This is a genomic window from Staphylococcus sp. HMSC063F05, assembly GCF_001837075.1.
Classification (GTDB): Bacteria; Bacillota; Bacilli; order Staphylococcales; family Staphylococcaceae; genus Staphylococcus; species Staphylococcus epidermidis.
Map to the genome: position 1 here is coordinate 79,150 of NZ_KV831334.1, position 56,142 is coordinate 135,291.

The 56,142-nt window shown below is 31.5% G+C and carries 54 protein-coding genes; 41 read left to right on the forward strand and 13 right to left on the reverse strand.

The window, feature by feature from the left end; translation table 11 throughout:
* Positions 1-316: 316 nt before the first annotated feature.
* Together HMPREF2576_RS05400 and HMPREF2576_RS05405 are read right to left on the reverse strand one after the other, a co-directional pair.
* Positions 317-1,120, reverse strand: a complete 804-nt coding sequence (locus HMPREF2576_RS05400; RefSeq protein ID WP_001830419.1) for a chorismate mutase — start codon at positions 1,118-1,120, stop codon at positions 317-319.
* A gap of 18 nt (positions 1,121-1,138) precedes the next feature.
* Positions 1,139-2,206, reverse strand: coding sequence for a nitric oxide synthase oxygenase (locus HMPREF2576_RS05405; protein ID WP_070856219.1), 1,068 nt, complete (start codon positions 2,204-2,206; stop codon positions 1,139-1,141).
* A 191-nt stretch (positions 2,207-2,397) separates the two neighbouring features.
* On the opposite strand from HMPREF2576_RS05405, the gene HMPREF2576_RS05410 reads away from it, so the two are divergent.
* From HMPREF2576_RS05410 to HMPREF2576_RS05455, 10 genes are all read left to right on the forward strand, one after another.
* The gene (locus tag HMPREF2576_RS05410) at positions 2,398-3,867 is read left to right on the forward strand and encodes a nicotinate phosphoribosyltransferase (protein ID WP_001830368.1); all 1,470 of its coding nucleotides are present in this window, start codon (positions 2,398-2,400) and stop codon (positions 3,865-3,867) included.
* Positions 3,860-4,687, forward strand: coding sequence for an ammonia-dependent NAD(+) synthetase (gene nadE, locus HMPREF2576_RS05415; RefSeq protein ID WP_001832476.1), 828 nt, complete (start codon positions 3,860-3,862; stop codon positions 4,685-4,687). The genes HMPREF2576_RS05410 and nadE overlap by 8 nt, the downstream gene beginning before the upstream one ends.
* A 73-nt stretch (positions 4,688-4,760) precedes the next feature.
* Positions 4,761-5,387 (forward strand): DUF2179 domain-containing protein, encoded by a 627-nt coding sequence (locus HMPREF2576_RS05420; protein WP_001830398.1) that lies wholly within the window; start codon positions 4,761-4,763, stop codon positions 5,385-5,387.
* On the forward strand, positions 5,371-5,550 hold the full coding sequence (locus HMPREF2576_RS05425) for an NETI motif-containing protein (RefSeq protein WP_001830380.1): 180 nt from the start codon (positions 5,371-5,373) through the stop codon (positions 5,548-5,550). Before HMPREF2576_RS05420 ends, HMPREF2576_RS05425 begins: the two co-directional genes overlap by 17 nt.
* A gap of 411 nt (positions 5,551-5,961) precedes the next feature.
* Positions 5,962-7,257 carry an adenylosuccinate lyase gene (gene purB, locus HMPREF2576_RS05430; protein ID WP_002440416.1) on the forward strand — a complete coding sequence of 432 codons (1,296 nt, stop codon included), beginning with the start codon at positions 5,962-5,964 and terminating at the stop codon, positions 7,255-7,257.
* A 124-nt stretch (positions 7,258-7,381) separates the two neighbouring features.
* Positions 7,382-7,684 (forward strand): YerC/YecD family TrpR-related protein, encoded by a 303-nt coding sequence (locus HMPREF2576_RS05435; RefSeq protein ID WP_001830443.1) that lies wholly within the window; start codon positions 7,382-7,384, stop codon positions 7,682-7,684.
* A gap of 323 nt (positions 7,685-8,007) precedes the next feature.
* Positions 8,008-8,700 carry a heptaprenylglyceryl phosphate synthase gene (locus HMPREF2576_RS05440; RefSeq protein WP_002474142.1) on the forward strand — a complete coding sequence of 231 codons (693 nt, stop codon included), beginning with the start codon at positions 8,008-8,010 and terminating at the stop codon, positions 8,698-8,700.
* Positions 8,697-10,886 carry a DNA helicase PcrA gene (pcrA, locus tag HMPREF2576_RS05445; RefSeq protein WP_002457083.1) on the forward strand — a complete coding sequence of 730 codons (2,190 nt, stop codon included), beginning with the start codon at positions 8,697-8,699 and terminating at the stop codon, positions 10,884-10,886. The genes HMPREF2576_RS05440 and pcrA overlap by 4 nt, the downstream gene beginning before the upstream one ends.
* A gap of 3 nt (positions 10,887-10,889) precedes the next feature.
* Positions 10,890-12,887: an NAD-dependent DNA ligase LigA gene (gene ligA, locus HMPREF2576_RS05450; RefSeq protein WP_002440422.1), complete on the forward strand. Its 1,998-nt coding sequence runs from the start codon at positions 10,890-10,892 to the stop codon at positions 12,885-12,887.
* A gap of 19 nt (positions 12,888-12,906) precedes the next feature.
* Positions 12,907-14,115: a CamS family sex pheromone protein gene (locus HMPREF2576_RS05455; protein WP_070856222.1), complete on the forward strand. Its 1,209-nt coding sequence runs from the start codon at positions 12,907-12,909 to the stop codon at positions 14,113-14,115.
* 326 nt (positions 14,116-14,441) lie between these two features.
* Here the strand turns inward: HMPREF2576_RS05455 and putP are convergent, their stop codons facing one another.
* Positions 14,442-15,977, reverse strand: coding sequence for a sodium/proline symporter PutP (gene putP / locus HMPREF2576_RS05460; protein ID WP_070856225.1), 1,536 nt, complete (start codon positions 15,975-15,977; stop codon positions 14,442-14,444).
* 377 nt (positions 15,978-16,354) lie between these two features.
* On the opposite strand from putP, the gene gatC reads away from it, so the two are divergent.
* The 7 genes from gatC to dinB all read left to right on the forward strand — a co-directional run bounded on the left by gatC (position 16,355) and on the right by dinB (position 24,248).
* On the forward strand, positions 16,355-16,657 hold the full coding sequence (gatC, locus tag HMPREF2576_RS05465; protein ID WP_002457086.1) for an Asp-tRNA(Asn)/Glu-tRNA(Gln) amidotransferase subunit GatC: 303 nt from the start codon (positions 16,355-16,357) through the stop codon (positions 16,655-16,657).
* Position 16,658: 1 nt separating this feature from the next.
* The gene (gene gatA / locus HMPREF2576_RS05470) at positions 16,659-18,116 is read left to right on the forward strand and encodes an Asp-tRNA(Asn)/Glu-tRNA(Gln) amidotransferase subunit GatA (protein WP_002477590.1); all 1,458 of its coding nucleotides are present in this window, start codon (positions 16,659-16,661) and stop codon (positions 18,114-18,116) included.
* Between the two features lie 12 nt (positions 18,117-18,128).
* Positions 18,129-19,556, forward strand: a complete 1,428-nt coding sequence (gene gatB, locus HMPREF2576_RS05475) for an Asp-tRNA(Asn)/Glu-tRNA(Gln) amidotransferase subunit GatB (protein ID WP_002457087.1) — start codon at positions 18,129-18,131, stop codon at positions 19,554-19,556.
* Between the two features lie 224 nt (positions 19,557-19,780).
* Positions 19,781-20,731, forward strand: a complete 951-nt coding sequence (locus tag HMPREF2576_RS05480) for a diacylglycerol kinase (RefSeq protein WP_002473921.1) — start codon at positions 19,781-19,783, stop codon at positions 20,729-20,731.
* Positions 20,732-20,810: 79 nt separating this feature from the next.
* Positions 20,811-22,181: a 23S rRNA (uracil(1939)-C(5))-methyltransferase RlmD gene (gene rlmD, locus HMPREF2576_RS05485; RefSeq protein WP_070856227.1), complete on the forward strand. Its 1,371-nt coding sequence runs from the start codon at positions 20,811-20,813 to the stop codon at positions 22,179-22,181.
* Positions 22,182-22,324: 143 nt separating this feature from the next.
* Entirely contained in the window at positions 22,325-22,867 is a 543-nt protein-coding gene (locus HMPREF2576_RS05490; protein ID WP_001830365.1) for a DUF3267 domain-containing protein, read from the forward strand.
* A 310-nt stretch (positions 22,868-23,177) separates the two neighbouring features.
* Complete coding sequence (gene dinB, locus HMPREF2576_RS05495) at positions 23,178-24,248, forward strand: DNA polymerase IV (protein ID WP_002477592.1); 1,071 nt, start codon at positions 23,178-23,180, stop codon at positions 24,246-24,248.
* Positions 24,249-24,278: 30 nt separating this feature from the next.
* Here dinB and HMPREF2576_RS05500 read toward each other — a convergent pair whose 3' ends face one another.
* Positions 24,279-24,833: a 3'-5' exonuclease gene (locus tag HMPREF2576_RS05500; RefSeq protein WP_002473920.1), complete on the reverse strand. Its 555-nt coding sequence runs from the start codon at positions 24,831-24,833 to the stop codon at positions 24,279-24,281.
* A gap of 189 nt (positions 24,834-25,022) precedes the next feature.
* The gene (gene ftnA, locus HMPREF2576_RS05505) at positions 25,023-25,523 is read right to left on the reverse strand and encodes an H-type ferritin FtnA (RefSeq protein WP_001830392.1); all 501 of its coding nucleotides are present in this window, start codon (positions 25,521-25,523) and stop codon (positions 25,023-25,025) included.
* A 221-nt stretch (positions 25,524-25,744) separates the two neighbouring features.
* On the opposite strand from ftnA, the gene HMPREF2576_RS05510 reads away from it, so the two are divergent.
* The 3 genes from HMPREF2576_RS05510 to HMPREF2576_RS05520 all read left to right on the forward strand — a co-directional run bounded on the left by HMPREF2576_RS05510 (position 25,745) and on the right by HMPREF2576_RS05520 (position 28,759).
* Positions 25,745-27,058, forward strand: coding sequence for a lipid II isoglutaminyl synthase subunit MurT (locus HMPREF2576_RS05510; RefSeq protein WP_002473913.1), 1,314 nt, complete (start codon positions 25,745-25,747; stop codon positions 27,056-27,058).
* Between the two features lies 1 nt (position 27,059).
* Positions 27,060-27,785, forward strand: a complete 726-nt coding sequence (locus HMPREF2576_RS05515) for a lipid II isoglutaminyl synthase subunit GatD (protein ID WP_064206394.1) — start codon at positions 27,060-27,062, stop codon at positions 27,783-27,785.
* Between the two features lie 437 nt (positions 27,786-28,222).
* Positions 28,223-28,759, forward strand: coding sequence for an immunodominant staphylococcal antigen IsaB family protein (locus tag HMPREF2576_RS05520; RefSeq protein WP_002494124.1), 537 nt, complete (start codon positions 28,223-28,225; stop codon positions 28,757-28,759).
* A gap of 150 nt (positions 28,760-28,909) precedes the next feature.
* Here HMPREF2576_RS05520 and HMPREF2576_RS05525 read toward each other — a convergent pair whose 3' ends face one another.
* A complete protein-coding gene (locus HMPREF2576_RS05525; RefSeq protein ID WP_002494125.1) occupies positions 28,910-29,896 on the reverse strand; it encodes an FUSC family protein in 987 nt (328 codons plus the stop codon).
* Between the two features lie 173 nt (positions 29,897-30,069).
* Here HMPREF2576_RS05525 and map point away from each other — a divergent pair, with 173 nt between their 5' ends.
* From map to vraR, 5 genes are all read left to right on the forward strand, one after another.
* Complete coding sequence (gene map, locus HMPREF2576_RS05530) at positions 30,070-30,825, forward strand: type I methionyl aminopeptidase (RefSeq protein ID WP_002498662.1); 756 nt, start codon at positions 30,070-30,072, stop codon at positions 30,823-30,825.
* A gap of 157 nt (positions 30,826-30,982) precedes the next feature.
* Positions 30,983-31,369: a hypothetical protein gene (locus tag HMPREF2576_RS05535; RefSeq protein WP_070856229.1), complete on the forward strand. Its 387-nt coding sequence runs from the start codon at positions 30,983-30,985 to the stop codon at positions 31,367-31,369.
* 14 nt (positions 31,370-31,383) lie between these two features.
* Complete coding sequence (gene liaF, locus HMPREF2576_RS05540) at positions 31,384-32,085, forward strand: cell wall-active antibiotics response protein VraT (RefSeq protein ID WP_002498661.1); 702 nt, start codon at positions 31,384-31,386, stop codon at positions 32,083-32,085.
* Entirely contained in the window at positions 32,082-33,128 is a 1,047-nt protein-coding gene (locus HMPREF2576_RS05545) for a sensor histidine kinase VraS (RefSeq protein WP_001830374.1), read from the forward strand. The genes liaF and HMPREF2576_RS05545 overlap by 4 nt, the downstream gene beginning before the upstream one ends.
* The gene (vraR, locus tag HMPREF2576_RS05550; protein ID WP_070856231.1) at positions 33,118-33,747 is read left to right on the forward strand and encodes a response regulator transcription factor VraR; all 630 of its coding nucleotides are present in this window, start codon (positions 33,118-33,120) and stop codon (positions 33,745-33,747) included. The genes HMPREF2576_RS05545 and vraR overlap by 11 nt, the downstream gene beginning before the upstream one ends.
* A gap of 56 nt (positions 33,748-33,803) precedes the next feature.
* Here vraR and HMPREF2576_RS05555 read toward each other — a convergent pair whose 3' ends face one another.
* The 3 genes from HMPREF2576_RS05555 to HMPREF2576_RS05565 form a co-directional block, all read right to left on the reverse strand.
* Positions 33,804-34,982, reverse strand: coding sequence for a YihY/virulence factor BrkB family protein (locus tag HMPREF2576_RS05555; RefSeq protein WP_001830411.1), 1,179 nt, complete (start codon positions 34,980-34,982; stop codon positions 33,804-33,806).
* Positions 34,983-35,388: 406 nt separating this feature from the next.
* Complete coding sequence (locus tag HMPREF2576_RS05560; protein ID WP_001830401.1) at positions 35,389-35,673, reverse strand: YtxH domain-containing protein; 285 nt, start codon at positions 35,671-35,673, stop codon at positions 35,389-35,391.
* 7 nt (positions 35,674-35,680) lie between these two features.
* Positions 35,681-36,145, reverse strand: coding sequence for a low molecular weight protein-tyrosine-phosphatase (locus HMPREF2576_RS05565; protein WP_070856233.1), 465 nt, complete (start codon positions 36,143-36,145; stop codon positions 35,681-35,683).
* Positions 36,146-36,285: 140 nt separating this feature from the next.
* On the opposite strand from HMPREF2576_RS05565, the gene HMPREF2576_RS05570 reads away from it, so the two are divergent.
* From HMPREF2576_RS05570 to HMPREF2576_RS05580, 3 genes are all read left to right on the forward strand, one after another.
* Positions 36,286-36,501 (forward strand): DUF1128 domain-containing protein, encoded by a 216-nt coding sequence (locus tag HMPREF2576_RS05570; protein WP_001830421.1) that lies wholly within the window; start codon positions 36,286-36,288, stop codon positions 36,499-36,501.
* 1 nt (position 36,502) lies between these two features.
* Positions 36,503-37,744: an aminopeptidase gene (locus HMPREF2576_RS05575; protein ID WP_070856235.1), complete on the forward strand. Its 1,242-nt coding sequence runs from the start codon at positions 36,503-36,505 to the stop codon at positions 37,742-37,744.
* A gap of 79 nt (positions 37,745-37,823) precedes the next feature.
* Complete coding sequence (locus HMPREF2576_RS05580; RefSeq protein WP_001830371.1) at positions 37,824-38,354, forward strand: acyl-CoA thioesterase; 531 nt, start codon at positions 37,824-37,826, stop codon at positions 38,352-38,354.
* A gap of 136 nt (positions 38,355-38,490) precedes the next feature.
* Here HMPREF2576_RS05580 and yfkAB read toward each other — a convergent pair whose 3' ends face one another.
* Positions 38,491-39,633: a radical SAM/CxCxxxxC motif protein YfkAB gene (gene yfkAB, locus HMPREF2576_RS05585; protein WP_001830386.1), complete on the reverse strand. Its 1,143-nt coding sequence runs from the start codon at positions 39,631-39,633 to the stop codon at positions 38,491-38,493.
* A gap of 158 nt (positions 39,634-39,791) precedes the next feature.
* On the opposite strand from yfkAB, the gene HMPREF2576_RS05590 reads away from it, so the two are divergent.
* The 7 genes from HMPREF2576_RS05590 to HMPREF2576_RS05620 all read left to right on the forward strand — a co-directional run bounded on the left by HMPREF2576_RS05590 (position 39,792) and on the right by HMPREF2576_RS05620 (position 45,661).
* A complete protein-coding gene (locus HMPREF2576_RS05590) occupies positions 39,792-39,953 on the forward strand; it encodes an SE1561 family protein (protein ID WP_001830395.1) in 162 nt (53 codons plus the stop codon).
* 299 nt (positions 39,954-40,252) lie between these two features.
* Entirely contained in the window at positions 40,253-40,771 is a 519-nt protein-coding gene (locus HMPREF2576_RS05595; RefSeq protein ID WP_070856237.1) for a type 1 glutamine amidotransferase domain-containing protein, read from the forward strand.
* Positions 40,772-41,091: 320 nt separating this feature from the next.
* Entirely contained in the window at positions 41,092-41,901 is an 810-nt protein-coding gene (sgtB, locus tag HMPREF2576_RS05600; RefSeq protein WP_001830409.1) for a monofunctional peptidoglycan glycosyltransferase SgtB, read from the forward strand.
* Between the two features lie 277 nt (positions 41,902-42,178).
* The gene (gene recX / locus HMPREF2576_RS05605; RefSeq protein ID WP_001830417.1) at positions 42,179-42,982 is read left to right on the forward strand and encodes a recombination regulator RecX; all 804 of its coding nucleotides are present in this window, start codon (positions 42,179-42,181) and stop codon (positions 42,980-42,982) included.
* Positions 42,975-43,289: a YfhH family protein gene (locus tag HMPREF2576_RS05610; RefSeq protein ID WP_001830430.1), complete on the forward strand. Its 315-nt coding sequence runs from the start codon at positions 42,975-42,977 to the stop codon at positions 43,287-43,289. The genes recX and HMPREF2576_RS05610 overlap by 8 nt, the downstream gene beginning before the upstream one ends.
* 15 nt (positions 43,290-43,304) lie before the next feature.
* A complete protein-coding gene (locus HMPREF2576_RS05615) occupies positions 43,305-44,822 on the forward strand; it encodes an ATP-binding cassette domain-containing protein (protein WP_070856239.1) in 1,518 nt (505 codons plus the stop codon).
* An 8-nt stretch (positions 44,823-44,830) separates the two neighbouring features.
* Positions 44,831-45,661 carry a membrane protein gene (locus tag HMPREF2576_RS05620; RefSeq protein ID WP_001830426.1) on the forward strand — a complete coding sequence of 277 codons (831 nt, stop codon included), beginning with the start codon at positions 44,831-44,833 and terminating at the stop codon, positions 45,659-45,661.
* 185 nt (positions 45,662-45,846) lie between these two features.
* On the opposite strand, the gene HMPREF2576_RS05625 is transcribed toward HMPREF2576_RS05620, so the two are convergent.
* Positions 45,847-46,821: a metal-dependent hydrolase gene (locus tag HMPREF2576_RS05625; RefSeq protein WP_001830424.1), complete on the reverse strand. Its 975-nt coding sequence runs from the start codon at positions 46,819-46,821 to the stop codon at positions 45,847-45,849.
* 180 nt (positions 46,822-47,001) lie between these two features.
* On the opposite strand from HMPREF2576_RS05625, the gene mutY reads away from it, so the two are divergent.
* The 3 genes from mutY (at position 47,002) to HMPREF2576_RS05640 (ending at position 50,672) form a co-directional block, all read left to right on the forward strand.
* Positions 47,002-48,045, forward strand: a complete 1,044-nt coding sequence (gene mutY, locus HMPREF2576_RS05630) for an A/G-specific adenine glycosylase (RefSeq protein WP_001830413.1) — start codon at positions 47,002-47,004, stop codon at positions 48,043-48,045.
* A gap of 106 nt (positions 48,046-48,151) precedes the next feature.
* Positions 48,152-48,694 (forward strand): nucleoside tri-diphosphate phosphatase, encoded by a 543-nt coding sequence (locus tag HMPREF2576_RS05635; protein ID WP_001830384.1) that lies wholly within the window; start codon positions 48,152-48,154, stop codon positions 48,692-48,694.
* Positions 48,695-48,935: 241 nt separating this feature from the next.
* Positions 48,936-50,672, forward strand: coding sequence for an ABC transporter ATP-binding protein (locus HMPREF2576_RS05640; protein WP_070856241.1), 1,737 nt, complete (start codon positions 48,936-48,938; stop codon positions 50,670-50,672).
* Between the two features lie 159 nt (positions 50,673-50,831).
* On the opposite strand, the gene HMPREF2576_RS05645 is transcribed toward HMPREF2576_RS05640, so the two are convergent.
* Positions 50,832-51,926 carry an FUSC family protein gene (locus HMPREF2576_RS05645; RefSeq protein WP_002457098.1) on the reverse strand — a complete coding sequence of 365 codons (1,095 nt, stop codon included), beginning with the start codon at positions 51,924-51,926 and terminating at the stop codon, positions 50,832-50,834.
* Positions 51,927-52,232: 306 nt separating this feature from the next.
* Entirely contained in the window at positions 52,233-53,522 is a 1,290-nt protein-coding gene (locus tag HMPREF2576_RS05650) for a glutamate-1-semialdehyde 2,1-aminomutase (protein WP_001830429.1), read from the reverse strand.
* A gap of 80 nt (positions 53,523-53,602) precedes the next feature.
* On the opposite strand from HMPREF2576_RS05650, the gene bcp reads away from it, so the two are divergent.
* The 3 genes from bcp (at position 53,603) to perR (ending at position 55,562) form a co-directional block, all read left to right on the forward strand.
* A complete protein-coding gene (bcp, locus tag HMPREF2576_RS05655) occupies positions 53,603-54,061 on the forward strand; it encodes a thioredoxin-dependent thiol peroxidase (protein WP_001830449.1) in 459 nt (152 codons plus the stop codon).
* A gap of 2 nt (positions 54,062-54,063) precedes the next feature.
* On the forward strand, positions 54,064-55,014 hold the full coding sequence (locus tag HMPREF2576_RS05660) for a phosphoglycerate dehydrogenase (RefSeq protein ID WP_070856243.1): 951 nt from the start codon (positions 54,064-54,066) through the stop codon (positions 55,012-55,014).
* A gap of 95 nt (positions 55,015-55,109) precedes the next feature.
* Positions 55,110-55,562 (forward strand): peroxide-responsive transcriptional repressor PerR, encoded by a 453-nt coding sequence (gene perR / locus HMPREF2576_RS05665; protein WP_001830391.1) that lies wholly within the window; start codon positions 55,110-55,112, stop codon positions 55,560-55,562.
* Positions 55,563-56,142: the final 580 nt, after the last annotated feature.

Here is a 56,142-nt window from a genome sequence, read left to right on the forward strand (position 1 = left end):
TTAGTTTAGTGATGTTTATTAAATTATACGAAAGTGCCTTATTTTTTTAGAGTATTTCAATGTGAAATTACATATAAGAGCAAAGTATTTTGGCGAGACTCATGAGGGAATAGGACAAGCTGAAGACTTATATAGGCTGAAGCTGTCTCATAAGAAAGCAAGCCAACAATACAAAGTATTGTAAATAAAGAAGCCAGTAAATGAATTTACAAAAACTCATTTACTGGCTATTTTCTAGGAATTATGTCCCGGCCTCTTATTTTATGAAATTATAAAAAATATTGTATTCACAAGAATTTTTACAATTCATGTAAAGTTAGTTTTTCTTATTAAAAGCGCCGATAATTTTAACTTGAAAATCCAAAGTCTCTAAAATTGAAATAATTTTATTCACATCATTATTTATAGCAGTATCGGCTTGAACATAAAAATGATACATACCTAATTGAGTTTTAAGTGGTCTAGATTCAATCCACGATAAATTTATGTTGAATAAAGTAAAAGTATTTAAAACACTAGCTAAAAGTCCTGGCTTATCATACTTAGGCGTGATAAGGAAGATAGTTGTGTTTGGATGTTCAATAAAATGAGTATGATTTTTCACTACTAAAAATCTAGTTACATTATGAGGGTAATCTTGTATATGTTGATCTAAAGTATGGTAGCCATAAGTTTCCCCACTCCCAAGAGGAGCTATTGCTCCAATACCATCTTTTATCATGTTAAGGCTTTGAATAGTGCTATCTACATAATCATAGTCAAACTGTTGACGATGAATGTAGTTTATTGTTTGACTGATTGCTGGAGCAATTGAATATACTTTATGAATATCATCAAGTGAATTTGAATGATGACCGTAAAGTGAAAAATCTATATCTAGTTGAATTTCACCATGTGCGTATACATCATGATGTGCTAATGAATCAGCGACAATGTTAATAGTACCTTCAATAGAGTTTTCAATAGGGACAATTCCGACAGCCTGTTTATCTTTAGATACGGATTGAATGACTTCATGCAAGTTAGATAATGGAATGAAGTCATACTGTTCATGTGATTCAAATTGCTTAGCGGCTAGATATGAAAAAGTTCCTTTAGGTCCTAGATAATATAAATGCATTATGCCACCTCGTTTAAATTAATGGAAAGGGCACTTCATAGGTTCTTCTTTTTTATAGAAGAAATTCGTATGATGCATTGTATTATCATATCCATGATGATAGTTAGAAGTTAAAGTTGGTGAAAGTGGAGGTGCCAGCCAAGACCACTTACCAGTAACATTTCTGTTTTGTTGATGTTCATTTCGTTCAAACATTTCAAATTGCTTCGCTGCAGTTAAGTGGTCAACAATAGAAACACCATCAGCTTTAAATGAATGATACACAGCATGATTTAACTCTACGAGTGCTCGATCTTTATTAAATGAATTATTTTTAAGTGTATCAAATTCAAAAGCTTCTGCAACTTTTTCTAAAAGATTATAACGATAGGTGTCTGTGAAATTACGTACAGCAATTTCGGTTACCATATACCATCCATTAAAAGGTGCTGTAGGGTAAGTAATACCACCGATTTTTAAATCCATATTTGAAATAATAGGTACCGCATACCATTTTAAACCTAATTTTGAAAGCTTGGGATAGTGTTCATGATGTATAGAAACTTCTTTTACAATATCATTTGGAAGTTCGTGTATTTTTATAGTGTCGTTAGGCAATTGATAAATCAGAGGTAAAATATCAAAATTTGAACCTTTATCTTTCCAACCTAGATGTTCAGCTAAACGAGTAACCTTTTTTTCAGATGGATCGCCAACATTTTCATAACCAGCATAACGAATCAACTGATTATTATAAATTTTAGGTGTATCTTCAGGACTAAAAATTGTAATATATGGTTTGATTTTTCCGCCGTTAGTAGCTTCTTTAATATGTGTATGTATAAATTTTATAAATTCTTTTTCGTCACATACATCTCGGGCATCTTTAACATTTAAAGAATTCCAAAACAGTCTACCAATACAACGATTTGAGTTTCTCCATGCCATTTTTGCACCGTAAGATAATTCTTCATAAGTATGTGTGTAACTACCAGTCAAGTTAATTTCTTGCTCAATCTCTTTCATTCTATTTTCAATTTCATTAGTATTATATTTTAATTCGCTATACATGGTCTGAATAAATGATCTTGCTTTATCTATTAGCATTTAAAACACCTCAATTGTCATTATACGTGAGCATATACTGTTTCTTGAATAATATAGGTAATTGTCATAAATTTGTCGACACTATATTAGAATTTATTAGGAAATAAATGTAAATCAAACATGCAAGTACCTACTATATATGAATTATGATAAAATAATTGTAAATATTTAAGTCGATTGGAGAGGTTAAAGTGTACCAATATAACGACGATAGCTTAATGTTACACAATGATTTATATCAAATTAATATGGCTGAAAGCTACTGGAATGATGGTATCCATGAAAGAATAGCAGTGTTTGATTTGTATTTTCGAAAAATGCCATTTAATAGTGGATATGCGGTATTCAACGGATTGAAACGCGTTGTGAATTTCATCGAAAACTTTGGGTTTACAAATGAAGATATCACATATTTAAAATCGATAGGTTATGAAGAAGATTTTCTAAATTACCTAAAAGATTTGAAATTTACAGGGAATATTAAATCTATGCAAGAAGGTGAAATTTGTTTTGGTAATGAGCCATTATTAAGAGTTGAAGCACCTTTAATCCAAGCGCAACTTATTGAAACTATTTTGTTAAATATCATTAATTTCCAAACATTAATTGCAACTAAAGCCAGCCGAATTCGTCAAATAGCAACTCATGACACTTTGATGGAATTTGGTACAAGAAGAGCTCAAGAGATCGATGCTGCACTGTGGGGCGCTAGAGCAGCCTTTATTGGAGGGTTTGATTCTACAAGTAATGTTAGAGCAGGAAAACTTTTTAATATACCTGTATCTGGCACACATGCACACGCACTAGTACAAACATATGGTGATGAGTATATAGCATTCAAAAAGTATGCTGAGCGACATAAAAATTGTGTGTTCTTAGTTGATACTTTTCATACTTTAAAATCAGGAGTACCAACCGCAATTAAGGTTGCAAAAGAGTTAGGAGATACTATTAATTTTATAGGTATCAGATTAGATTCTGGTGATATTGCGTACCTATCTAAAGAAGCTCGTAGAATGTTAGATGAGGCTGGTTTTACAGAAGCTAAAATTATCGCATCAAATGATTTGGATGAGCAGACTATTACAAGTTTAAAAGCACAAGGCGCTAAAGTTGACGGATGGGGAGTAGGTACAAAACTGATTACAGGATATGATCAACCAGCCTTAGGTGCAGTTTATAAATTGGTTTCTATTGAAACAGATGATGGCACAATGAGTGATCGCATTAAATTATCAAATAATGCTGAGAAAGTTACTACACCAGGCAAAAAAAATGTTTATCGTATTATTAATAATAAAACAGGCAAGGCTGAGGGCGACTATATTACGCTAGAAGGTGAAAATCCTAATGACGAATCTCCATTGAAAATGTTCCATCCTGTTCACACTTACAAAATGAAGTTTATTAAATCATTTAAAGCGGTTAATCTACATCAATCTATATTTGAAAATGGCAAACTTGTATACCATCTTCCAGATGAATATGAAGCTCAGGACTATCTTAAAAATAATTTAAGTATTTTATGGGAAGAAAATAAACGATATCTTAACCCGCAAGATTATCCAGTAGATTTAAGCACTAAATGTTGGGAAAATAAGCATAAGCGTATTTTTGAAGTTGCTGAACACGTTAAAGAGATGGAGGATGAAAATGAGTAGATTGCAAGATGTTGTGGTTAATGAAATGAAAGTAAAAAAACAAATTGACAGTGTAGAGGAAATCCAGGAAATTAAGCAATTTATTAAAGCGTATGTAAAATCACATTCATTTATACAAACTCTTGTTCTTGGAATATCAGGTGGTCAAGACTCTACTCTAACAGGTAAGTTAGCACAATTAGCAGTAAATGAATTGAAAGAAGAGGGACGTAACTGTAAATTTATAGCAGTGAAATTACCTTATGGTGTGCAACAAGACGCTCATGAAGTAGAAGATGCACTTGAGTTTATTAATCCTGACACAACATATACAGTTAATATTAAACCAGCAGTTGATCAGAGTGTTCAATCACTTAGTGAAGCAGGCATCAAACTTACTGATTTTCAAAAGGGTAATGAAAAAGCACGTGAACGAATGAAAGTTCAATTTTCAATTGCTTCTAATACTCAAGGTATAGTTTTAGGAACTGATCACTCTGCCGAAAATATTACAGGATTTTACACTAAATATGGAGATGGTGCTGCGGACATTGCGCCTATCTTTGGGTTAAATAAAAGACAAGGTAAACAATTACTAGCTTATCTAGGAGCACCTAAACACCTTTATGAAAAAGTGCCAACAGCTGATTTAGAAGATGATAAACCTCAGTTACCAGACGAGGAAGCACTAGGCGTATCTTATCATGATATTGATGATTATTTAGAAGGTAAAGAAATTCCTGCAACTGCTCGTGAAACAATCGAAAAACATTATGTTAGAAATGCACATAAGCGTGAACTTGCTTATACACGATATTCATGGCCTAAATATAACAAATGAAAATTTATAAGTGACAAAATGATTGGCGACTGATAAAATAATCTGGATTTAAAAGTAAGAAAAGAGGAATAATATGTCAGCAATTGCTCAAAATCCATGGTTAATGGTCTTAGCAATTTTTATAATTAATGTATGTTATGTCACATTTTTAACAATGAGAACGATATTGACTTTGAAAGGTTATCGTTATGTTGCAGCAGTAGTTAGTTTTATGGAAGTCTTAGTTTATGTTGTTGGTTTAGGGTTAGTAATGTCTAGCCTAGACCAAATCCAAAATATTTTTGCTTATGCATTAGGATTCTCAGTCGGTATTATAGTAGGAATGAAAATCGAGGAAAAACTTGCGTTAGGTTATACAGTTGTCAATGTTACTTCATCGGAATATGAGTTAGATTTACCAAATGAATTAAGAAATTTAGGGTATGGTGTAACCCACTACGAAGCATTTGGTAGAGATGGAAGTCGAATGGTAATGCAAATATTAACACCAAGAAAATATGAATTAAAGTTAATGGATACTGTCAAGAACTTAGATCCCAAGGCATTTATTATAGCGTATGAACCAAGAAATATTCACGGAGGATTCTGGGTTAAGGGTGTACGTAAACGTAAACTGAAAGCTTATGAACCAGAACAACTGGAAGTTGTAGTAGATCACGAAGAAATAGTAGGTGGTAGCTCAAATGAGCAAAAAGTTTAGAGTTGAAGATAAAGAAACAATTGCAGATTGTCTCGACAGAATGAAAAAAGAAGGGTTTATGCCAATACGTCGTATTGAGAAACCAGTTTATAAAGAGAATAAAGATGGCAGTATAGAGATTTTAAAACAGGATATTATATTTGTAGGTGCTTTAATCCAATAAATATGATTAACTATAGAATGATAAAGCCTAGGACACTCACTATTGTCCTAGGTATTTTTATGCATTGATTACTGATAATAATGTTAATGCCGGTCTTATATAAATTGCTTTTAGACACTTGGTAATTCAACTGAAATGAGTTACTCTAGAAATTTTACAGGCGAAACGAATCGGAAATTTTATACTAAAAATTAAATAAAGCATTATCTTACATCTAACTATAGTTTTTACCAGATTGTGTTTCTAGATTGATTCAAATAAAATAGTAATAACTAGATAAACACTTATACATTTTAATCAAGTTCTGTTAAACTATAGATGAAAGCTTAGAAACGAACTTTTCTTATAAAAAATGTGATAATGTACAGTTTTTGTAGGAGCTATAATACATACGATAGGAGTTTACAAAGAATGATAGAACGTTATTCAAGAGATGAAATGTCTAGTATTTGGACGGACCAAAATCGCTATGAAGCATGGTTAGAAGTAGAAATTCTAGCGTGTGAAGCATGGAGTGAGTTAGGTTATATTCCTAAAGAAGATGTAAAAAAAATTCGTGAAAATGCCAAGGTAAATGTTGAACGCGCTAAAGAAATTGAACAAGAAACACGACACGATGTAGTTGCATTTACACGCCAAGTTTCTGAAACTTTAGGTGATGAACGTAAGTGGGTACACTATGGATTAACTTCCACTGATGTAGTTGACACTGCCTTAAGTTATGTAATTAAACAGGCGAACGAAATCCTTGAAAAAGATTTAGAAAGATTTATAGATGTATTAGCTGCCAAAGCTAAAAAATATCAATATACATTGATGATGGGGCGTACACATGGAGTTCATGCTGAGCCTACGACTTTTGGCGTAAAAATGGCTCTTTGGTATACTGAAATGAAACGTAATCTTAAGCGTTTTAAAGAAGTGCGTAAAGAAATAGAAGTAGGGAAAATGAGTGGAGCGGTAGGAACATTTGCCAATATTCCACCTGAAATTGAGGCTTACGTATGTGAACATTTAGGAATAGACACTGCAGCAGTTTCTACTCAAACATTACAAAGAGATCGTCATGCTTATTACATTGCTACATTAGCACTGATTGCTACATCAATGGAAAAATTTGCAGTAGAAATTCGTAATTTACAAAAAACTGAAACTAGAGAAGTCGAAGAGGCATTTGCAAAAGGACAAAAAGGATCATCAGCTATGCCACATAAAAGAAATCCAATCGGTTCTGAAAATATTACAGGTATATCTCGTGTGATTCGAGGATATATTACTACTGCATATGAGAATATTCCTTTATGGCATGAAAGAGATATCTCTCATTCTTCTGCAGAACGTATCATGTTACCAGATGTTACAATTGCACTAGATTATGCACTTAATCGATTTACGAATATTGTTGATCGACTAACAGTTTATGAAGATAATATGAGAAATAATATTGATAAAACGTATGGTTTAATCTTCTCACAACGTGTACTACTAGCATTAATTAATAAAGGCATGGTACGTGAAGAAGCTTATGATAAAGTTCAACCTAAAGCAATGGAATCTTGGGAAACAAAAACACCATTTAGAGAGCTAATTGAACAAGATTCATCTATAACTGACGTTCTATCAAGTGAAGAATTAGATGATTGCTTCGATCCTAAACATCATCTTAATCAGGTTGACACTATATTCGCACGTGCTGGTTTATCTTAATTAAATCAAATTTAATACAAGACAAATGATTCTAATTTCCTATACATTTTTCATGAAACTACTACACTTTAACGAATTAGTAAGTTAAAATAATGAGAGAATATTTGTATAGGGGTTGTTCGAGATGCAAATTGAAAAATTAAGAGGTCAGTCATTAGATGAACTATTTGATGCGATCTTAGCACTAGAAAACAGAGAAGAATGTTATCAGTTTTTCGATGATTTATGTACTGTAAATGAAATACAGTCATTATCTCAGAGACTTCAAGTTGCTAAAATGATTAAGCAAGGTTATACTTATGCAACTATTGAAGAAGAATCTGGTGCATCAACTGCAACGATTTCTAGAGTAAAGCGTTCGTTACAATGGGGTAATGATGCTTATACAATGATTTTGGATAGACTAAATATTGAAACAAAGGCATAAGAATGCATATACTTTCGTATGATTTCAGTGTTTCATTTAATACATTAATAGCTTTGAAAGATTTATTGAAATCTTTCAAAGCTATTTTTTAATGAAGCTAAATTTTTAAAGATAATTAATTTAAGCATTCTATCTGATTTATTATAACGAATTCACACAGTATCTAGTTATTGAATTTAGTAGCAGTATAGTCATTTTTGCTTAAAGCATATGTTAAATTAAATATGACTTAAAATCATATATGATTAACTTATTTAGTCTTTAGAACTTAGAACTTAAAAATGCTATAATTTAGGGTATGTTAAATAAAGGAGTTTCATAAAATGTACGACATAACCAAGTGGAAACATATGTTTAAATTAGATCCGGCTAAATCAATTTCGGATGAAAATTTAGAGGCACTGTGTATGTCTAACACTGATGCAATAATTATTGGTGGGACAGATGATGTAACAGAAGATAATGTTATTCATTTAATGAGTAGAGTAAGACGTTATCCGTTACCACTTGTCTTAGAAGTTTCGAATGTAGAAAGTGTGATGCCTGGTTTTGATTTCTATTTTATTCCAACAGTCATGAATAGTAAGGATACAAAATATCATAACGAAATTTTACTAGAAGCCCTTAAAAAATATGGACATGTGATTAATTTTGATGAAGTTTTTTTCGAGGGATATGTCGTTCTAAACGCAAATAGTAAAGTTGCAAAAATTACCAAAGCTTATACTCAATTAGATATAGAGGATGTCGAAGCATATGCACAAATGGCAGAAGAATTATATCGATTTCCAATCATGTACGTAGAATATAGTGGCACATATGGAGATGTTGATAAGGTTAAAGCGATTGCAAATATGCTTCAACATACGCAATTATTTTATGGCGGTGGTATAACAAACATTGACAAAGCTAACGAAATGTCTAACATTGCGGATACCATTGTTGTCGGCGATATTATATATAACGACATTAAAAAAGCATTAAAAACTGTAAAGATAAAGGAGTCTAATAAATGAATGCGCTAGTAAAAAATATGAATTCAGAGCAAAGTGAAGCGGTTAGAACAACAGAAGGACCATTGCTTATTATGGCAGGTGCTGGATCAGGAAAGACACGTGTGTTAACACATCGCATTGCGTATTTATTAGATGAAAAAGATGTATCACCTTATAATATTTTAGCTATTACGTTTACAAATAAAGCAGCTAAAGAAATGAAGGCGCGTGTCGAACATCTTGTGGGAGAAGAAGCACAAGTAATTTGGATGTCCACTTTTCACTCTATGTGTGTAAGAATTCTGAGAAGAGATGCTGATCGTATTGGCATTGAAAGAAATTTCACTATCATTGATCCTACCGATCAAAAATCAGTGATTAAAGATGTATTGAAAAGTGAAAATATAGACAGTAAACGATTTGAGCCACGTATGTTTATTGGTGCAATTAGCAATTTGAAAAATGAATTAAAAACACCTGAGGATGCTCAAAAAGAGGCGAATGATTTTCACTCTCAAATGGTTGCAACGGTTTACAAAGGTTATCAAAGACAGTTATCACGTAATGAAGCACTCGACTTTGATGATTTAATTATGACAACTATTAATTTATTTGAACGTGTACCCGAAACTCTAGAATACTATCAAAATAAATTTCAATATATACATGTAGATGAGTATCAAGATACCAATAAAGCACAATATACCTTAGTAAAACTATTAGCAAACAAATTTAAAAATTTATGTGTTGTTGGTGATTCTGACCAATCTATTTATGGTTGGAGAGGAGCTGATATACAAAATATTTTATCTTTTGAAGAGGACTATCCTGAGGCAAAGACAATTTTCCTCGAACAGAACTATCGTTCAACTAAGAATATTTTAAATGCTGCAAATGAAGTTATAAAACATAATTCTGAACGTAAACCTAAAGGTCTATGGACTGCAAATTCTGGAGGAGACAAAATTCAGTATTATGAAGCTATGACTGAAAGAGATGAAGCAGAATACGTTGTTAAAGAAATAATGAAGCATCAACGCAGTGGTAAAAAATATAGTGAAATGGCTATATTATATAGAACAAATGCCCAATCACGTGTACTTGAGGAAACATTTATGAAATCAAATATTCCTTATACAATGGTTGGAGGTCAAAAGTTCTATGACCGTAAAGAAATTAAAGATTTACTTAGTTATTTAAGAGTTATTGCTAATAGCAATGATGATATTAGTTTGCAACGTATTATTAACGTCCCTAAACGTGGTATTGGACCTTCATCTGTTGAAAAAATCCAAACCTATGCACTTCAAAATAATATAAGTATGTTTGACGCATTGGCTGAGGTAGATTTTATAGGTCTCTCTAAAAAGGTAACTCAAGAATGTATCAGTTTTTATGAAATGATTCAAAATTTAATCAAAGAACAAGAATTTCTCGAAATTAGTGAAATCGTAGATGAAGTACTACAAAAATCAGGCTATAGAGACATGCTTGATCGAGAACAAAGTATTGAATCACGAAGTCGATTAGAAAACTTAGATGAATTTATGTCTGTACCTAAAGATTATGAGGAAAATACTCCTTTAGAGGAACAATCACTTATTAATTTTCTAACAGATTTATCATTAGTTGCTGATATTGACGAAGCAGATACACAGAATGGTGTAACATTGATGACAATGCATTCAGCAAAAGGTCTTGAATTTCCTATAGTTTTTATTATGGGAATGGAAGAGTCGTTGTTCCCACATATCAGAGCAATAAAAAGTGAAGATGATCATGAAATGGAAGAGGAACGTCGTATTTGTTATGTAGCAATTACACGAGCAGAAGAGTTGCTTTATATCACAAATGCAACGACCAGAATGTTGTTTGGTCGTTCTCAATCCAATATGCCATCTCGATTTTTAAAAGAAATCCCAGAAGACCTACTTGATAGTCATACCGGTCAAAAAAGACAAACTATATCTCCAAAATCTCAACCTAAAAGAGGTTTTAGTAAGCGTACTACGTCAACTAAAAAACAAGTTTCATCATCTGATTGGAAAGTAGGAGATAAAGTTATGCATAAAGCATGGGGTGAAGGGATGGTTAGTAACGTGAATGAAAAAAATGGATCTGTAGAGTTGGATATTATATTTAAATCAGAAGGCCCAAAACGATTATTAGCTCAGTTCGCACCAATAACAAAGAAGGAGGACTCATAGGGGATGCAAGATGTTAAAAAGCGTGTGGAAAAATTACATGACTTATTGAATCAATATAGTTATGAATATTATGTACAAGATAACCCCTCAGTGCCTGACAGTGAGTATGATAAGTTATTACATGAGCTGATTGAAATTGAAGAAAAATATCCAGAATTCAAATCGACAGACTCTCCAACAGTGCGTGTGGGTGGCGAAGCTCAGTCTTCTTTTGAAAAAGTAAATCACGACACGCCTATGTTAAGTTTAGGTAATGCGTTTAATGAAGAAGATTTAAGAAAATTTGATCAACGTATTCGTGATAGTATTGGTAAGGTCGAATACATGTGTGAACTTAAAATAGATGGTTTGGCTGTTTCGCTCAAATATGAAAATGGTCGTTTTGTTCAAGGACTTACACGTGGTGACGGTACGACAGGTGAGGATATAACTGAAAATCTAAGAACTATACATGCTATACCACTAAAAATTAAAGAACCTCTCAATTTTGAGGTCCGTGGGGAAGCTTATATGCCACGTCGTTCATTCATTCATTTGAATAATGAAAAAGAACAAAATGGTGAACAACCTTTTGCAAATCCACGAAACGCTGCTGCAGGCTCTTTAAGACAACTTGACTCTAAACTAGCTGCGAAAAGAAAGTTAAGCGTCTTCTTATATAGTGTGAATGACCTAACCGAGTTTAATGCAACAACGCAAAGTGAAGCGCTAGAGGAATTGGACCAATTAGGTTTTAAAACTAACCAAGAACGTGAACGAGTATCAGATATTGAAGGCGTACTTAATTATATAGAGAAATGGACAAGCAAAAGAGGCTCTTTATCATACGATATTGATGGTATTGTTATAAAAGTTAACGATTTATCTCAACAAGAGGAAATGGGTTATACGCAAAAATCTCCAAGATGGGCGATTGCTTATAAATTTCCAGCTGAAGAAGTTATTACAAAATTATTGGATATTGAGCTAAGTATTGGGCGTACGGGTGTTGTGACACCAACTGCAATTCTAGAACCTGTAAAAGTAGCTGGCACTACAGTTTCAAGAGCCTCACTTCATAATGAAGATTTAATACATGAAAGAGATATACGTATCGGAGATAGTGTTGTTATTAAAAAAGCCGGGGACATCATCCCTGAAGTTGTAAAAAGTATTTTAGATAGACGACCTAACGAATCGGAAATTTATCATATGCCAACACATTGTCCTAGTTGTGGACATGAATTAGTTCGTATTGAAGGAGAAGTTGCTTTACGTTGTATTAATCCAAAATGTCAGGCACAGCTTATTGAAGGACTTATACATTTCGTTTCAAGACAAGCGATGAATATAGATGGCTTAGGTACTAAAATTATTCATCAGCTATACGAAAATCAGTTAATCAAAGATGTCGCAGATATTTTCTATTTGAAAGAAGAAGATTTATTACCATTAGAGAGAATGGGAAAGAAGAAAGTTGATAATCTTTTATTAGCAATAGAAAAATCTAAAGAACAGTCATTAGAACATTTATTATTTGGACTTGGTATTAGACATTTAGGTGTAAAAGCTAGTCAAGTACTTGCTGAGCGATATGAAACGATGGATCAACTTTTTAAAGTAACTGAAAGTGAATTAATTGAAATTCAAGATATTGGAGATAAACTTGCACAATCTGTTGTAACATATCTCGAAAATAGTGATATTCGTTCATTAATTGAAAAATTAAGTAATAAAAATGTTAATATGTCTTATAAAGGAATTAAAACAACTGAAATTGAAGGTCATCCTGATTTTAGTGGGAAAACAATTGTATTAACAGGGAAACTCGAGCAAATGACGAGAAATGAAGCATCTGAATGGTTGAAAATGCAAGGTGCTAAAGTTACAAACAGCGTGACTAAAAGTACTGATATTGTCATAGCTGGAGCAGATGCAGGGTCTAAATTAGCCAAAGCTGAGAAGTATGGTACTGAAATTTGGACTGAAGCAGCATTTATTGAAAAACAAAATGGAATCTAATAATTAGAGGAGTACGTGAATGAAGCGAACAATATTTTTACTCATGTCGATACTGTTATTATTAACGGCTTGCGGAGATGGACATAAACAAACTTCATCAGATAAAGAACAAAGTGAACATAAGGATAACCATAATAAAAATCAAGTGAAACAAATAGCGACTGATAAAAAAGTTCAAGGTGATAACTATAGGACTATATTACCCTTCAAAGAAAGCCAGGCTCGTGGATTATTACAAGATAATATGGCAAATGGTTATAATGGAGAAGATTTTGAAAGTGGTTTACTAGAATTAAGTAAAGAAATCTTTCCAACAAATAAGTATTTATATCAAGATGGACAATATTTAGATAAAAAAACGATTAATGCATACTTAGATCCGAAGTATACGAAAAAAGAAATTGACAAGATGAGCGAAAAAGAAAAGAAAAGCAAAAATGCTAATGAGAATCTTGGACTCAATCCATCTCACAATGGTGAAACAGATGAAGAGAAAATAGCCGAAAATTCTCCAGCCTATCTTTCAAATATACTCGAGCAGGATTTTTATGGAAATAGTGATTCTAAAGGTAAAAATATAAAAGGGATGACAATTGGTTTAGCCATGAATAGTGTTTATTATTACAAAAAAGAGAAAGATGGCGAAACATTTAGTAAAGATTTATCTGATAAAGAGATTGAAAACCAAGGTAAACAGATGGCTAGTGAAATGCTCTCTCGTTTACGTGAGAATAGTGATTTGAAAGATATTCCTATTCATTTTGCTATCTATAAACAATCAAGTCAAGATTCCATTACACCAGGTGAATTTATAGTTGGTACTACGGTTGAAGAGGGTAAAACTAAAATTAATTCATGGGATAATATTAATGAAAAAGCAGCCTTAATTCCTTCGTCAACTGCAGCTGATTATGATGAAACGCTGAATAATAACTTTAAACAGTTTAATGATAATTTGCAATCGTATTTTTCAAACTTCACCCAAGCAGTTGGTAAGGTTAAATTCGTAAATAAAAAAGCTAAACAACTTACAGTTGATTTGCCTATAGATTATTACGGACAGGCAGAAACGATAGGTATTACACAATATGTTACAGAGCAAGCCGAAAAATATTTTGATAAACTAGATGAGTATGAAATTAGAATCAAAGATGGAAATACTCCACGTGCTCTCATTAGTAAAACTAAAGACGATAAGGAACCACAAGTTCATATCTATCATAATTAGTTACAGATGATGTATGACACCCGTTTCATTGTATAGAAAAGAATAGGATAGAATTCGAATTAAGTTTAATGGTCAATCCATTACCAAAGGAATATAATTGCAATTTGATGTTATTGATGATTTTGACTCATTTTTCAAGCCGTCAATAAATTTAAATAAAAAAATTAGCTATGAAGAAATTTATATTGATAGATTTCTTCATAGCTATTTTCTTAGGTGAATAAAATAAATTGATACTGTATATTAGAGAAATATTTAAATTATAGTTATAATTGTTATTTTATTAATCATTATTATAATGTTGATATAGTCTGATAATTGTACATTTATTCTTTAACGATGCGTTTAACTTTATTAAGATTTTCAATAACATAATCATCAGGCTTTTTTGTTAATTTACTTACGATGTACGTAATCAATACACTAACTATGAAACCTGGAATGATTTCATACATACCAAAGAATGCATTGATTGTAGCCAAGGGTTTTATCCAAGAAATCCAAACAATAACAACTACAGCACCAGCTACCATTCCGCTAATAGCTCCTGCACGTGTTAAATCTTTCCAATATAAAGAGTAGAGTACTAAAGGACTAAATGCAGCTCCAAAACCAGCCCAAGCATTACCAACTAAATTTAGTATTGTATCATTTGGATGCCAAGCAATCGTAATAGCAACTATCGCAACAAGTAAAACTGATAAGCGTCCAATCAAAACAAACTCTTTTTGGTGTGATGATGCTTTATCTGAACCTCTGATTAGTTTATAGAAATCTTCAGTTAAAGAACTTGATGTTACTAGTAATTGTGAAGAGATAGTACTCATTATTGCAGCAAGGATGGCTGCTAATAAAAATCCACCTACAAGCGGATGAAATAATATTTGACTCATCACAATAAATAGTGTTTCAGGATCTTCTAATTTAATATGTCTTTCAGATATAAATGAAATTCCTGTTAATCCCACACCAATCGCTCCTAATAGACCGACTGCCATCCAACTTATTCCCAGACGTCTGGCTTTTGGTAGTAATTTATGTGATTTGATAGACATAAATCTTACTATAATATGTGGTTGACCAAAATATCCGAGTCCCCATGAGAATAATGAAACAATGCCTAAAACGGTGGTTCCTCTAAATAAATCTAAGTTTGTAGGTTTCATTTGAGCAATATCATGAAATGTATCCCAACCGTTGAGTTTAAGCAATGCAACGATAGGTACCATTACCATAGCAATAAGCATAATCACACCTTGAAAAAAATCAGTAATTGATACAGCTAAATAGCCACCAAAGAAAGTGTAAAAAATAACTATAATAGCCACTATCAAAAGTCCTGCATGATAGTTTAATCCAAATGCACTTTCAAAGAGTTTTCCGCCAGAAACGAAACCTGAATGCGTATATAGAGTGAAAAATACGACAATAATCAATCCTGAAATAATTTTAATAATATTTTTCTTATCATCTAGTCTATTTTTAAAAAAGTCTGGGAGTGTAATAGAATCTCCCGCAATCTCAGTAAAAACACGTAGTCTTGGAGCAACAACAAAATAATTAATGTATGCACCTAAGGTTAATCCAATGGTTATCCAAATGGCGGATAAACCTGTACTGTATACTGAACCTGGAAGTCCCATAATCATCCATCCAGACATATCAGAGGCACCAGCTGATAAAGCTGTGATATATGGTCCGATACTACGCCCTCCCAACATAAATTCACTTAAGTTTCCAGTAGCTTGTCGATAACCATAGAAGCCAATAATTAGAAGGATTATGAAATAGACAATAATCATAACGTAAGTCTGCCAATTTGCATCAATTTGATTACTGAGAGCTGTACCTAATGTAAACATAATTAACACTCCCTTTATTAAATAATGATATAAGATACATGTAACATTATACAATGTAACTAAATGTTCAGAAAAGTAAAAATTTTAATGGTAGTATAAAAAGTCTTTGATAAAAGGTTTTTAACTCTAGGTGTGTCTTATAATTAATTAATATCTATTGCATAAATATGTATAAAATTATTGTTAGAATTAAACTTTAATTCATCTATCATTTTAAAACATAGAGATGACAATTAAGGGAATTCATATGTAAAAGTTCATTAAACACCTTAATATCAAGTGTTTATTTTGAGTAACTTATTCATAAATATTTAGATTTTTGGTTCGAAATTTGATACAATTTGGTGATGAATGAGTATTAAGGAGGCTTTTATTTAATGACTAAAGTAACACGTGAAGAAGTTGAACATATTGCTAATTTAGCTAGACTTCAAATTTCTCCTGAAGAAACAGAAGAAATGGCTAATACTTTAGAAAGTATTTTAGATTTTGCGAAACAAAATGATAGTGCCGATACAGAAGGTATTGAGCCAACTTATCACGTATTAGATTTACAAAACGTATTACGTGACGATAAAGCAATCGAGGGCATTCCTCAAGAATTAGCATTGAAAAATGCGAAAGAAACAGAAGATGGTCAATTTAAAGTGCCATCCATCATGAATGGGGAGGACGCTTAAGATGAGTATTCGTTTTGAATCTATCGAAAAATTAACTGAATTAATCAAAAATAAAGAAATTAAACCTTCTGATGTAGTAAAAGATATATACGCAGCTATTGAAGAAACTGATCCAACAATCAAGTCATTCTTAGCTTTAGATAAAGAAAATGCAATAAAAAAAGCCGAAGAATTAGATGAATTACAAGCTAAAGATCAAATGGATGGTAAACTATTTGGAATTCCTATGGGAATCAAAGATAATATCATCACAAAAGATGTAGAAACTACATGTGCAAGTAAAATGTTAGAGGGATTTGTACCTATTTATGAATCAACTGTAATGAACAAACTACATGATGAAAACGCGGTTTTAATTGGTAAATTAAACATGGATGAGTTTGCAATGGGTGGCTCTACAGAGACTTCATATTTTAAGAAAACATTAAATCCTTTCGATCACACAGCAGTACCAGGAGGATCTTCAGGTGGTTCTGCAGCAGCGGTTGCAGCAGGTTTAGTTCCTTTTAGTTTAGGATCAGACACTGGTGGTTCTATTAGACAACCTGCATCTTATTGTGGCGTTGTTGGTATGAAACCGACTTATGGTCGTGTATCACGTTTCGGTTTAGTTGCATTTGCTTCTTCTTTAGATCAAATTGGACCAATCACGCGTAATGTTAAAGATAACGCATTAGTACTTGAAGCAATTTCCGGTGTAGATGCAAATGATTCTACAAGCGCACCTGTTGATGATGTGGATTTTACTTCTGATATTGGTAAAGATATTAAAGGTCTTAAAATTGCCTTACCTAAAGAATATTTAGGTGAGGGTGTAAGTGAAGAAGTGAAGACTTCTGTAAAAGAAGCGGTTGAAACGTTAAAATCACTTGGTGCTGAAGTTGACGAAGTCTCATTACCAAATACAAAATATGGTATTCCATCATATTATGTTATTGCGTCATCAGAGGCTTCAGCAAACTTAGCGCGATTTGATGGTATTAGATATGGATATCATTCTAAAGAAGCACAATCGTTAGAAGAATTATATAAAATGTCTAGATCGGAAGGCTTTGGTGAAGAAGTCAAAAGACGTATCTTCTTAGGTACTTTTGCTTTAAGCTCAGGCTATTACGATGCATACTATAAAAAATCTCAAAAAGTTAGAACGTTAATTAAAAATGATTTTGACAAAGTATTTGAATCTTATGATGTTGTGGTTGGACCGACAGCACCTACAACAGCATTTAATATTGGCGAAGAAATTGATGATCCTTTAACAATGTATGCGAATGACTTATTAACTACACCAGTTAATCTTGCCGGTTTGCCTGGTATTTCAGTTCCTTGTGGACAATCAAACGGACGCCCAATTGGTTTACAAATAATTGGTAAACCTTTTGATGAAAAAACGTTATATCGTGTCGCTTATCAATTTGAAACACAATACAACTTACATGACGCATACGAAAATTTATAAGGAGTGGAAATCATGCATTTTGAAACAGTAATCGGACTTGAAGTTCATGTTGAGTTAAAAACGGACTCAAAAATGTTCTCTCCATCACCCGCACATTTTGGAGCTGAACCAAATTCAAATACAAATGTTATCGACTTAGCTTATCCAGGTGTATTACCAGTAGTTAATAGACGTGCAGTAGATTGGGCAATGAGAGCTTCAATGGCATTAAATATGGATATTGCTACAAATTCAAAATTTGATCGTAAAAACTATTTCTATCCAGATAATCCAAAAGCATATCAAATTTCTCAGTTTGATCAACCTATTGGAGAAAATGGCTATATTGATATTGAAGTTGATGGAGAAACAAAACGTATCGGTATTACACGTCTTCATATGGAAGAAGATGCAGGTAAATCAACACATAAAGATGGTTATTCTCTAGTAGACTTAAACCGTCAAGGTACGCCATTAATTGAAATTGTATCTGAACCCGATATTCGTTCACCTAAAGAAGCATATGCTTACCTAGAAAAACTACGTTCAATCATTCAATATACAGGTGTATCTGATTGTAAAATGGAAGAGGGATCCCTACGTTGTGATGCTAATATTTCACTTCGTCCATATGGTCAAAAGGAATTTGGTACAAAAACTGAATTGAAAAACCTTAACTCATTTAACTACGTTAAAAAAGGTTTAGAATATGAAGAGAAACGTCAAGAAGAAGAATTATTAAATGGTGGAGAGATTGGTCAAGAAACACGTCGATTTGATGAATCTACTGGTAAAACAATTTTAATGCGTGTGAAAGAAGGTTCAGATGATTATAGATATTTCCCAGAACCAGATATTGTACCATTATATGTAGATGAAGATTGGAAAGCACGTGTGAGAGAAACAATTCCAGAATTGCCAGATGAACGTAAAGCTAAATACGTAAATGATCTTGGACTTCCAGAATATGATGCGCATGTATTAACATTAACTAAAGAAATGTCTGATTTCTTTGAAGGCGCAATTGACCATGGTGCAGATGTTAAACTTACTTCCAACTGGTTAATGGGAGGTGTTAACGAGTATCTTAATAAAAATCAAGTTGAATTAAAAGATACGCAACTAACACCTGAAAATTTAGCTGGTATGATTAAATTAATAGAAGACGGAACAATGAGTAGTAAAATCGCTAAAAAAGTCTTTCCAGAACTAGCTGAAAATGGTGGAGATGCTAAACAAATTATGGAAGATAAAGGTTTAGTACAAATTTCTGATGAAGCAACACTACTTAAATTTGTAACTGATGCATTAGATAATAATCCACAATCAATAGAAGATTATAAAAATGGTAAAGGTAAAGCTATGGGATTCTTAGTGGGCCAAATTATGAAAGCTTCTAAAGGTCAAGCTAACCCACAAAAAGTTAATAGCCTATTAAAACAAGAATTAGATAACCGTTAATTCGGAAATCATAATACTTTAAGCTTCTAACAAAGGATATGAACTTTGTTAGAAGCTTTTATTACTTTTAAAAAGTTTAGGTATTAAGTTTCTTAATGTTTAAAATTACATATATTTTACCTTTGTAGTACCAATTAGTTTAGAGAAATCGGAAATAAATACTTTTAACTGATGTATAAATCATATAATATAAGTAATGAGTATATGAATTTGAGGGATTAACTATGAGAAAACGTGCAAGAATTATATATAATCCAACATCAGGAAAAGAACTTTTTAAACGTGTATTACCAGATGCACTGATTAAACTTGAGAAAGCAGGTTATGAAACGAGTGCATATGCAACTGAAAAAATTGGTGATGCTACTTTTGAAGCTGAAAGAGCACTAGAAAGTGAATATGATTTACTCATTGCAGCTGGAGGTGACGGTACGTTAAATGAGGTGGTCAACGGAATCGCCGAACAACCCAATCGGCCTAAATTAGGTGTAATACCAATGGGAACCGTTAATGACTTTGGAAGAGCACTTCATTTACCAAGCGATATAATGGGGGCGATTGATGTAATCATTGATGGTCACACAACCAAGGTAGATATTGGAAAGATGAATAATCGTTATTTCATTAACCTAGCTGCAGGTGGGAAACTAACACAAGTATCTTATGAAACACCAAGTAAGTTGAAATCAATTGTAGGACCGTTTGCGTATTACATTAAAGGATTTGAAATGTTACCTCAAATGAAAGCAGTAGATGTACGTATCGAATATGATGATAACATCTTCCAAGGAGAAGCTTTACTATTCCTTTTAGGTTTAACGAATTCAATGGCTGGCTTTGAAAAATTAGTTCCAGATGCGAAGCTTGACGATGGTTATTTCACATTAATTATTGTAGAAAAAGCAAATCTTGCTGAATTGGGTCATATTATGACATTAGCGTCTCGAGGTGAGCATACAAAGCATCCTAAAGTCATTTATGCTAAAGCGAAGTCTATTAATATTTCATCATTTACTGATATGCAACTTAATGTTGATGGTGAATACGGTGGGAAATTACCTGCAAATTTCCTTAATTTAGAACAGCACATAGAAATTTTTACACCTAAAGATGTATTTAACGAAGAACTATTAGAAAATGATACGATACCTGATATTACGCCTGATAAGCAATAAAATTATTACGACATCAAATTTAAGGTTAGGAATGCCACACATTATATTCCTAACCTTTTTGTATGTGGGAGGGAAAAAATTGGAAACAATTAAGAAAAATGAAGTTAAAACGGGAAAGGTTATTGATTTAACTCATGAGGGACACGGTGTTGTTAAAGTTGATCGATATCCAATTTTTATTCCTAATGCTTTAATTGATGAAGAAATTAAATTTAAATTAATTAAAGTGAAAAAGAATTTTGCTATAGGAAAATTGATAGAGGTCATAAGTGAAAGTGATGATAGAGTGACACCACCTTGTATTTATTATGCAAAGTGTGGTGGTTGTCAATTACAACATATGACATATAGAGCACAATTGGATATGAAAAAAGAACAAGTAGTTAATCTTTTTCATAGAAAAGGCCCTTTTGAGAATACGGCTATAAAGGAAACTATTGGCATGGTCAATCCCTGGCGTTACCGTAATAAATCTCAAATTCCTGTAGGTCAAAGTAACTCGAATCAAGTTATAATGGGATTCTATAGACAGCGTAGCCATGACATTATAGATATGGATAGTTGTCTTATACAAGATAAACAACATCAAGAAGTAATGAATCGAGTGAAGTACTGGCTCAATGAATTAAATATATCTATATATAACGAAAAAACAAAAACAGGTTTAATACGTCATTTAGTAGTAAGGACTGGTTATCATACCGATGAAATGATGGTTATCTTTGTTACAAATGGAGCAACATTTAAACAATCAGAACTATTAGTAAACAAGCTAAAAAAAGAATTTCCAAATATAACAAGTATTAAACAGAATATAAACAATAGCCATTCTAATGTTATAATGGGGCGTCAATCAATGACTTTATATGGTAAAGATAAAATTGAAGACCAATTAAGTGAAGTAACTTATCATATTTCTGATTTATCATTTTACCAAATTAACTCAGCACAAACTGAAATACTTTATCAGCAAGCTCTGAATTATGCTCAATTAACAGGAAAAGAAATAGTATTGGATACGTATTGTGGTATAGGAACGATTGGTCTATATATGGCACCACTAGCCAAACATGTTTATGGTGTAGAAGTTGTTCCGCAAGCCATAAAAGATGCGGAAGACAATGCGACTAAAAACCAACTAAAAAATACGACTTTCGAATGTGGAAAAGCAGAAGATGTTATCTTAACATGGAAATCACAAGGGATTAAACCAGACGTAGTCATGGTAGATCCACCTAGAAAAGGATGCGATGAAACTTTCTTAACTACTCTTTTAAAATTAAATCCGAAAAGGATTGTTTATATATCATGTAACCCTTCAACGCAACTAAGAGATGCGCAAATATTGGCTGAACAATACGAGTTAGTAGAAATTACACCAGTTGATATGTTCCCACAAACAACTCATATTGAGACTGTAGCATTATTTGTACGTAAAGACGAAGAGTGAATTTAATTGAAGTCAATTCATTGTTATTTTGAAGTGATTGTTAAGATTGTATTACAAGCAACTTACTTTATTGAAAAAGGTCTTTTTTAGCTATAATAAAAATTGTATACTGTTTTTGAAAATAGAGAACTGGAGGGGTGAATGTGCATAAAATAGATTTATCAGGCAACAAATTTCAAATCCAACGATTTGTTCTGTTGCAAATTGTATTGGCGCTATTTACAATACTATTTACTTATAAATGGGCATATCAAACAACGCATATCATTGAACAAAATCTTGTCATGAATCTTATTTTTGGATTTGTAGGTTTCGCAGTACTAGTTATTTTGCACGAGTTTATTCATCGTATTTTGTTCATTATATTTTCTAAAGGTGAAAAACCATCTTTAAAATATGATAAAAACAAAATTATTGTACAGTTCTCTCAGACTTGTTTTCATCGGTGGCAATTTACAATTATCATGATAGCACCACTTGTTATCATAAGTGCGACCTTACTAGCACTTATTCAAATATATTCCTTCTCTTCTTTAATCTTTATGTTTAGTATACATACAAGTTATTGTATGATAGATGTGTTTTTAGTAGCATTGGCATTACAAAGCAAATTCAAATATATACAAACCTATGGAGAAGGTTTGTATCTTTATCATCAAAAGCCTACTCAAACCTATTATGAATAATCACTAATTATAGTGACAAGTGTATATATCAAAGTTGATAATTGATTTAAAAATTTCATTTCTTATTTTTCAACTCGTTTCAATCGTAATAAAAAATCTCATTCAAATATGCAACTACATTCACATAACTACTTATGTAGAAAAGGATAGGACTATGAATTTATTCTAAAAATTGTAGTCCTATTTTTTGTTATTACATTAATTAAATAAACAATACAAATATTACCATGTGCACAATACATGTAAAGATAGAAAGGATGGCGTATAATAATATAAAGCTATTATTTGGAAGACATAGTGAGGTGAGTCGATGACTGAAAGAAGAATTATTCATATAGATATGGACTATTTTTTTGCTCAAGTTGAAATGAGAGATAATCCTAAACTAAAAGGAAAACCTGTCATCGTTGGCGGTAAAGCGAGTCATCGAGGCGTAGTTTCTACGGCATCATACGAAGCAAGAGCTTATGGTGTTCACTCTGCTATGCCTATGACTCAAGCACATAAGCTGTGCCCCAATGGATATTATGTAACAAGCCGTTTTGATGCTTATAGAGAGGTATCTGGTCAAATCATGAAAATATTCAGAAGTTATACAGAATTAGTAGAACCCATGTCTTTAGATGAAGCTTATTTAGATATTACACATTTAGTGAGACCGGATTTACCAGCATCAACCATTGCAAATTATATTCGCAGAGATATATACGAAGTAACACGTTTAACTGCGTCAGCTGGCGTGTCTTATAATAAGTTTTTAGCAAAGTTAGCGAGTGGTATGAACAAGCCAAATGGTTTGACAGTAATTGATTACAATAATGTACATGAAATATTAATGCAATTAGATATTGGAGATTTCCCAGGGGTAGGCAAAGCTTCGAAGAAAAAAATGCATCAACATCATATATATACAGGTCAAGATTTATATAATAAAGATGAATTTGAATTAATACGTTTATTCGGTAAAAGAGGACGAGGTTTGTATAATAAAGCTCGAGGTATAGACCATAATGAAGTAAAGGCGAGTAGAGTTCGTAAATCTGTTGGGACTGAAAGAACATTTTCTACAGATGTTAACGATGATGATGTTATTTTAAGAAAAATAAGAGAGCTTTCAGGAAAAACAGCAGAACGTTTAAATAAAATTCAAAAATCAGGTAAAACAGTCACTGTAAAAATAAAGACCTATCAATATGAAACAATCTCAAAGCAAAAAAGTTTGAGAGATCCTATTCGTACTGAAACTGATATCTATAATATTGCATATACTTTATATAACGACTTAAAAGATCCAGAGATTCCGATTCGATTAATAGGTGTAACGGTCGGGAGTTTAGAGCAATCTGATTTTAAAAATTTAACAATATATGATTTTATTTAAATGGCTGATGAACACAAGTTAAGTGGACAATCAGCCTTTATCTTTGAGATTTTTTCCATATATACTTAACATGCTTTGAAGATCATCATAATGTTTCAATAAGCGGTAGGTAATCATTGCACAAGCTTTAGCATCATTTAACGCATCATGATGACCGTGAAAATCTAAATGGTAATGATTCATTAAATGTTTTAGCCCATATCGATATGCATTAATTGTTCGTTTAGCTAATTGATATGAACAAAAGTATGTCAAAGAAGGTGTATCTATATTATGACTTTTTAAACTTTGATGTAACACATTCATATCAAAAGCAGCATTATGGGCAACAACAGGAAGTTGATCAATAAATTGTAGCATATATGGATAGACGTGCTTGAATCCAGGAGCATCTTGCACATCTTCGGGATGAATGCCATGTACATTAATATTTGTTTCAGTAAAGTAGTCAAAAGGATTCACAAGGGTATGAAATGACTCTGTTATTTGATTATCAATAACTTTAACCATACCTACAGAGCAAATACTTGTTCGTTTACTGTTAGCAGTTTCAAAGTCCAGTGCAACAAATGCATTTTGTACCATTATTTAATTCCTTTCAATTATTTTTTGTTATGTTAGTATTTAATGTCAATATTTTATTACAATAACAATCTTATAGATAGTAAAACGGGTTAGAACAAATGTTTTATGCATTAAAAAAACCCTTAAATCATTTATCTTTGAGGAGATTTAAGGGTAAATAACACAATATTTAGGACTAAGTTGTTGTCATTATTGTTCGTTGAATGAACGCGCTGCTAATTCTTTTTCATATAGGTAAAGTGTATTACAATCATCGCCAATACGAGTAAGGTAATCTATATGAGTTTCAAATGTAGATTCTTCTTCAACTTGTTCATCTAAGAACCAATTTAAAAATGAAATTGTAGCATAATCTTTATCATTCCGAGCTAATTCTGATAGATTATAGAAACGTTGAGTAACATCACGTTCTTGAGCTAAACTATCTTTAAATGTTTCTAAAATAGAAGAAAATTCTACTTTAGGAGCTTTAATTGTATCAAAGATGGCATGTTCGCCACGATCATTGATATAGTCATAGATTTTTTTACCGTGGAAACGTTCCTCTTTAGCTTGTTCTATATAAAAATTTGCAAATCCGTCATAAGATTCTTTGTCACAGTATGCTGCCATTGCCATATATGCGTGCGCTGCAAAATATTCTTGATTCATCTGTTCATTTAAAGCTGCTAAAAGTTCTTTACTTAACATCTTCAATCACCCCGTATAAATAAAAATAAGATTCTTTTATATTATAACAAAACTTTTCTCAATAGCAAATAATAATTATTCTAATCTAGATATAGTGATTATCGTTTTTATTAATAATTATTCTAATTTGATAAATGGATAATACAACTTAGATGAGAATCTTTTTTGTTATACCCTTTACGTGTTATAATTACTCGAGTGCAAATTGGAGGAGGAAACGCATGAGACAATGGACTGCAACCCACATGGCTAAGTTAGCAAGGAAAGCAAGTATAGCTGTAGGTAAAAAGGGTACAGACTTGCCGGGACAGATTGCAAGACGTGTGGATCATAATATTTTAAGAAAATTAGCTAAACAAGTAGATGACATTGTTTTTATTAGTGGGACTAACGGTAAAACGACTACATCTAACTTAATTGGACATACATTAAAGAAAAATCAAATAAATATTATTCATAATAATGAAGGGGCAAATATGGCAGCAGGAATAACTTCTGCTTTTATTATGCAAAGCTCTAAGAATACTAATATTGCGATAATTGAAATAGACGAAGGGTCTATTCCACGTGTTTTAAACGAAGTCACACCTTCTATGATGGTGTTTACAAATTTCTTTAGAGATCAAATGGATCGATTTGGTGAAATCGATATTATGGTTGATAATATTGCAAAATCAATAAATAACAAAGGGATAAAATTATTATTAAATGCAGATGATCCGTTTGTGAGTCGCTTGAAAATTGCAAGTCATTCCATTGTGTATTACGGAATGAAAAAATTTGCGCATGACTTTGAACAAAGTACAATGAATGAAAGTAAATATTGTCCTAACTGTGGACGATTATTGCAATATGACTATATACATTATAATCAAATTGGACATTATCACTGTGAGTGTGGATTTAAGCGAGAAGAGCCTACATATGAAGTGTCATCATTTGATGCTTCGCCATTCTTAAAAATGATAATAAACCAAAGTGAGTTTAATATGAAAATTGCAGGAGATTTTAACTCTTATAATGCAATAGCAGCCTATACCGTATTAAGAGAATTGGGATTAAATGATGATGCAATACGCAAAGGATTTGAAACATATACGTCTGATAATGGTCGCATGCAGTATTTTTCAAAAAATAAGAAGGAAGCTATGATTAATCTAGCAAAAAATCCAGCTGGAATGAATGCAAGTCTATCAGTAGGCGAACAAATTGATGATAAAAAAGTTTATGTTATTAGTCTTAATGACAACGCGGCAGATGGTCGAGATATTTCATGGATATACGATGCAGACTTTGAAAAGCTAGCTACCCAAGATATCGAGGCTATCATTGTAAGTGGTACACGTGCTGAGGAACTACAATTACGTCTCAAACTTGCTGAAGTTGAAGTGCCTGTTAAGGTTGAAAAGGATATCTATAAAGCGACTGCATTAACTATGAAATACAGTTCATTTACGGTAGCAATTCCAAACTATACATCATTAACACCAATGCTTGAACAACTTAATCGCTCATTTGAAGGAGGGCAATCGTAAGATGAATGAACTAACAGTTTATCATTTCATGTCAGATAAGCTTAATTTATACAGTGATATTGGTAATATCATGGCATTAAAACAAAGAGCTAAAAAAAGAAATATTAAGATAAATGTTAAAGAAATCAATGAGACTGAAGGGGTTACATTTGATGATTGCGATATTTTCTTCATTGGTGGTGGGAGTGATAGGGAACAAGCGCTTGCTACGAAAGAATTAAGTAAGATTAAAACTTCGTTAAAAGATGCAATTGAAGATGGTATGCCTGGGTTAACTATATGCGGTGGTTATCAATTTTTAGGTCATAAGTATATTACTCCTGATGGTACCGAGTTAGAAGGATTGGGTGTTCTTGACTTCTATACCGAGTCTAAAAAAGAACGCTTAACTGGAGATATCATTATAGAGAGTGATACTTTTGGCACGATTGTTGGATTTGAAAATCATGGTGGTAGAACATATCATCCGTATGGAACATTAGGCCGAGTAACGTATGGTTATGGTAATAATGATAACGATCGAAAAGAAGGTATACACTATAAAAATCTATTAGGTTCTTATCTTCACGGACCAATTTTACCAAAAAATCATGAAATAACTGATTATCTACTTGAGAAAGCATGTGAAAGAAAAGGGATACTATTTGAGCCTAAGAAGATCGATAATACAGAGGAAGAAGCTGCTAAGCAAGTTCTGATTAAACGTGCAAAAGAAAATAAAAAATAACTCAATATAACTTAATTTTTAATAATGAATGTAAATCATGACGATAATTAGTTATTTGTATAAAGACTTATTATATTAATGCCTCTAGAACATCAATGCATGTTCTAGGGGCATTTTAACGTATTAGCAGTTAATGACTGAATTGTAAATAACTTATGCCGATGTTAATTAACAAAAGGTTAGGAACAAAGTGATGGCATTTCCTTCTAAAACGCTAAAGAAAATGTGGAAAGTGGGATGTGTTGAGATGAAAAAACAATGTCTTCTATATTTATACGTACCCCTTTTGATATACATTTAGGAAACGTTAATGTTCATTAATCTTGAAACATAGACACTCAGGTGCTATTTTCTATTACCTATGAAAAAAACACTTTGAAACATATAATTATTGTTAAACTGTAATTGAACCATACAATAAATATAGGAGTGAAAATATGAAGATTTTTAAATTGACGTCATTGACACTAGCTGCTTTAACGTTAGCCTTTCCGTTTTCACATGTCGCACAAGCACATACTTACTTAGAAAAGCATCACCAAACAAACGAAACCAAACAATCTCAAAGCTTTTCTTTAGAAGGTGAGGCTGGTGAAAATCCAACATTTTTAACTCAACCTCAATTTATTAATTCTCTAGATAATGGTCATTTAAATATTAATGGTTATCAGATTCAACAAGATGATACTAATGATATTGAATACAAAAAGGTTTATGATCAAGAAATTAGAGCTACAAGCAATCATACAGCGATAAGTGTACGTTTCAGTATTAATAATCAATCACTATCACTTGAAAGTATGAAAGATGCATACCCAAATGAGAGATTGAATCATATTCCACATACAAGCAATGATTCACAATATCCAGAAGACGGTATATATGTCTATCATGGTAAAATGATTAAATTACAATATAAAGTGACACATGGATTTGTTACGAGCGTGACGATAGGTGAAGGTGTAGACGAATAGTTTGCCAAACATTCAAATTCAATGTATTAAAGAGATTTATGCGTCTGTTTCTATGTATCAAAAGAGCCGTAGATAAACTTTGTTCTACGGCTTTTTATCATACGAAATCATTTTTATATTGGTAATAAAGTAATTAGTTTTAACGTCATATTATTTTGCATAACGTGAATCTAAAATTTTGTATATAAGTAGAATTTCATATATGAGTGTACTTTTCATTTGATTTTGGTCAAACTCATCCATCTGTTTAACAGAAGACTTTAGTGTTGCGATAGATTTTTGTTGACGTGCAAAGCTTCCTTTTTGAATGATGCCATTAATACTATTACTAATATTAATCAATGCTATCTTCTCATTAGCATCAAAAGCAATAGACGTATGTTTGGGTAAATAAATAATGTTAGATAAATGTGAAATAAATAAACGGTTATTATAAGCGCGATTTGTAAGGCGATTTAATAATTTCCAATTATCCTCATTTTTATGATAATGAAGTTCATCTCTTTGATAACTCATTAATGTTTCAACTTTTTGAGCAATTATGTTTAATTTTGATAATTCTTTACTAGTCTTTTCCGAGCTGAATTTTCCTAATAATAACTCATTACAGCGTTCATAAAATAAACGATACATTTTTTTCTCACTAAGGGCTAACTGCTCTTCAAGTTGATGATAATACTTAGGTGGTAAGATGATAAAATTGACTAATCCAGCCGTAACAAGTCCTATAAGAGCTGTAAGTAATCGTGAAAAGAAATTGAACACATATGCTTCATGTATACCTGGAATCATTGCAACGGAAGTTAATACTGCGACAGTTGTTCCTACCTGTAAATTAAGTTTAGTGCATATCAGAATGGTAAATGTAGCACTTAAAGCATAACTTAACGGTGATTGATCACCGAAGACATATGTAAAGACAACAGCAAATAACGCACCGATAACTGTTGCTGGCAGCCTTTTATACCCCTTTTTTAATGATGCTTTAGCAGTAGGTTCAATTGTAACAATTGCAGTAAGTATGGCAAAAATTGGAGTGAGGTTTAACAACATACAAAATAAAGACGTAAAAAAAGTAGCCAAACCAGTTTTAATAGTTCGCGCTCCAATTATATGTCTATACCATTTATCATTCATATCATACTGACTCCTCTTAAGAAAAGGAAATTCGAAAAGACTTTACTTTAGACAAATTCTCTTTCTTTGAAAATTAATTTAACTATTACGAATCGTTATACATTCATATTTAGTATATCAAAAAATTTTTGCTATAATAAGATGTAATATAATTTATAAAGGAACGGGATAAAATGATTGTTAAAACTGATGAAGAATTACAAGCGTTAAAAGAAATAGGTTACATTTGTGCAAAAGTCAGAGATACTATGAAAGAAGCTACTCAACCTGGAGTGACTACCCGTGAATTAGATCAAATTGCTAAAGATTTATTTGAAGAGCACGGGGCGATATCAGCGCCTATTCACGATGAAAACTTCCCAGGTCAAACTTGCATTAGTGTTAACGAAGAGGTCGCGCATGGAATCCCTGGTAAACGAGTAATTCGTGAAGGTGACCTAGTTAATATTGATGTATCAGCTTTAAAAAATGGGTACTATGCTGATACTGGAATTTCATTTGTTGTAGGGAAATCAGATCAACCACTTAAACAAAAGGTTTGTGACGTAGCCACAATGGCTTTTGAAAATGCTATGAAAAAGGTGAAACCAGGTACAAAATTAAGTAATATTGGAAAAGCTGTTCATGCAACTGCACGCCAAAATGACTTGACTGTGATCAAAAATTTAACTGGACATGGTGTTGGACAATCACTTCATGAGGCACCTAATCATGTCATGAATTATTTTGATTCTAAAGATAAAACATTATTAAAAGAAGGGCAAGTCATTGCAGTAGAACCATTCATATCAACACACGCTACATTTGTAACTGAAGGTAAAAATGAATGGGCTTTTGAAACTAAAGATAAAAGTTATGTCGCTCAAATTGAACACACGGTTATAGTTACTAAAGATGGTCCGTTACTTACAACTAAGATTGATGATTAATTAAATATTAGTAATTCAAATTAGAAATTAAGATTATGATTTACTTTTTTCATATCTCGTCAGACTAAAGTATGAAGCATATATGGTTCCGAAGCCTATTTCATTAGGTTTCGGAATTGTTTTATAATAAAGCTTAATCAGTGACGAGGTGATATCATTGAATATTTTAGATTTATATTTAGAACAATTTATAAAACGAATTACTAAAAAAAGTATCAATGACTATAAAATGTCATTAGATAAGCAAATTAAAAATATTGATACTTATATTAATTATTTAAGAGAAAAAAGATTACAATTAAAGAAGTTAATTGACACCCTCACGCTCTCATTAGAAAATAAATATATAGATTTAGTAAACAATCAAGCAATCTATTGTGCTGAGGAAATACATGATAATGATATTGATATGATTAAATCACAATTAAATGATGCTGAGTCTTATTATGCGAGAATTGAAGCGGATATAAATTTACAATCTAGAATGAAAATAACTACTGAAGAAGCATTCCACTTTATATATCATATGAGTGCTGTAGCATAGAAAGGTGGCGAAATATGACACGCAAATATATATCAACTGAAATGTTGATTATTTTTACTGCTTTAATGATTATTGCCAATTTTTACTATATATTTTTTGAAAAAATTGGCTTTTTACTAGTACTCCTATTAGGATGTGTACTTGTATATGTAGGGTATGTGTATTTTCATAAAGTAAGAGGACTACTATCTTTTTGGATAGGAACCTTATTAATTGCTTTTACACTTTTATCTAATAAGTACACGATTATTATTCTATTTATATTTTTAATAGTAGTCATCATACGTTATTTGATTTATAAGTTTAGACCATTAAAAGTGATTGCTACAGATGAAGACATCACATCACCCATTTTTATTAAGCAAAAATGGTTTGGTGAACAACATACACCAGTGTATGTATATAAATGGGAAGACGTACAGATTCAACACGGTATAGGAGACATACACATAGATATGACAAAAGCGGCAAATATTAAGGAAACAAATACCATAGTTGTGCGTCATATTTTAGGTAAAGTACAAGTAGTTGTACCTCTTAATTATAATATAAATTTACATGCGACTCTCTTCTACGGCACTGCTTATGTGAACGATAAATCTTATAAGATTGAGAATAACCATGTTCAAATTGAAGAAAAAACGAAAGATGATAATTATACTGTTAATGTTTACGTTTCATCATTCATTGGAGACGTAGAGGTGATTTACAGATGAATCACTACATAAGAGCTATAGGCTCAATGCTTATATTAGTATATAGTATGCTTATTGCTTTTTTATTTATTGATAAAGTGTTTGTAAATATTATCTTTTTTCAGGGGATGTTTTATACACAAATATTTGGAATACCTGTTTTTCTATTTTTAAATTTATTAATTGTTCTTTTATGTATTATAGTTGGATCTGTTTTAGCTTATAAAATTAATCAACAAAATGATTGGATTATTTCACAAATAGAAAGATCAATAGAAGGACAAACGGTAGGTATCAATGATCAAAATATCGAATTATATACAGAAACGATAGATATTTATCATACACTAGTTCCATTAAATCAAGAATTACATCGACTTAGAATGAAGACTCAAAATTTAACTAATGAAAACTACAACATTAATGATGTAAAAGTCAAAAAGATTATCGAAGATGAGCGACAACGACTTGCTAGGGAATTACATGATTCTGTTAGTCAACAATTATTTGCTGCGAGCATGATGCTATCAGCGATAAAAGAGTCGAAATTAGAACCACCTTTAAATCAACAGATACCAATTCTTGAAAAAATGGTTCAAGACTCACAACTTGAAATGAGAGCTTTGTTGTTACATTTAAGACCGATAGGTTTAAAAGATAAGTCTTTAGGTGAAGGAATTAAAGATTTAGTCATCGATTTACAAAAGAAAGTACCAATGAAAGTTGTGCATGAAATTCAAGATTTTGAAGTGCCAAAAGGCATTGAAGATCATTTGTTCAGAATTACACAAGAAGCTATTTCAAATACATTGCGACATTCAAATGGTACAAAAGTAACTGTAGAATTATTTAATCAAGAGGATTATCTTTTACTAAGAATTCAAGATAATGGAAAAGGGTTTAATGTAGATGAAAAATTTGAACAAAGTTATGGTTTGAAAAATATGCGAGAACGAGCGTTAGAAATTGGTGCGACGTTTCATATTGTATCTTTACCTGATTCAGGTACACGAATTGAAGTTAAGGCACCATTGAATAAGGAGGAGAATTCAAGTGGCGATTAAAGTTTTATTTGTTGATGATCATGAAATGGTAAGAATCGGTATTTCAAGCTATCTTTCAACTCAAGAAGATATAGAAGTAGTAGGTGAGGGTGCTTCTGGTAAAGAGGCTATCACTAAAGCGCATGAGCTAAAACCAGATTTAATATTAATGGATTTACTTATGGACGATATGGATGGTGTAGAAGCAACTACTGAAATTAAAAAAGATTTATCTCAAATTAAAGTAGTCATGTTAACAAGCTTTATAGAGGATAAAGAAGTTTATCGTGCACTTGATTCTGGAGTAGATAGTTATATTTTAAAGACAACAAGTGCAAGTGATATAGCTGACGCTGTGCGTAAAACGTATGAAGGTGAATCAGTATTTGAACCAGAAGTGTTAGTAAAAATGCGCAACCGTATGAAAAAACGTGCCGAGCTTTATGAAATGTTAACAGAAAGAGAAATGGAGATCCTATTACTTATAGCTAAAGGATACTCTAACCAAGAGATTGCAAGCGCCTCTCATATCACCATCAAAACAGTAAAAACTCATGTAAGTAACATACTGAGTAAATTAGAAGTTCAAGATCGAACACAAGCAGTAATCTATGCGTTCCAGCATAATTTAATTCAATAAATTATTAAAGGCGAAAGTAACGATACATCTATCGATACTTTCGCCTTTCAATATTATCAGTCGCTTGTGTGATGTTCTTCTTTAGATTGATGATTGATATTATAAGTGTCATCTTCATTAGAGATATCTACATCTTTGCTATCTTCGTAGTATTCATAAGTCGTATTTTCGTTATAGTGATTTTCATTGTTATCATCATGTTTAATAGCGGCTTCTTCAGGTGTGTGACCAGCTATGACTTTTCTTTGGTGAATAATTGCATTGATTTCAGCACCGATAATAATAATAAAGCTTGTGATATACAACCATAAGAATAAAATGATAATACCAGCTAAACTTCCGTACGTTTTCGAATAGTTACTAAAGTTTGAAATATAGTAACCGAATGCAAAGGACCCTAGTAACCAAATAATGGAAGTGAAAATAGCGCCAGGAATAACGGAACGTAATTTTGTTTTAACATTAGGTGCAACTGAATAAAGTACAGTAAATATGATGAAAATAATAATCAATGGAATAACAATTCGTACTAAATTAAAAATCCATTCAATTTGATTATCAATACCTAGTGGTCCAAATAAAAATTTATTAATGACTGGACCTAGTGTTATAAGTACTACAGCAACAACAAATACTGCACCTAAAACAAGTGTATATAGAATACTTAATAATTTAACTACTACACCGTTTCGAGAATCCTCAACGTCATAAGCAACATTAAATGAGTTAATAATAGCGGACATTCCATTTGATGCTGACCAAATAGCTAAAATTAACCCAACTGACAAAATACCTCCGCTGGCAGTGTCAGAGATATCTTTAACAATTCCACCAACGATGCTAGCTGTTTCTTGATCAGGGACATATTGACTTACTTTTTGATTAATCTGATTAGCATCAATCGTGATAAATTGACCAAGTAGCGTAAGTAAAAAAATTAGCATTGGGAAAAGTGCTAATACAAAATGATATGTCATCTGTGCTGCTAAACCTGCAGCGTCATCTTTACCTATCCTATAAATCAGGTAAGAAAAGAAATTAGAGTTTTCGGTGTATTTGGCTGGTTTATTCAGCCGGGAAACAAAAAATACTTGATTCTTTTTTTTAGGTTTCTTAGATTGGAATTCTTGAGGTTCTATATATGTACGGTCAACTTCTATTTTTTTATTCTTTTTATGCTCTTTATCTTCTATTGAATTAAGATATTTAGAAGTTGTTTTCTCTTTTTTTGACATAACAATCTCCTTTGCTTTTTATGTTTTACATTTAAAATTGATATTCCCATATTTGCGGTATAGTAAAACAAAAATGGTTTTATTTATATATGATAAATCCAATACCCTTTATAAAGTAATGTATTTTTAACACTCAATGATTATTTTGGCCTAAATTAAATAGAAAGGCAATAGTTTTTGAATATTGATTTATAGTTTTTAACATGAGTTAAAGTATTAAACAAGTGCGAGTCAAAATTTAACAATTAATGTAAAGTTTATTATCAATAAAGATAAAAAGAGTGGAGCAGAATCCATCTAAAATGAATTCCGTTCCACTTCATAGTTATTAAATATCATAAACTTATATGCGTACATTTTCCAATTGATGTCCTACTTTCTCTGAAAATGCTACGCATTTGAAAGTTTATTTACCTAAGCGTTGATTTTTACGATTTACAAAAGTTTCTTTGGCATCTTTAATAGAACGTTCTAATTCAGGATTATTACGACGTATTTCATCTAATGTATCTTTCCAATACATTACTTCATCTTTGATGCTACTTATTTTTGAAGGTTTACGTGTACGATTTCCTTCTTTGATGTCTTTGAATGATTGTTTTAAAGAATGACGTGTAGATTTATCAGCAAGAGCAGCCGCGCCACCAATTACGGCACCAATTAAAATACCAGGTACTAATTTATTTTCCATAGTTGAATTACCTCTCTTTCAAATTTGCATCTTTTACGATGTAGTCTATTAAATTATCACAAGATGATTGCACCATCTCGAAAACACCTTCAAAATTATTTGTGTAGTATGGATCTGGTACATCACTCTCTTCCATGTTACTAAATTCTAGCAATTTGAACAATTGTCCTTGTAAATTTGGATTGATTTGTTTGATATTGTCTACGTTACTTTGGTCCATAGCAATAATATAGTCAAAATCATCATCAGGTTCGAAAAGTTCACTCACCATACCATCATAAGGAATATGGTACTTCTGTAGAATTTTTTGTGTTCCGTTATGTGGAGGTTCGCCTAAATTCCAACGTCCTGTTCCTCTAGAATGAACTTTTATATCTGAAATACCACTTTCTTGTAGTCTTTGTCTCATGATAGCCTCAGCCATTGGAGAACGACATATATTACCGAGACATACAAATGCTACATGTATCATTAGTATCACTCCAAACTATGTATTTATATGCCCATTTTATATACTATCTAAACAATAAGAAAGTACTTAACCTCAAATTCTATCAAAGTTTAACAAACTATGATAATTTGATAGAATATTGAACTAAAGAGGTGAATTAAATGTCATTATCTAATGAAGAAATGATTTCTAATATAAGACAAAAATTAAATATTGTAAATCAAGCATTACTTAATCCGGAAAAATTTAAATCAACACCTCATCAAGACATAAGCGAAATATATGAATTCGTAATGTCTAAAGATTCATTCTCGCCTAGTGAGGTTACGGCTATTGCTGACCATTTAGGACAGCTTAGACAAGATATGGAGGATTAATATGACGAATTATCATAATAAGTTAAAACAATATGCAGAATTATTAGTAAGAGTGGGAATGAATGTACAACCACAGCAACCTGTTTTTATACGTTCATCTGTTGAAGCGTTAGAATTAACTCATTTAATCGTCGAGGAAGCATATAAAGCAGAGGCAGAAGATGTTCGAGTGAGCTACACAGACCCGAAATTAAAAAGATTAAAATTTGAAAACGAATCAGTTGAACACTTTGAAAAACAAGAACTCAAACAATATGATATTGAAGAGCGTCTGGATTATGTTAATCGTGGCGCAGCGAACTTGGCGCTCATTGCTGAAGATCCAGAGCTATTAAATGGAATAGATGCGCAAAAGTTAAAAGCGTATCAAACTGTATACTCAAAAGGATTTAAACCATATATGGAAGCAAGTCAAAAAAACCAATTTCCATGGGTAGTGGCTGCGTTCCCTACTAGGGATTGGGCACGTCGTGTCTATCCAGAGTTGGATGTTGAATCAGCATATATTAAATTCATTGATGAAGTATTTGATATTGTTCGTGTAGATGGACAAAATCCAATTGAAAATTGGGAAAAACACATTAAAGATTTAAGTGTTCATGCTAAACGATTACAAGAGAAAAACTATCAAGCTTTACATTACATATCAGAAGGCACGGATTTAATAGTAGGGTTACCTAAAGGACACATATGGGAAGATGCAACAAGTTATGTAAATGGGGACGGTCAACCTTTCATTGCTAATATCCCTACAGAAGAAGTTTTTACAGCTCCAGATAGAAACAATGTTAATGGATATGTAACCAATAAATTACCTTTAAATCTTAATGGTAACATTATAGACGGGTTTACATTGACTTTTAAAGATGGTGTGATAATTGATGTCAAAGCAGAAAAAGGTGAGAAATTACTTAAAGATTTAATTGCAACTGATGAAGGTGCTTGTAGATTAGGTGAAGTAGCACTAGTGCCCGATGATTCACCAATATCAAATCGACGCACAATATTCTATAACACTCTTTTTGATGAAAATGCATCATGCCACCTAGCTATAGGGTCAGCTTATAGTTTTAATATCAAAGGTGGTACTGAAATGACTACAGAAGAAAAAATTGCAAATGGACTCAATGATTCCAATATTCATGAAGATTTCATGATTGGTAGTCCTGATTTAACAATTTATGGGATATTGCAAGATGAAACAAAAGAATTAGTTTTTAAAAATGGAAATTGGGCTAAATAGTATAAGTGAAATAAACAATCAATTATTGAAATGAATTGGGAGTTTGTTTAAATATTATAAATTGGGGAGATTATGATTTATGGCTAACACAAATAGAAAAAGCAAAAAAATGTCAGATGCTAAATGCATCAAAACAAGACAGGTATATCCACAAGATACCAATCATCATCACACAATGTTCGGTGGAACTTTAATGGCAAATATTGATGAAATAGCTGCTATTACTGCTATGAAGCACGCTGGCAACCCAGTTGTTACTGCATCAACAGATTCTGTTGACTTTTTAAGACCTATTACAACTGGAGATATTTTATCATATGAAGCAATGGTTTCTTATGCAGGAACAAGTTCGATGGAGATATGTGTTCAAATTGTTATTGATGATGTTTATAAAAACGAGCGCCACTTGGCCGCTTTAAGTTTTTTAACTTTTGTAGCATTGGATAGTGATGGAAAACCAACATCAGTACCTGATGTTGAACCTGAAACATCTGTAGAAAAATGGTTCCATGAAACTGCGCCACAACGTGTTGCTAGACGTAAAGAACGTCGTAAAGAAAGTATAGATACAATTGAATATTTATCTAGAGTTAGACATATCGAAAAGTAAGAATTTAGTAATTAATGTAAATAATAAGATAATATAATTTTAACAATAAAGTTTTTCTTTTTATTAAAACAGTAACCACCCTATGAATGTTGAAAACAACATAGGGTGGTTACTGTTTGTTTATACTAAAATTTTGTTATGAAAATATTTGATGTTGATGCATGATTTGTTCTTTTTTCTTGAAATCAGTATTTGGGTAATACATATTTTTAACTAAAACATTCGGACCTAGACATTGATATTCTGCACAATGACAATTTAAAGATTGTGCAAGGTCAGTATTTAACCACTGGTTGAATACATCTGTCAATTTATCCTTTTGTATATTAGATATTGTACCATTTTCATCACCAAAATCAGTCACAATAACATCGCCAGTAAATACATTAACATTCAAACGGCTACGACCATCAGGGTCATTTCTCATTGTAACATTCTTCGATTTTCTTAAACGTTGCAATAAATGTTGATCATATTCATCATTTAAACATGGATAGATAGGTAGAGTACCAAACAACATCCATGTGTTTTCATCACGTATATCTAACAAATGATGAATAGCTTCTTTCATTTCTTTAAGAGATAATACATTTAATTGGCTAGCAAAATCAGATGGATACATTGGGTGAATCTCATGACGGCTACATTTCATGTCATTTACCACTTCGTTATGTATTTTACTTAGATAAGGGACTGTGCTTTGATTAAGCATTGTTTCTGCCGATACGAACATGCCTTGGTCTGATAAAGTGCTGGAATTTTCAAGCATTTGCTCATATAATTTCAACTTGGCTTTTAGAGGAGGTTGTTTTCTCATTGCACCAAAGCCAACATCAGTAAACTCTTGAATGGTTCCCCAATTATGTGAAATATGCATAACATCTATGTATTCTGCAATATCTAAATACCGGTCTTGAGGTAAAGTTAAATTTGAATTCATTTGAACATAAATACCACGATGTTTGGCATACTTAAGTAGAGGCTTAACGACGTTTTTGATTGATTTTTTGGAAAACATTGGTTCTCCACCTGTAATAGACAATGTTCTTAAGTTAGGTATCTCGTCCAAACGTCGATAGATGATATCCATCGGAAGAGGATCAGGATCTTTAGTTTGTAAAGTGTAACCAACTGCACAATGACTGCAACGCATATTACATAAATTTGTAGTTGTAAATTCTATATTACTTAATGTTAATTGGTTATGTTCTAAAATATCATTATATGCTTCCCATGGATCATTGTTGATAGAAATAGGGGATTTGTTTGATATTATCATAATTTATTACTCCTAAAATTAAAAAATTTCCATCTACTTTGTTTTGATTATGTGCAAAATGTACAATGAATATTATTATGATTATATCGCTTTTTGTCAAATTCTGTTAGGATAATATTATCGTAGTAAATACAAGTAAAAAGGAGTTCCAATATTTAATGAGTGAACAGCAAACGATTGATCAAATTAAAACACGATTAAACAAATTTATTGAAGACATTGATCATGTAAATCCGGATGAGGTACGTGTAGAAGATATTGATGAGTGGATTGGTTTACTTGATCAGTTGGAAGAAAAAGTGAAACAAGTTTCAAAATAATTATTTAGAAAGTCTAGGACATCAATAACAATCCTAGACTTTCTTAACGTATAGCCACTGAATAATTAATACATAAAAGTTTCCATATATTTTAGTATTGAGGCCCCAACAAAGAGAATTTCAGCGAGAAATTCAACAGACAAAGCAAGTTGGGGTTGGAGAATGACAATGTAAATAATACTAATAAGTTTAGCTCTTTTTTAATTTGAAAAATTTAGCAATAGATGTTTAACTCCCTAATTTTTTGTCTATATTATATCTAGATTCAAAAACAGATGACTGAAAGGTGATGTCACATTATGGCAAAAAAAGTAGCAATTATTCTAGCAGATGAATTTGAAGATATAGAATTAACAAGTCCTAAAGAAGCATTAGAAAATGCTGGATTTGAAACAGAAGTGATTGGTGATACAGCTAACCATGAAGTTGTTGGTAAACACGGTGAGAAAGTCACTGTAGATGTTAGCATTGCTGATGCTAAACCAGAAAATTATGATGCATTATTAATTCCTGGTGGATTTTCACCTGACCACTTACGTGGTGATGAAGAAGGTCGCTATGGTACTTTTGCTAAGTATTTCACTAAAAATGATGTTCCAACATTTGCAATTTGTCACGGACCATTAGTATTAGTTGATACTGACGATTTAAAAGGACGTACAATCACGGGTGTTATTAACGTACGCAAAGATTTATCAAATGCTGGTGCGAATGTTGTAGATGAATCAGTAGTGGCAGACAACAACATTGTAACAAGTCGTGTACCTGATGATTTAGATGACTTCAATAGAGAAATTGTTAAAAAATTAGAAGCATAAATTGTATTTATAATGAGCTAATCTGCACTCATTATTTTGATTTTAAATTATTGATTAAGACTGTTGTTAAAGTTTTTGACTTTTTCAACAGTCTTTTTTATGGCATTAAATAAATGATAAAAAACTGAATTTTGATAGGTAAATGATATCTTGGAAATGACAACTTGAGTTTAAATGAATAATTTGTACTTTTGACTGTACTTAAGTCTTAGAACTATTGCTACACCTTGGGACTGATTTTTTAACTTTACTATAGCTAAACGGTTAAACAATTGGTAAACTCACTTTAAAAGGGTGAGTTTGAGAAAAGGAGAAAACCCATGAAAAGAAGCGATAAATATACGGATGATTATATTGAACAACGTTATGAGTCTCAACGACCTCATTACAATACATATTATCAACCAATAGGGAAACCACCGAAAAAGAAAAAAAGTAAAAGAATTTTCTTAAAAGCAATTATCACTATATTAATTTTATTGATTATATTTTTTGGTGTCATGTACTTTATTTCTTCAAGAGCAAATGTAGATGATTTAAAATCAATTGAAAATAAAAGCGATTTTGTTGCTACCGAAAATATGCCTAACTATGTAAAAGGCGCATTTATTTCAATGGAGGATGAGCGTTTCTATAAACATCATGGCTTTGATATAAAAGGAACGACAAGGGCATTGTTTTCAACTATTAGCGATAGAGATGTGCAAGGTGGAAGTACAATTACGCAACAAGTTGTAAAGAATTATTATTACGATAATGAACGATCCTTTACAAGAAAAATCAAAGAATTGTTTGTAGCGCGTAAAGTTGAAAAGCAATACAGTAAAAATCAGATTTTAAGTTTCTATATGAATAATATTTATTATGGTGATAATCAATATACTGTAGAAGGTGCTGCAAATCATTATTTTGGTGTAACGGTCGATAAAAACAATTCAAATATGAGTCAGATTAGTGTGTTACAAAGTGCTATATTAGCAAGCAAAGTAAATGCACCAAGTGTGTATGATGTAAATGATATGTCGAATAATTACATCAATAGAGTTAAAACCAATTTAGAGAAAATGAAACAACAAAATTTTATTAGTGAATCACAATATCAAGAAGCTATGTCTCAACTTGGAAATTAAACGACTAAACAAATAAAAATGGAATGAATATAATGGGATTAGTTTATAGAAGCAATATTTTATTAACCATTTATTTATGATATTATATCAATCTTTTAAAACATATTGAGTCGATAGCTAAATAAATTTAAAGGAGTAGGACAGGATGAAATCTGTTTTACTCCTTTTTTAGTGCATAAAGTAGGGATATAAAATTCAAAGTCTTTTATGAAACATCTAATGATGTGTCATAATATATGTAAGAAAAACGTTTGAATATAGAAGTAGGGATAGTAAAATGCCAAAGGTAACTAAAATAGAAGTACAAAAAAAGAATAAAGAACGCTTTAATCTCTTTTTAGATGGAGAATTTGAAATGGGGATAGATATTGATACATTAGTTAAATTTAACTTAAAAAAAGATCAAATACTTGAACCGTCAGATATGCAGAATATTCAAGAATATGATCACTACCGTCGAGGTGTTAATCTTGCAATTCAATACTTGTCTTATAAGAAACGTACTGAAAGAGAAGTTATACAGTATTTAGAAAAAAACGATATTCAAAGTAATGCTATTCAAGATGTCATTGACTATTGCTATAAGGAAAAATTTATTGATCATGAAGACTACGCAGAAAGTTTAAAAAACACCATGATACACACTACAGATAAAGGACCAGAAATATATAGACAAAAACTCTATCAATTAGGTATTGAAGTTACGATTATTGAAAAATATGTCGAAGCATATGAACAACAACAACCATTAGATGACGTCATCAAAGTTGCTGAAAAAGTGATGAAGTCTAAAAAGGGTCCTGAAGCAAAGGTAAAGCAAAAAGTAACACAGTCACTTCTCCAAAAAGGATATAAGTTTGAAACAATTCAACTAGTTATGAATGAAATAGATTTTTCTCAAGACGAAGAAACATTAGACCATTTATTGCAACGTGATTTAGAGAAAGTCTATAATAAAAATTGTAGAAAATATGACAGTGATAAAAGTGTTATTAAAACCATAGAGGCACTCATGAGAAAAGGCTATAATTATGATAAAATTAAATCTAAATTAGAAGAAAGCGGTATATCTAATGAATAAAAAGAAAATGAGTGAAATGTCCGAGCAAGAACTAAGACATGAAATACAATTATTTAAAGAAAAAATGCGTAAAGCAGAGATGAATGGCATTATGAATGAATATGATGTTTATCAAAGCAAAGTGATTATAGCAGAAAGCTATCTTGTGGATCGCAATAAAATTGAACCTGGAAAAATCTATAAACTCAATGATGGTAGTAAACAGTACTTTAAAGTAGAACGACTCAAGGGTGTATTTGCATGGGGATTTAGAATAAACAGTAGTGAACCTGAGGAAGGTCTACCATTAGCATTATTAAAATTTTAGAAGGATGTATAATTAATGGGAAGCTCAATAGTTTTAAAATTACTCAAGGTAACACATTACTATAGAAATCATAATTCAAAAAAATGGTATCGACCATTAGGTTATGATGCTGAGGACATCAACCTAAATAATATTTCTTTGCATATATATCAAGGTGAAGCATTAGGTATAATCGGAGAACCTGGATCTTCTAAAACTTTGATTGGTAGAATTTTAAGTGGTTCAGTGAAACCTGATAAAGGTAAGGTCGTCCGAATTAAAAACTTGTATTTCGGTGATATTGATGATCGAAAGATTAATAATTTAACTGTGAGCCAATATGTGAGCGAACTCGTACAACTTTTTCCTTATGAAGTAACTGAGCATAAAGTTGAACAAATTATTCAATGGGCACATTTAGGTGATTACATAGAAGAAAAGGTTTCTAATTTAAGCGAAAAATCATACGCACAACTTTTACTTAGTATTGCACGTTCTTCAAAAAACGATATTATCATTTTAAATCATGTTTTATCACATTTAGATGAAACATTTATAGAAAGAGCTACAGTTTTATCAAAAGATTATATTGAAGCTAATAAAACACTAGTCTTAATTGATAATGATGTAGAAAAGATAAGCAAAACAAGTAACTACATAACATGGGTATCACACGGCCAGATACGCAAGGAAGGTTCTCTAAATCAGGTATTACCAACTTTTAGAGAACATGAAAAAGATCGTACTAGTTTAAAATCAGAAATGGAAATTGAGAACTTTGATTATGATTGGAAGCAGAATCGCTCTCGTATTCCTGAAATGACTTATAATTTTAAAAGAATAGAACGTTATAATCATGCTAAGCCACCAAGATTTCTAGTGAGATTTTGGACCTTATTTGTCAGCTTTTTGATTGGGCTTGTTTTAATGAGCGTACTTTTCTTTAACAACTTAGGTATGGTCAAACTAGGGAACATTAATACCCAAGCATCCATACAGAATCAGAATAAAGATACTTACGAAGAAAAACTTGCATATGGATTAGCATTAGATGGATCAGTTACTTTAAACGGGTCTAAAGATTTAAAAGTACCTAAGTATAGTTTAATTACAATTACTGGAGAAAATAACAAAAGATATCGGGTCGAAATGAATCAAAGGAGATATAGTGTTAGTAAAAATCAAGTGTTTTATTTCAATCCAGCTGGGTTATACGAATCTCATACTTTTAAGAAATTGTCACCTTATATAAAATCAAATTATAGTACTTACGTAGAGTACTTTAACAGTCACTTACATCAAAAACATGATAAAGTAACAGAAACGCTTAGACCTGATAAAGATAAAAAGTATGTTGTACCGATCACGCAACAACCTATAAAAATGATATTTGGTGATAATGATAAACTGTCTGGATTTGTTATTCCAATGACAAATAAAACGGAATTGAAAAAAACATTTAATATCACGAAAGATGTATGGATTACAAAAAGTGGAAGCGGTTATTTTATCGCTGATATGAAAGAAGAAAAATGGATTTATATTGAATTGTAGGTGTGAAAATGATAGATAATTTAATTGTATATATTAAAAACTTACCACATCTTTTTAGTTTTTGTACTCAAAGGCTTAAGCAAACATGGAAGTGGTTTGCAATTAGCCTAATTATAGGACTAGTAATTATTCTAGCATTAGAGGGATTTTTTAATTTCAACCATACTACCGATATTGTTCAAGTGCGTTGGTTATTCAGAATTTCATCATTCATCATATTCAGCATTATTATACAATCTATTTATATAGCTTATAAGTACTATATCAGAGATTTCGTTGTCATGAAGTCATTTCATATATCTGCAGTTACACCTACTATAGTTATAGCGATGTTAGGTTTAATAACAATACTTATTCTGGGGATAGTTATTATTATTCTTAAGCCTGTGAATTTTGAAGCATCAATACTTTCATTTTTATATTATTTAGTAATTTTAGCAATTTTTATCAGTGTGACTTCGATAATATTGGGCTTGCTGAGTTATGCAATTAAACATGTAAAACTGATATTTATTATAGTAAGTGCTATCAGCTTCTTTATGGTTCCAATTACATACATCCCTAATACAAATTTAAATGTGGTTAATCATATTATGATGTTAAATCCTCTGTATTATTTCGTAAATGGTAGTTCGCAAGCTATAGTATTTGGTACAATCAGCATGAGCAATTTACCTTATCATTTATATATTATTATTTTAATTGGAATCATCTGTGTGATTAATTATGCGCTTGTGCGTCACATAGCATTTGATAAATATCAAAACCAATCTAACCAAAAGAATTATTCAAAAAAGAATAAAGAAAAGGAATGTTTAAACGTAAAATTAGATAAGTAAATAGTTCAATAAAGTTATTACAATAGTACAATCTTTTATTAAATTAAGAATGCCTCAGACATCAATCAAAGTCTGAGGCATTCTTAATTTATAGGCGGTCGATGGCTAAACTGAAATTCTTTTATATCAAGTTTTCTCCAATGTTAGCATCGTAGTTAATATGAATTTTGTAACAATCAAATATATTATGAAAATAATTTACGTTGTAATTTATCTTCGCTAAATACCCACCCAATATAAGAGTGATCAATTTCATTTTCAAGTGTTAAATGTGCAATAGCTACAAAAGAATAACGACCTTTATTTAAGTATCGTAAATCCATAAGTCGAATTTCTGTTGTGCCATCATCTAATGGTGTAGTTTGCCAACGGTAAATTGAAGAAAAGTTTAAAAATGTATATATATCTTTATTACCTTTAACTTTCCATAATATCGAATCAGGAGTCATAGACTGGCGTTTAACTTTATCAGTGAAATCTACATTTTTCCATTTGGAAACACCAACATAATCATGCTTATCTGTTTGTATTGCGACCCGCCATACATGAAATTTTATTGTTGGAGCTACGAATACTTTTACTGGTGTATGCGATTGCTCAATTTTTTGGAGTGCTTGTTTTCTAATTGCTGCTTGCATCTTAAATCTTACAATATAATAGCCTATGAGAATTAATATAATTGGAAAGAAAACAATATACGGGTGAATACCTAATATCCACAATAAGACACCGGTACTTAAAATAATGAATATTATCGGATCAAAGGTATTAATCACGCTTAATTGAATCCATTTGTTAGTTATGGGACGTAATGCTTGTGTACCATAAGAATTAAAAATATCTACAAAGACATGTAAAAACACTGCTAGTTGTGCCCATAACCATACATGTAAAGGATTCGTTTGGCTAAATATTACAAATATAAAAAATGTAATTAATATAGGCCATAATATTGTAAAAGGTAATGAATGTGTGATTCCTCTGTGATGTGAAATATATGTCGCATTATCCTTTAATTTCAATACAGTATCACCGTCTGGTATTAAAGAACCTGCGATTAAAGTCGTCGCAGTAGCAGCAAATGATTCTGCCATAACTGGATCTTGCGTTGCTAAAGCTGTAAGACCCACACCCATAACGATATGTGTGGCTGTGTCCATAAATGCTCACTCTTTTCATCTTTATTTAATATATATTATAATCTAAAAGTTGAAATAACAAAATTAACTTACTTTAAATAAACATATACAAAGTAATGTATTATAGAGTCATGTTAAAGTTGAACTTAAGAATGCTTTTAACAATACATTCTTATGAAGCTAATAGAGAGGAAAGGTTTTATGTATCTAGAAAATTCTTTTAAAAAAGATATTGAAGATTGGTTTCATAAAAATCAAAGAGATATGCCTTGGAGAGAAACGACTAATCCTTATTATATATGGCTAAGTGAAGTGATGTTACAACAGACGCAAGTAAACACTGTTATCGATTACTACTATAGATTTATACATAGGTTCCCTACAATACAGTCGTTGAGCGAAGCTAATGAAGATGAAGTGCTGAAGTATTGGGAAGGGTTGGGCTATTATAGCAGAGCGCGTAATTTCCATACTGCCGTAAAAGAAGTTAATAATAATTATGATGGTGAGGTACCATACGATCCTGAATCATTTAAAAAGTTAAAAGGTGTGGGTCCATATACTCAGGCGGCGGTCATGAGTATAGCTTTCAATCATCCTTTAGCAACTGTCGATGGTAATGTTTTTAGAGTATGGTCACGATTAAACAATGACTATCGTGATATAAAGTTACAGTCCACTCGAAAAGCATTCGAACAAGAATTACACCCGTATGTGTTGAAGGATGCGGGAACATTTAATCAAGCAATGATGGAGCTAGGGGCGTTAGTATGTACGCCAAAATCACCATTGTGTTTGTTTTGTCCTATTCAAGAACACTGTGAGGCATTTCATATGGGGACTACACAAGAATTACCAGTAAAAACCAAAAGTTTAAATAAGAAAACCATTGAGCAAAAAGTTTTTCTTATTCGTAATGATAATGGTCAATATTTACTTGAAAAGCGTAAAGAAAAACTTCTTAATGGTATGTGGCAATTTCCAATGAGAGAACAAACAAATGCAAACGATGTGATATCTGATGATTTAGGAAAAAGTATCGAAACAATTAACGAACCAGTATTTAAATTAAAGCATCAATTTACCCATCTTACATGGGAAATTAAAGTATACAATGTTACAGCACCTCTTAATATAAAGGAAAATGATTTACCTAAACAAATGACGTGGTTTAATTTAGATGATAGGGAGCAGTATACATTTCCCGTACCAATGGATAAAATATATAAGTTTATTGAAGGTTAATTTATAAACATCAATCTCAAATGCCACTTATAAATGATAGGTTAATCAAGCATATTAAAATATGATATAATCTAAATGGTTAAATACGATAAAGGTGGTGTGGAGTATGGTAAAGGAATCCATACCTAAAGAAGGAGAAAACATTAAGATTCAAAGTTATAAACATGATGGTAATATTCATCGTGTCTGGTCAGAAACCACAATTTTAAAGGGAACGGAACATGTGATTATTGGTGGTAATGATCACACTTTAGTAACTGAAAGTGATGGGCGTACATGGATTACTCGAGAACCAGCAATTGTGTACTTTCATTCTGAATATTGGTTTAATGTTATTTGTATGTTTAGAGAAGATGGTATTTATTATTATTGTAATTTATCTTCGCCTTTTGCATGTGACGAAGAAGCGTTAAAATATATTGATTATGATTTAGATATCAAAGTTTATCCGAACGGAAAATATCATTTACTTGATGAAGATGAGTACGAGCAACATATGAACCAAATGAATTATCCACACGATATCGATATTATTTTAAGAAGAAATGTTGATATTTTACAACAATGGATAGAACAAAAAAAGGGGCCTTTTGCTCCTGACTTTATAAAGGTATGGAAAGAACGTTATAAAAAAATTAGAGATTATTAAGCAAAATAGATGTAAATAAGAATAAAATATTTTATATTGTAAAAGTAATCTATAAAAATTCATAAATGAAGTGTAACAACAACGGTAATTTGTTAGTTCATCTTTCTAACTTAATATCTAATAGAGTGTCTTCGTGTATTAGAGGTTGAGACATTAACATTTGTATCTTTTATTTTTAAAGTGTATACAAATGCAATGTGCCAACCTCTCTTCATTTTCAAATTATTAGGAGGGAAGGCGCATGATAAAACGATATTTAAAGTTTGTAAAACCTTATAGATATCGTATTATTGCAACAATTATAGTAGGGATTATTAAATTCGGTATTCCCATGCTCATACCTTTATTGATTAAATATGCTATAGATGGCGTGATTAATAATCATTCGCTTACAAATCAAGAAAAATTTAGTCACCTTGGTGTAGCAATAGGAATTGCATTATTTATTTTCTTAATTGTTCGCCCGCCGATTGAGTTTATTAGACAATATTTAGCTCAATGGACAAGTAATAAAATACTATATGATATTCGTAAACAATTGTATAATCACTTGCAAGCACTAAGTGTTCGCTTTTATGCAAATAATCAAGTCGGTCAAGTCATTTCAAGAGTGATTAATGATGTCGAACAAACAAAAGACTTTATTCTTACTGGATTGATGAATATCTGGCTTGACTGTATAACGATTATTATCGCACTTTCTATTATGTTCTTCCTTGATGTAAAATTGACGTTTGCTGCAATTTTTATTTTTCCATTTTATATTTTAACTGTTTATTTTTTCTTTGGAAGATTACGAAAACTTACACGTGTGCGCTCACAAGCTCTAGCAGAAGTACAAGGTTTCTTACATGAGCGGGTTCAAGGAATGTCTGTTATTAAAAGTTTTGCTATTGAAGACAATGAAGCTAAAAATTTTGATAACCATAACAAGAATTTTTTACAACGAGCCTTCCAACATACAAGATGGAACGCATATTCTTTTGCTGCTATTAATACTGTTACAGATTTAGGCCCAATAATTGTGATTGGCGTGGGTTCATATTTGGCAATTACAGGATCGATTACTGTCGGAACTCTAGCAGCATTTGTCGGTTATCTAGAACAATTATTTGGACCACTTAGAAGACTAGTATCTTCATTTACTACACTTACACAAAGTTTTGCATCTATGGACAGAGTATTTCAGTTAATGGATGAGGATTACGACATCAAAAATGGCATTGGAGCAAAGCCAATTAAAATCAGTAAGGGTCAAATTGATTTAAAACATGTGAGTTTCAAATATAATGAAAATGAAAAAGAAGTATTACACGATATTAATTTAACAATTAACAAAGGCGAAACTGTAGCATTTGTAGGTATGAGTGGTGGTGGAAAATCTACTTTGATTAATCTTATACCAAGATTTTATGATGTTACTCAAGGTGAAATACTTATCGATCATCATAATGTTAAAGATTTCCTAACTGGTAGTTTAAGGAATCAAATAGGCTTAGTACAACAAGATAATATTCTTTTTTCTGATACGGTTAAGGAGAATATTTTGTTGGGTAGGCCTGATGCGACTGATGATGAAGTCGTAGAAGCTGCAAAAATGGCGAATGCCCATGATTTTATTTCAAATTTACCGAATGGATATGATACTGAAGTAGGAGAACGAGGAGTTAAATTATCTGGTGGACAAAAACAAAGGTTGTCAATTGCACGTATCTTTTTAAATAATCCTCCTGTTTTAATATTAGATGAAGCAACAAGTGCATTGGATTTAGAGAGTGAAGCTATTATTCAAGAAGCACTTGATGTTTTAAGTAAGGATAGAACAACATTAATTGTTGCACATCGTCTATCTACCATTACTCATGCAGATAGAATAGTTGTAATGGAAAATGGACGAATTGTTGAGACTGGCACACACCAACAATTAATTAATAAACGCGGTGCTTATGAGCATCTTTATAGTATTCAAAATTTATAAAGCACTTATAACATTGAAAATGCCTGAGACTGTTATTGTCTCAGGCATTTTTGTACTGTTGGCAGTTATTAAAAATAAGAACTATTTTACCTATAATCAAAACTGCTAACTAGGAGAATTTCACTGATTAATCCAATAAAATTCTGATTTACCGTTTTATTATAAGTCAAAGTCCTCATCTGAAATGTCTATATCAGTATCAGAACGGTGATAGGTAAAGAAACTTAAACGGATTCTATCTAAGTGTTCAAGTTGATATCTGTATTCTTCAATTTCAGCAATAATTTGCATCATATTGCTATAAGAATATTGCGTCTGATGTGGGTTTTTAATTAATTCTTGCTGAAAAGCATCCATCAAGTTTTTCTTCTGAGGATTGTCAACTTCATAATCTAATTGAGTGACATCATATCTAGCTTTTTTTGATAGACTCTTAAATATTTGTTCATGTAAAGTAACTAATGAATCAAGTTCTAATTTGATTTGTAAAAGTAATTGATTATTTAGTTGATATAAATCATTTTGATATCGTGACATTCGTTTTAGCACTTCATATGCTTGTCTGGTCGTTCTAACTACTTCTCTAAATAGTATTTTTTTTCTATTCTGTTGATAAATATGTTTTTTTGTTAATGGTCTTTCTTCATTGTAATAGTCGAAAATCTTTTCTAATTTATTGATGCGTGAGTTTAGTTGATCACCATCCTGTTTAATATTATGAAATTCTGATGTGTCATTGAGTACAAGTTTAAACCAAACAAATATATCAGAAGAAATATTCATAGAATTATAATAAATTTTTGTTTCAAACTTAGGAGGTAAAAAAATTAGATTGACAACAGAAGAACTCAATACACCAATCATCACTAGTACAAATCTAAAAAATGCGGCAACATAGAAAGAACCAGTGTGTTGCCCCATAATTATAAGTGCAGTTACGCTTGCAAGTGTTGCTACATGGGCAAGATTAAATTGGAACAAAATTGCAATGAGTAAAATAACGGTAACGCCCATGATAATGAAATTATTACTGAATATCGTTACCATTGTTACTGCAAGTAATGCACCAATCACATTACCAATAGCTTGTTCAGAAACAGTTTTGATTGAGCGATAAACACTCGGTTGCATGGCAACTACTGCACTGACACCTGCTAACGTTTTTAGACCAATATTATCAGGAAGTAAAGAAGCGATAGACATAGCTAAGATAATGGCTATACCAGTTTTGAAAATCCGAGCTCCAAGTCTCAAATTAAATGCTCCTTTTAATTATTTTGAGTAAAAATAATACTCTCATTCATTATTGTTATACACCCCTGAACTTAAATAATCAAGTTTATCTATACGCAATTTGGTTTTTAGATGCAAAATGTTAAGAAATTAAGCAAATAGTTTTATTTTGTACTTTAAAAGCTATTAAATTTTATGAACTATAATAAATTTTGCTTTGGAAAAGTGAAAACGTAAATTTCCATTAAATTTTCAACAGTTAATCCATAATTGAACATAAAAAGAACTTGAACACATAGTTAATGTGTCAAGTTCTCATACTGTAGGTTATTTCATTTTACTAAATGCATAATCAGCTGCTTCTAGTGTGCGATCGATATCTTCTTCAGTATGTTCTGTAGTTAAGAACCATGCTTCAAATTTAGAAGGCGCGAGATTAATGCCTTGGTTCAACATTAATTTAAAGAATTGAGCGAAAGCATCTCCATCAGAGTTTTCAACTTGTTCATAATGTGTAACTTTTTCATTTGTGAAATACAATGTCAGTGAGCCATAGATTCGATTTATTGTTGCTGTAATATGATGCTTATCTATTAATTTTTGTAACCCTTCTTCAAGACGACGACCTAATTGATCAAGTTTATCATAAACACCTTCTTGTTCAAGTACCTCTAATAAAGCAATACCTGCTCTCATAGATAACGGGTTACCGGCCATTGTTCCTGCTTGATAAGCTGGACCTAATGGTGCAACGTGCTCCATAATATCTTGTCGACCACCATAGCCTCCAATTGGTAAACCACCGCCAACAATCTTACCAAAAGCAGTGAGGTCTGGTTTAACACCTAATAAATCTTGAGCTGCACCATAATGGAAACGAAAAGCAGTGATAACTTCATCATAGATAACTAATGTTCCATTATCATGAGAAATTTTATTTACTTCTTCTAAGAAACCTGGTTGTGGCATGACCATCCCAAAATTACCCACAATCGGCTCTACTAATACTGCAGCAATGTCGTCTTTCCAATAATCAATAGCTTCTCTATATGATTCTATATCATTAAACGGTACTGTAATAACCTCTTGTGCAACACTTTGGGGGACACCAGCAGAATCTGGAGAACCAAGTTGAGAAGGTCCACTTCCAGCTGCCACTAAAACTAAATCAGAATGACCATGATAAGAGCCTGCAAACTTAATGATTTTGTTTCTTTTAGTATAAGCACGAGCAACTCTAATTGTTGTCATAACTGCTTCAGTACCAGAGTTCACGAAACGAATCTTTTCTAAAGAAGGAACTGCTTCTCTAAGTTTTTTTGAGAAATTTATTTCTAATTCAGTAGGGGTACCATAAAGTACGCCTTTTGCTGCTTGATCTTGGATAGCTTCGGTGATATGTGGGTGTGCATGACCAGTTATTATTGGACCATAAGCTTGTAGATAGTCGATATATTTATTACCATCTACATCATATAAGTAAGCGCCATGACCTTCTTTCATTACTACTGGTGCCCCACCACCTACTGCTTTATACGACCTTGAAGGTGAATTCACACCTCCCAAAATATATTCATTAGAAAGTTGCTGAAGACGTTCGCTTTCAGTAAATTTCATATCTATCAACCTCTTTTTATTTAATATTTTCAATTAATATCGTATCATAAAATCAACACATTTAAGAAATAGGTGAGTATATGATTAGTAAAGGTGAACAATTTCCCTCTTTTTCTTTAGAAAATCAAGATGGCAATTTTATTTCAAATGAAACAATTAAAGGTCGTAAAACGATTCTTTATTTTTATCCAAGAGATAATACACCAACGTGTACTACTGAAGCTTGTGAATTTAGAGATCACATTGAAGATTTTAATCAACTTGATGTAGATATATATGGCATAAGCGCAGATTCTAAAAAGAAACATCAAAATTTTATAAAAAAACACCAATTGAATTTTGACTTACTCGTAGATAAAGATTATCAACTTGCTAATAAAGTTGGGGTTTACCAATTGAAAAAATCATTTGGCAAGGAGAATATGGGGATTGTAAGAACAACATTTATTCTCGATGAAAATGGTAACATTATTGATGTGATTGAAAAGGTAAAGGTAAAAACACAAATTGAAACAATAAAAAATATTCTGGAGGGTTAATTTTGAAAATTGTTAGCTTAAATAGATTAAATGAAATAGAAAATGAATTAAGAAAACAATTTCCAAACGAAGAATTTAAATTTTATGACAAAGCTATAAATATCCCTATTAATGATAGAAAAACTATGGACATTTTAATAGGTTATGATGGCAAAATAGATCGTACCTTTATTGAACATTGTATCAACCTTAAATGGATTGGATGGTTTGCAACAGGTGTAAATAATTTACCGTTAAATTATATTAAAGAGCGAGATATCATTCTAACAAATGGTAAAGGTATACAAGCTAAACAAGTGTCTGAATATATAATGACATTCATTTTGCTTGATTATAAAAAGATGAAAACTTCCTATAGAAATCAATTAGAAAAAAATTATGACTCCAGAATTACTGGTAAAAGATTAAACGAAGAGACTTTATTATTCTTGGGAACTGGTGCGATTGCACAAAAGGCTGCTTATTTAGCCAAAGCTTTTGGAATGAAAGTAATAGGGGTTAGTAAGTCAGGAAAAAATGTTGAACAATTTGATGAAGTTTATACAATTGAAGAGTTAGATGATGTTATTGAAAAGGCAAATATTATTGTTAATGCATTACCTGAAACAGAAGAAACAATTTACTTATTAAAAAGAAAAGATTTCATACAAATGGACAATAATGCCTTATTTATAAATGTAGGAAGAGGAACAATTGTTGATGAGGAAGTGCTCATCAATGTACTCAAAGATCGATTAATCAGACATGCTTATTTAGATGTTTTTGAAAAAGAACCACTTAGTAAGGACAATCCTTTATATGATTTAGATAATGTGACCATAACTGCTCATATTACAGGTAATGATTCTAATAATAATAGAGAAGCTACGGACATTTTCAAAAAGAATCTTGAGCATTTTCTCAATAATTATGATGTAATTGAGAATAAAGTAGACTTAGATTATGGTTACTAATTGAAAACAGCAAGTATTTATTGACATTTATTTATAGCAACAGTTATATTAATATTAAGTAATAATAATTATTATTTAGAAAGATGGTGAAATAAGTGAGTGCGGAACTTGAATCTATTGATCATGAACTTGAAGAGTCAATTGCTTCATTAAGAAAAGCGGGCGTTCGCATTACACCCCAAAGACAAGCAATTATGCGTTATCTTATATCTTCACATTCACATCCAACAGCAGATGAAATATATCAAGCACTTTCACCTAAATTTCCTAATATAAGTGTTGCTACTATCTATAATAATCTAAGAGTTTTTAAAGATATTGGTATAGTCAAAGAGTTAACATATGGTGATTCATCTAGTAGGTTTGATTTTAATACACATAATCACTACCATATTATATGTGAAAAATGTGGTAAAATCGTTGACTTCCATTATCCACAATTAGATGAAGTAGAGCAATTAGCTCAACATGTAACAGATTTTGATGTTACTCATCATCGGATGGAAATATATGGAGTATGTAAAGAATGTAAAGAAGAAGGAAATTGAAGAAAGTAAGGTCGTAGAATAGAAGCAAAATAAAAATTTAGTCATTATTGATACTCTTATGAAGTTTTATTGAGATAAAGTAATGATGAAATAGTATGACTGTTTAGCAATTTCATATAAATAATCGTATATAAGTAGTAGGGGCTGTAATAATTTGTACAGCCTCTTTCTTTTTACATATGACTTCGTTTTGCAGATGTACAAAACGAAAGTATTTACACTATATAAATATAATGTACTATATGTAGATATATATTCACTCATTAAGTAAATTTTAACTTAAAAAATCGATAATAAATATTGACGTTACGTTTATATCTTGATACTATATAAAAGTCGTCAAAAGCAGATTAATTAATTGAAAAGAAAAAGTTAAGAACTTTAAAATTTAGTTAATAAAGTGTAATTTTGACTATTGAAATTAAAATCATTACATTATAAAATGTTATTTGTTGAATTAATTAAGAAATGACAAGAAATGAAATACAAATTAATTCTTGACTTAATAAATTCTGTTTGTTACAATAATGTATTGTAAGTGTTAAAGAACATTGAAAACTGAATGACAATATGTCAACGT

Bases quoted from the DNA above. Each gene is read 5' to 3' on its own strand.
- HMPREF2576_RS05555 (WP_001830411.1), bottom strand. From the start codon at position 34,982: ATGTCAAAAAAAGAGAAAACAACTTCTAAATATCTTAATTCAATAGAA.
- HMPREF2576_RS05650 (WP_001830429.1), bottom strand. From the start codon at position 53,522: ATGAAATTTACTGAAAGCGAACGTCTTCAGCAACTTTCTAATGAATAT.
- HMPREF2576_RS05400 (WP_001830419.1), bottom strand. From the start codon at position 1,120: ATGCATTTATATTATCTAGGACCTAAAGGAACTTTTTCATATCTAGCC.
- dinB (WP_002477592.1), top strand. From the start codon at position 23,178: ATGACTGAAAGAAGAATTATTCATATAGATATGGACTATTTTTTTGCT.
- ligA (WP_002440422.1), top strand. From the start codon at position 10,890: ATGCAAGATGTTAAAAAGCGTGTGGAAAAATTACATGACTTATTGAAT.
- HMPREF2576_RS05500 (WP_002473920.1), bottom strand. From the start codon at position 24,833: ATGGTACAAAATGCATTTGTTGCACTGGACTTTGAAACTGCTAACAGT.
- gatB (WP_002457087.1), top strand. From the start codon at position 18,129: ATGCATTTTGAAACAGTAATCGGACTTGAAGTTCATGTTGAGTTAAAA.
- HMPREF2576_RS05620 (WP_001830426.1), top strand. From the start codon at position 44,831: ATGATAGATAATTTAATTGTATATATTAAAAACTTACCACATCTTTTT.
- pcrA (WP_002457083.1), top strand. From the start codon at position 8,697: ATGAATGCGCTAGTAAAAAATATGAATTCAGAGCAAAGTGAAGCGGTT.
- HMPREF2576_RS05570 (WP_001830421.1), top strand. From the start codon at position 36,286: ATGTCATTATCTAATGAAGAAATGATTTCTAATATAAGACAAAAATTA.
- yfkAB (WP_001830386.1), bottom strand. From the start codon at position 39,633: ATGATAATATCAAACAAATCCCCTATTTCTATCAACAATGATCCATGG.
- HMPREF2576_RS05635 (WP_001830384.1), top strand. From the start codon at position 48,152: ATGGTAAAGGAATCCATACCTAAAGAAGGAGAAAACATTAAGATTCAA.
- HMPREF2576_RS05625 (WP_001830424.1), bottom strand. From the start codon at position 46,821: ATGGACACAGCCACACATATCGTTATGGGTGTGGGTCTTACAGCTTTA.
- HMPREF2576_RS05580 (WP_001830371.1), top strand. From the start codon at position 37,824: ATGGCTAACACAAATAGAAAAAGCAAAAAAATGTCAGATGCTAAATGC.
- HMPREF2576_RS05545 (WP_001830374.1), top strand. From the start codon at position 32,082: ATGAATCACTACATAAGAGCTATAGGCTCAATGCTTATATTAGTATAT.
- HMPREF2576_RS05615 (WP_070856239.1), top strand. From the start codon at position 43,305: ATGGGAAGCTCAATAGTTTTAAAATTACTCAAGGTAACACATTACTAT.
- gatA (WP_002477590.1), top strand. From the start codon at position 16,659: ATGAGTATTCGTTTTGAATCTATCGAAAAATTAACTGAATTAATCAAA.
- purB (WP_002440416.1), top strand. From the start codon at position 5,962: ATGATAGAACGTTATTCAAGAGATGAAATGTCTAGTATTTGGACGGAC.
- bcp (WP_001830449.1), top strand. From the start codon at position 53,603: ATGATTAGTAAAGGTGAACAATTTCCCTCTTTTTCTTTAGAAAATCAA.
- map (WP_002498662.1), top strand. From the start codon at position 30,070: ATGATTGTTAAAACTGATGAAGAATTACAAGCGTTAAAAGAAATAGGT.
- mutY (WP_001830413.1), top strand. From the start codon at position 47,002: ATGTATCTAGAAAATTCTTTTAAAAAAGATATTGAAGATTGGTTTCAT.
- HMPREF2576_RS05525 (WP_002494125.1), bottom strand. From the start codon at position 29,896: ATGAATGATAAATGGTATAGACATATAATTGGAGCGCGAACTATTAAA.
- gatC (WP_002457086.1), top strand. From the start codon at position 16,355: ATGACTAAAGTAACACGTGAAGAAGTTGAACATATTGCTAATTTAGCT.
- putP (WP_070856225.1), bottom strand. From the start codon at position 15,977: ATGTTTACATTAGGTACAGCTCTCAGTAATCAAATTGATGCAAATTGG.
- ftnA (WP_001830392.1), bottom strand. From the start codon at position 25,523: ATGTTAAGTAAAGAACTTTTAGCAGCTTTAAATGAACAGATGAATCAA.
- HMPREF2576_RS05435 (WP_001830443.1), top strand. From the start codon at position 7,382: ATGCAAATTGAAAAATTAAGAGGTCAGTCATTAGATGAACTATTTGAT.
- HMPREF2576_RS05420 (WP_001830398.1), top strand. From the start codon at position 4,761: ATGTCAGCAATTGCTCAAAATCCATGGTTAATGGTCTTAGCAATTTTT.
- HMPREF2576_RS05480 (WP_002473921.1), top strand. From the start codon at position 19,781: ATGAGAAAACGTGCAAGAATTATATATAATCCAACATCAGGAAAAGAA.
- HMPREF2576_RS05520 (WP_002494124.1), top strand. From the start codon at position 28,223: ATGAAGATTTTTAAATTGACGTCATTGACACTAGCTGCTTTAACGTTA.
- HMPREF2576_RS05405 (WP_070856219.1), bottom strand. From the start codon at position 2,206: ATGCTAATAGATAAAGCAAGATCATTTATTCAGACCATGTATAGCGAA.
- HMPREF2576_RS05610 (WP_001830430.1), top strand. From the start codon at position 42,975: ATGAATAAAAAGAAAATGAGTGAAATGTCCGAGCAAGAACTAAGACAT.
- HMPREF2576_RS05565 (WP_070856233.1), bottom strand. From the start codon at position 36,145: ATGATACATGTAGCATTTGTATGTCTCGGTAATATATGTCGTTCTCCA.
- HMPREF2576_RS05425 (WP_001830380.1), top strand. From the start codon at position 5,371: ATGAGCAAAAAGTTTAGAGTTGAAGATAAAGAAACAATTGCAGATTGT.
- HMPREF2576_RS05590 (WP_001830395.1), top strand. From the start codon at position 39,792: ATGAGTGAACAGCAAACGATTGATCAAATTAAAACACGATTAAACAAA.
- HMPREF2576_RS05440 (WP_002474142.1), top strand. From the start codon at position 8,008: ATGTACGACATAACCAAGTGGAAACATATGTTTAAATTAGATCCGGCT.
- sgtB (WP_001830409.1), top strand. From the start codon at position 41,092: ATGAAAAGAAGCGATAAATATACGGATGATTATATTGAACAACGTTAT.
- liaF (WP_002498661.1), top strand. From the start codon at position 31,384: ATGACACGCAAATATATATCAACTGAAATGTTGATTATTTTTACTGCT.
- HMPREF2576_RS05575 (WP_070856235.1), top strand. From the start codon at position 36,503: ATGACGAATTATCATAATAAGTTAAAACAATATGCAGAATTATTAGTA.
- HMPREF2576_RS05595 (WP_070856237.1), top strand. From the start codon at position 40,253: ATGGCAAAAAAAGTAGCAATTATTCTAGCAGATGAATTTGAAGATATA.
- HMPREF2576_RS05455 (WP_070856222.1), top strand. From the start codon at position 12,907: ATGAAGCGAACAATATTTTTACTCATGTCGATACTGTTATTATTAACG.
- HMPREF2576_RS05515 (WP_064206394.1), top strand. From the start codon at position 27,060: ATGAATGAACTAACAGTTTATCATTTCATGTCAGATAAGCTTAATTTA.
- HMPREF2576_RS05640 (WP_070856241.1), top strand. From the start codon at position 48,936: ATGATAAAACGATATTTAAAGTTTGTAAAACCTTATAGATATCGTATT.
- HMPREF2576_RS05560 (WP_001830401.1), bottom strand. From the start codon at position 35,673: ATGGAAAATAAATTAGTACCTGGTATTTTAATTGGTGCCGTAATTGGT.
- nadE (WP_001832476.1), top strand. From the start codon at position 3,860: ATGAGTAGATTGCAAGATGTTGTGGTTAATGAAATGAAAGTAAAAAAA.
- HMPREF2576_RS05510 (WP_002473913.1), top strand. From the start codon at position 25,745: ATGAGACAATGGACTGCAACCCACATGGCTAAGTTAGCAAGGAAAGCA.
- recX (WP_001830417.1), top strand. From the start codon at position 42,179: ATGCCAAAGGTAACTAAAATAGAAGTACAAAAAAAGAATAAAGAACGC.